This window comes from Pandoraea sp. NE5 (assembly GCF_024363545.1).
In the GTDB taxonomy this organism is placed as follows: Bacteria; Pseudomonadota; Gammaproteobacteria; order Burkholderiales; family Burkholderiaceae; genus Pandoraea; species Pandoraea cepalis.
Genome location: NZ_AP025517.1, coordinates 3,596,848 through 3,653,839 on the forward strand (window position 1 = coordinate 3,596,848; position 56,992 = coordinate 3,653,839).

The window sequence follows — 56,992 nt, forward strand, 5'->3', positions numbered from 1 at the left end:
GTTCGATGCCGGACGGCACGTCTGGCGAGGGTGGGGTGTCGGGCGAGCGGTGCGGCGTGGCGGGCTGGGTGGCGGAGTCGGTCATCGCGGCGTGGTCTGGGATTTTTGTCGGGTGCCTGGCGCCCGTGCCGGCATGGGGCAGTGGCGGCGGGCATGTCGCGTCCTGTGCCGCACATTATGCGCAAGAATGTGCCGGCGAGCCAGCCAGTCGGCGGGGGCGTTCGAACGCATAAAGACAAACGGCCGCCCGGGGGGGCGGCCGTTGCGGCATGACAATGGCCAGGGGCGGCTGGCGTCAGGCGTCAGTTGTGATGATAAATCTCGGCGTTGAAGACGGCGTCGCCATTCTTGTCGCCGTTTGCCGTGCCCGCGCTCGCCGGCGTCGCTCCTGGCGACGGTGCGGCAGAAGTCGGCATCGATTGCCCGGTCGCCGGTGCTGCCGCGCCCGATGCCACCGGCGCCGGCAACGCGCCATTCTTGCCCGGGGTGCCGGCCTCCTTGCGATGCACTGCAGCGTACGGATTTTTCACGCCTGGGCGGCCCGACGGCGGTGCGCTGACCACGTTCGGACGGTTGGCCTGCTTTCGGTCGTCCGCGGCAAGGCGCTTTTTCTGTTCTTCGGTGAGCTGCTGATACTGCTGCCACATCTGCGCTTTTCGCTCGGGCGGCAGCGTCTTGGCATTCTGATAACTCTCTCGCGCCAGCTTGCGTTGCTCGGGCGTCAGGCGCACCCAGTCCGCCATGCGGTCATGCAGGCGCTTGCGGCTTTCCGGTGACAGCGTATGAAAGCGCTTGGCAATCTCGATCCACTTCTCGCGCTGACGCTCGCTCATGCGATTCCAGTCCTGGGCGAGCGGCGCGAGCGCCTCTCGCTGGCCGGCCGTGAGCTTGGCCCAGTAACCGCCGGGCGATGCAATAGACGTCGCCGCAGCGCCGCTCGCGGTCGCACCGCTGGCCGTCAGATTGCCGACCGGCCCATTGGTGGGGGTGGCGCCGTCGGGGGCAGATGCGCCGGCCATGACCGGAGGCATGTCGGACACCGCTTCAGGCGCGTGCGTGTGGCGCAGCGCGGCCGTGCCGGCGATCGCGGCCGCGATCAGCGCGGCGAGCAGAAGAAATACATTGCGTCGCGTCACGGGAGGGGCTTGGGTAGGGGGGCTACTGGGCACGCTTCACATAGGCGTTGAAGCCATGGTCGGCATAGGCCGACAACGGGAGTTCGTCGCTCAATACGGCGGCATCGATGTCTGCCAAGTCCTGAATGTGTTGCTGATGCTCCCAGTACGCGAGTCCCGCCAGGCCGATCACCAATGCGGCAAGCGGCCAGAGCAGCCCGAGACGGCGCAGCTTGTCGAACGTGCGGCGCGGGCCGCCGGCTTCCGACGATGGCATGGCGCCGACACCGGCGAGCACCAGCGCCGGTTGCACGATGGCCACCGGTTCGGGCTTTTTGCGCGCGAGCGCCTCCTGACGAGCGGCGGCCAGCCGGGCCGCGATATTCGGCGACGGCGCATCGGACGCTTCGTCCAGCGCACGTCGCACGCGATGTGCGAAGCGGAGTTCCCTCGTTTCCAGATCGTGACTCATAACCTGATCCCTTTTGCCTTCAACGCCTGCGCCAACGCATGGGTGGCGCGCGAGCAGTGCGTCTTGACGCTGCCCTCCGAGCACCCCATCGTGGCGGCCGTCTCGGCAACGTCCATATCTTCCCAGTAACGCATGAGGAAGGCTTCTCGTTGACGTGTCGGCAGTTTCTGTATTTCCGCGTCGATGAGCGAGAGGATTTCGGCGCGCGAAACGGTCTCTTCGCTGCTCTCGGTCTGCACAGACCCATCCTCGGCCAATAAGGTTTCCAGAGGATCGAAGTCGTCGCGTTCGTCGTCGCCCGGGCCCGCGAGATTTGAGAATAGCGTGACCCAGGTGTTACGCACCTTTTGCCGACGGAAATAGTCGTGAATGGCGTTCTGGAGAATGCGCGTGAACAGCAGCGGCAGGTCGGCCGGCGGCTTGTCGCCGTATTTTTCGGCCAGGCGGATCATCGCATCCTGAACGATATCGAGGGCGGCCTCGTCGTCGCGTACGGCATAGACGGCCTGCTTGAAGGCGCGCCGTTCGATGCCCGCGAGAAAATCCGCCAGTTCCTTGTCAGATGCCATCCGGTGGGGTGCACGCAGCGTTGCGCGCTGCGCCTTTGAAATGCCATGTAAGCGTAAAGGCCACGTAAAGATTCATGTAGCCGGTGCGGATGCTACCAAAAACGCGCTGTGCTGTAACCGCTTTTGCTTCCGGTGGTGCCGGTTTGCGACGGCGCCGGGCTCGCCAGCTTCCTATCGTGTGAAGATTGTGCACCGGCTTGGGGCGGCGTGGGGCATGGCGTGGGGATTCTGCGAGGCCGACTTTGCAGTCATGCTGCAAATGCATAAACCTGCTTGACCATTTTGCTGCAAACCGGTAATGTTGCCAGTTCGCAATATCTGTGATTGTCTCAATATCGGCACGCCTATCCGGGGTGTCCATCATTCAGACGCGCAGCTTGAGCCCGAACCACAAGTTCGCGGGGAGAGCACCCGATCAAAATTTTTGCCGAAACTTTGAAAGGTCGACGATGAATATGCCAAGCGCGGAATTCTCCGAGGCGGAAGCTACACGCCACCAAAATACTTCCGAAGACATGATTGGCGCCGAGATTCTCGTGCGCTCGCTTCAGGAAGAAGGGGTCGAACATCTGTGGGGTTATCCCGGCGGTTCGGTTCTCTACATCTACGACGAACTCTACAAGCAGGACAAGATCCAGCACATCCTGGTGCGCCATGAGCAAGCCGCCGTGCATGCGGCCGACGCTTATTCGCGCTCCACCGACAAGGTCGGCGTGTGTCTCGTGACGTCCGGCCCCGGCGTGACCAATGCGGTCACCGGGATTGCCACGGCGTACATGGATTCGATCCCGCTCGTCATCATCACCGGGCAGGTGCCCACGGCCGCCATCGGCCAGGACGCCTTCCAGGAATGCGACACGGTCGGCATTACCCGCCCGTGCGTCAAGCACAACTTCCTCGTGAAGGATGTGCGCGACCTCGCCGCAACCATCAAGAAAGCCTTCTATATCGCCAAGACGGGCCGTCCGGGTCCGGTGCTGGTTGATATTCCGAAGGACGTGTCCAAGGCGCGCTGCCGCTTCGACTATCCGAAGTCGGTGTCGCTGCGCTCGTACAATCCGGTCACGAAGGGGCACTCGGGCCAGATCCGCAAGGCGATGAGCCTGCTGCTCTCGGCCAAGCGTCCCTATATCTATACGGGCGGCGGCATCATTCTGGCCGACGCGTCGAAGGAACTGAACCAGTTCTGCGACCTGCTCGGCTATCCGGTGACCAACACGCTCATGGGCCTGGGCGGGTATCGTGCGAGCGATCCCAAGTTCCTCGGCATGCTGGGCATGCACGGCACCTACGAAGCGAACATGGCCATGCAGCACTGCGACGTGCTCATCGCCATCGGCGCGCGCTTCGACGACCGTGTGATCGGCAATCCGGAACACTTCTCCGAGCGTGCGCGCAAGATCATTCACGTCGATATCGACCCGTCGTCGATTTCCAAGCGTGTGAAGGTCGATATCCCGATCGTCGGCGACGTGAAGGAAGTGCTGCGCGAGATGATCGAAAACCTGCAAACCGCGGAGCAGGGCCCGGACGCCGGGGCGCTGGCCGACTGGTGGAAGCAGATCGAGGAATGGCGCTCGCGCGATTGCCTCGCGTTCGATCGCCAGAGCGAAATCATCAAGCCGCAACATGTGGTCGAGACGTACTGGAAGCTCACCGACGGCGAAGCCTTCGTGTGCTCGGACGTCGGCCAGCACCAGATGTGGGCGGCGCAGTACTACCGCTTCAACAAGCCGCGCCGCTGGATCAACTCGGGCGGCCTGGGCACGATGGGCTTCGGCCTGCCGGCGGCCATGGGCGTGAAGATGGCGCACCCGGATGCCGAAGTCGCCTGTATCACCGGCGAAGGCTCGATCCAGATGTGCATCCAGGAACTCTCGACGTGCCTGCAATACCGCACGCCGATCAAGATCCTGTCGCTCAACAACCGCTATCTGGGCATGGTTCGCCAGTGGCAGCAGATCGAATACAGCAAGCGCTACTCCAGTTCGTACATGGACGCGCTGCCCGACTTCGTGAAGCTTGCCGAGGCGTACGGTCATGTGGGCATTCGCATCGAGAAGTCGTCGGACGTCGAGCCCGCACTGCGCGAGGCGTTGCGCCTGAAGGATCGTACGGTATTCATGGATTTCCAAACGGATCCCACCGAAAACGTCTGGCCGATGGTCCAGGCGGGCAAGGGCATCAGCGAGATGCTGCTCGGTTCGGAAGATCTGTAAGCCGAGGCGCGCGCCGACAGTCGCCGCCGGTCAGGCCGGCGCGGGCGCGACGTCCCCACACTAGGACAATCCGGGATACACCATGAGGCATATTATTTCTGTTTTGCTCGAGAACGAGCCGGGCGCGCTGTCGCGTGTGGTCGGCCTGTTTTCGGCGCGTGGCTACAATATCGAGACCCTCACCGTCGCGCCGACCGAAGATCGGTCGCTCTCGCGCATGACGGTGGTCACGACGGGCTCCGACGACGTGATCGAACAGATCACCAAGCACCTGAACCGGCTCATCGAGGTGGTGAAGGTGGTCGATCTGACCGAAGGGGCGCATATCGAACGTGAGCTGATGCTCATCAAGGTGCGCGCCGTGGGCAAGGAGCGAGAAGAGATGAAGCGGATGTCGGATATTTTCCGCGGCCGCATCATTGACGTTACTGAAAAGACCTATACGATCGAACTGACCGGGAATTCGTCGAAACTCGACGCCTTCATCGACGGGCTCGATCGTACGGCGATTCTCGAGACGGTTCGTACCGGTGGCTCGGGCATCGGGCGCGGTGAGCGCATCCTGAAAGTCTGATCGGTAGCGGCAACGCGGTAAGCGGATTTCGATCCATTCTGATTTGAGTAATTTTTTGGCATTACGGGACAATTCCAAATGAAAGTTTTCTACGACAAAGACGCCGACCTCTCCCTCATCAAGGGCAAGCAAGTGACGATCATCGGCTATGGCTCGCAAGGCCATGCCCACGCCCAGAACCTGAAGGACAGCGGTGTGAACGTGACGGTCGGTCTGCGCAAGAATGGCGCTTCGTGGAACAAGGCGGTCGGCGCCGGCCTGAACACCAAGGAAGTGGCGGAAGCCGTGAAGTCGGCCGACATCGTCATGATGCTGCTGCCGGACGAGCAGATCGGCGACGTGTACAAGAACGAAGTGCATGGCAACATCAAGGAAGGCGCCGCCCTGGCCTTCGCGCACGGCTTCAACGTGCATTACGGCTGCGTGATTCCGCGTGCTGACCTCGACGTCATCATGATCGCCCCGAAGGCCCCGGGCCACACGGTGCGCTCGACGTACTCGCAAGGCGGCGGCGTGCCCCACCTGATCGCCGTGGCACAGGACAAGTCGGGCGCCGCGCGCGACATCGCCCTGTCGTACGCTGCCGCAAACGGCGGCGGCCGTGCCGGCATCATCGAAACGAACTTCCGCGAAGAAACGGAAACCGACCTGTTCGGCGAGCAAGCCGTGCTGTGCGGCGGTACCGTCGAGCTGATCAAGGCCGGTTTCGAAACGCTGGTCGAAGCCGGTTATGCGCCGGAAATGGCCTACTTCGAGTGCCTGCACGAACTCAAGCTGATCGTCGACCTGATCTATGAAGGCGGCATCGCCAACATGAACTACTCGATCTCGAACAACGCCGAGTACGGTGAGTACGTCACCGGCCCGCGCGTCGTGACCGAAGAGACGAAGAAGGCGATGAAGCAGTGCCTGACCGATATCCAGACCGGCGAGTACGCCAAGTCGTTCATCCTGGAAAACAAGGCGGGTGCCCCGACCCTGATCTCGCGTCGTCGCATCACGGCCGAGCACCAAATCGAGCAAGTGGGCGGCAAGCTGCGGGCAATGATGCCGTGGATCGCCAAGAACAAGCTCGTCGACCAGTCGAAGAACTAAGTACGACGCGCCGCAAGATGCGTACGCCCGGCAGCGTGTGGGCGTCCACTGGCGGCGCACGGCAGGCGGCTTGGGCGCGTCAAGCGCATCGCGCGTTTGAGCGCCGGAACCGCCGCGCCTGGCCGTCCGTTTTGCTGTAGCTGTCGCTATGGCAAGGCGGACGGCTTTTTTCGTTTCCTCTCCCCCCCGCATCGACCGTGAACTGACATCGTGGCACCTCGATGTGGCCGGCTTTGCGGTGGCGACGCCGATCGGTCGATTGGGGAAAAAGTGTCGCCGCGCCGCGCGCATTGCTACAATGCCGCCACGTCACGGTTTGGCCCAACGCAGGCCGACCCGCTCACTTAACCGTTTTACCAAGGACGCGAGTTCAATCGCATGAATTATCCTCACCCGATCATTGCCCGCGAGGGCTGGCCCTTCCTGGGTATCGCCGTCGCCGTGGCGCTCGTCGTGCACTTCATGGCCGGCGTGCTGTGGGCCGCGCCGTTCTGGGTGATCGCCCTGTTTGTCCTGCAGTTCTTCCGGGATCCGCCGCGACAGGTGCCGCAGCAGGCCGGCGCCGTACTTTCGCCCGCCGACGGACGCATCGTGGCCATCGAAACCACGCAAGATCCGTACGCTGGTCGTGAAGCGTTGAAGATCAGCGTGTTCATGAACGTTTTCAACGTGCACTCGAATCGTGCCCCGGTTGACGGCACGGTGACCAAGGTGGAATATTTCCCGGGACGTTTCTTCAACGCCGATCTCGACAAGGCATCGCTCGAAAACGAGCGCAATGCGCTGGTGATCGACGTGGGGGGGCAGATCGTCACGAGCGTGCAGGTCGCAGGACTCATCGCGCGCCGGATTTTGTGCTACGTGAAGGTGGGCGATACGCTTTCGCGCGGTCAGCGTTACGGTTTCATTCGTTTCGGTTCGCGGGTCGACGTGTACCTGCCGCTGGGCTCGCGTCCGCGCGTGACCATCGGCGAGAAGGTGTCGGCCACCTCGACGATCCTCGCCGAGCTGTAAGCCACTCGAGCCCACGGACCACGGCCGTGTGCGGCGGCGCGACTTCCTGTCGTGCGTCACCGTGTCGCGGCCTGCAACGGCTTTCGCTTCTTGCGTTCCAATCGCGGTGATCCGATGCGGGATCGCCCGCTGTCATAGCATCGTCAGGGAGGTCCGCATGCCGGAAAACCATCGCGGCCGCTTGCGCAATAATGTCGGGCATCTTTCGGCGTTCAGCCGTCACAACCATTCATCCGCAGAGCCATTGATGAACGAAGACCACGACCACGGTGTGGAGGACGATCTGCCGGTGCGCCCGCGCAATCGCGGCATCTACCTGTTGCCGAACGCCTTTACGACCGCCGCGCTGTTCTGCGGCTTCTTCGCGATCGTGCAGGCCATGAACGATCGTTTCGAGCAGGCCGCCATCGCGATCTTCTTCGCCATGGTGCTCGATGGCATGGACGGGCGTGTGGCGCGTATGACCAACACGCAGAGCGCGTTCGGCGAGCAATACGATTCGCTCTCGGACATGACCTCGTTCGGCGTAGCGCCGGCGTTGGTGATGTACGAATGGATTCTCCATGAGATCGGCAAGTGGGGCTGGCTCGCCGCGTTCGTCTACGTGGCCTGCGCGGCTTTGCGGCTGGCGCGCTTCAATACGAACATCGGCGTGGTCGACAAGCGCTTCTTCCAGGGCTTGGCGAGTCCGGCGGCCGCGGCGCTTATTGCCGGTTTCGTGTGGATTACGATCGACAACAAATTACCGGTCAACGTTTTCTGGATGCCCTGGGTGGCGTTCGGGCTGACGATTTACGCGGGGATGTCGATGGTATCGAATGCGCCGTTCTATAGCGGCAAGGCGCTCGATGTGCGCCAGCGGGTGTCGTTCGGCGTGGTGCTGCTCTTCATGGTCGGCTTCATTCTCGTGTCGTCCGACCCGCCGCTGGTGCTCTTCGGCATGTTCTGCCTGTACAGCGTTTCCGGCTATGTGCTCTGGGCCTTCCGCTTTCTAAAGGGGCGCCGGCAGCGCATTTTCGGCGACGTCGACGAATAACGGTGGCAAAACAAGGGGCGTCTCGGTGCGCCCCTTGTCACATTCGCCTGTCAGGCTTGCCGGGCGATCGTTTGCGGTGCGATGTTGTAGTCTTGCGAATGCAGGCCGGAAGTTTCCCCTGGCCCGGGCAGGTCGTGGCAACGCTGAGCCGACCCGGTGCCGTTTCCATGGTTCGACGTGACGAAGGAGCAAGCATGGGCATTCTGGACTTTGTGAAAGAAGCCGGCGAGGCATTGTTGGGCGGCCAGGCGCAAGCCGCAGAGGCGCCCGCGCCGGGGCCTGACGCGGACGAAGCCAACCGCAACGCGGCCGACGCCATCGAGGCGTACATCAAGACGCAGAACCTCGACGCGACCGGCCTGACCGTCACGTTCGACGGCGCATCGCGCACGGTGACGGTGTTCGGCGTGGCCCCGGATCAAGCGACCAAGGAAAAGATCCTGCTGTGCTGCGGCAACGTGAAGGGTGTCGAGAAGGTAGACGACCGGATGTCGGTGTCGACGGCGTCGGCCGAGGCGACGTTTCACACCGTGGAGAAGGGCGATACCTTGTCGGCGATCTCGAAGAAGGTCTATGGTGACGCCAACCGATACAACGCCATTTTCGAGGCCAACAAGCCGATGCTCTCCAGCCCGGACCGAATCTATCCGGGACAGGTGCTGCGCATTCCAGTGGCCTGATCGTCGTTTGTCTCGTGATATCCAGCCCGGCGCCGTGCCGGGCTGTTCATGGGGGGGAGCAGGCAGGATCGCGGGCTCGCGGGCGCCTGTCTGCATGCGGCTTGCGGCCCGCGCCGCGCGTTGCGAAATCACCCGATTGCGACTATATTGGCGCTCATGATTTCAGGCGCCACCCCGGCTTCGGACCTTCCTCTCGCACCGCCAACGCTATGCCATTCCCCCGTTCGCGGGCCGGCCATGCCTGCGCGCGTCGCGCGCTGATTTCCTCCCGGTAGTTGCCCGCCCGTCCGACGATCCGTCCGCCCGTGTTGCCTGCTGCGTGAGCACAGTGTCGTGGGCGGCCAGGCGTCCTTCGGCTTGCGACTGCGCCGCCCCCGGACATCTAGAACGAACTGAACCCTACAAGATCCCCACTGGAGAAAGTCATGGCCGACAAGCTGATCATTTTCGATACGACCTTGCGCGACGGTGAACAGTCGCCCGGCGCGTCGATGACGCGCGATGAGAAGATTCGCATCGCCCGTCAGCTGGAGCGTCTGCGCGTGGACGTGATCGAAGCCGGCTTCGCCGCCAGCTCGAACGGCGACTTCGAGGCCATCCGGGCCATTGCCGGCATCATCAAGGACAGTACCGTCTGCTCGCTTGCGCGTGCCAACGATCGCGATATCGCCCGCGCCGCCGAGGCCCTCAAGGGCGCGAACTCGTCGCGTATCCATACGTTCATCGCCACGTCGCCGCTGCACATGGAGAAGAAGCTGCGCATGAGCCCGGATCAGGTGCTCGAGCAGGCGAAACTCGCCGTGCGATATGCGCGTCAGTTCACCGACAATATCGAATTCTCACCGGAAGACGGCAGCCGCTCCGAGCTGGATTTCCTTTGCCGCGTGCTGGAAGCCGTCATCAACGAAGGCGCGACGACCATCAACGTGGCCGATACCGTGGGTTACGGCGTGCCGGAACTTTACGGCCAGCTCGTACGCACGCTGCGCGAGCGTGTGCCGAATTCGGACAAGGCGGTCTGGTCGGTGCACTGCCACAACGATCTGGGCATGGCCGTCGCGAACTCGCTGGCGGGGGTGCAGTTGGGGGGCGCGCGTCAGATCGAATGCACGATCAACGGTCTGGGCGAGCGCGCGGGCAATACGGCACTCGAAGAAGTCGTGATGGCGATCAAGACCCGCAAGGATTACTTCGGTCTGGAGCTCGGCATCGATACGACGCAAATTGTGCCGGCCTCGAAGCTCGTCTCGCAGATCACCGGCTTCAGCGTTCAGCCGAACAAGGCGGTGGTGGGCGCCAACGCGTTTGCGCACGCCTCGGGCATCCACCAGGACGGCGTGCTCAAGGCGCGCGACACCTACGAGATCATGCGGGCGGAAGATGTGGGCTGGACCGCCAACAAGATCGTGCTCGGCAAGCTCTCGGGCCGCAACGCCTTCAAGCAGCGCCTTCAGGAGCTGGGCATCGAGATGGCGTCGGAGCAGGACGTGAATGCCGCGTTCGCTCGCTTCAAGGAACTGGCTGACCAGAAGGCTGAAATCTTCGACGAGGACATTCTGGCGATCGTCTCGAATGAAGCGCAGGCCGACAGCAGCGAGCATTTCCATCTCGTGTCGATGGCGCAACATTCCGAGACGGGCGAGCGCCCGAGCGCCCGCGTGGTCTTCACCGCGCAGGGTAAGGAACTCACGGGAGACGCCGAGGGTAACGGCCCGGTCGACGCCGTGCTCAATGCCATCGAATCGCAGGTGCAAAGCGGCGCCGAGCAACTGCTGTATTCGGTGAACGCGATCACGACGGGTACGCAATCGCAGGGTGAGGTGACGGTGCGACTGTCGAAGGGCGGGCGCATCGTGAATGGCGTGGGCACAGATCCCGATATCGTCGCGGCGTCTGCCAAGGCGTATCTGTCGGCGCTCAACAAGTTGTATTCGAAGGCCGAGAAGCTCAACCCGCAACTGACGCCGTAAGCGAGGGCGCACTGGCGCCGTTGACGACCGATCCATGGCACGACACGCCCGCCTCCGGACATCCGGCAAGCGGGCGTTTTGCTGTTGGTGGGGCTCGAAATGCGATCAGAACAGGTCGTGATCGAACTTCTCGTGTAGCGGATCGGGGCTGATCTGGGTCGTCTTGACGATGCCGTCCGCATCGAAATAGAAGTTCATCATCGAGTACCAGACGTCGTCCTGCTTGAAGCGATAAGTCCAGACTTCGCGCTTCATGAGGGGGAAGTACGACGTTTCGACCGGTTCGCCGAAGTGATGCAGCACGTCGGTTTTCGTCCACTTGTCGATCTCGACCTTGTTGAACTCCGGCATCGAGAGCACTTGCGCGGTACCCAGCAGGCGGCCTTGAGCGTCGAAATCGGCGGCGATCGTCTCTTCGCCGAACGGCTTGGTCGGATAGAGCCAGCGCGTCACGCCGGGGGTGAGCGGATAGACTTCCCTGGGTTTGCCCAGCCTTGCTTGCACCTCGGCCTGCGAGGCGTTGGGGGAAATGGTTTGCCACGGGGGCGTGTAGCAGGCGCTCAGCGATAGCGCGAGTGCACCGCCCAGGAGCCAGCGCAGTGCCGCGGCGGGGCGTGAAGCGCCGGGCAAGGCGGCGGCGGTGTTCGGGGGGGCGATGCCCGCGCGCGCCCGAGTCGAATCAGTCATGAATGGCCTCGCGTCAGAGGAAGACGGCCGCAGAGCGGCATGTCGATAGCATACCGCCGTGTCGCGCGTTCCGGGGTGGGGCGGCTTGCCGGGGGCGGGTGGGGGCGTTATGATTCGCGCCGACACAGTCTCAGAGGCCTCGATGAAAGTTCATGACTTGCTGGCGCGCTTGAGCGCGGTGTTGTGCGCCGCTGGCTTGCTGGCCGCGACCAGCCTTGCCCACGCGGCACCGCCGATCCGGCTGGCGCTCATCGAGGGGATGAGCGGTCCCTTCGGCAATGCGGGCGCCATGGTCGAGCGCAATTTGCGGTTCGCGATCGAACGCGTGAATGCGCGCGGTGGGGTGAAGTTGCGCGACGGCGCCCATCCGTTCGAGTTGACGGTGTTCGACAGCAAGGGCGGCGTCGAAGACAGCCTGGTGCAACTCAAGGCTGCCGGCGATTTGGGCATCCCATTCGTCTTCCAAGGCAACAGTTCGGCCGTTGCGTCGGCGTTGATCGATGCCATCAACAAACGCAATGCGCGCGATCCCGGGCAGCGCATGCTGTTCTTCAATTACTCGGCCGTCGACACGGCGCTCACCAACGAGCAGTGCAGTTTCTGGCATTTCGCCTTCGACGCCAATGCCGCCATGCGCATGCAGGCGTTGACCGAGGCCATCAAACAAGATCCGAGCATCCAGAAGGTCTACCTGCTCAACCAGGACTACAGCTTTGGCCGGCAGGTCGCCGGGCTCGCCCGACAGATGATTGGCGCCAAGCGCCCGGACGTGCAGATCGTGGGTGAGCAGTTCAGCCCGGTGGGGCGCGTGAAGGACTTCACGCCCTATCTTGCGCGCATTCGCGCGGCAGGTGCCGATACGGTGGTGACGGGGAGTTGGGGCAACGACCTGACCTTGCTCGTCAAGGCCGCACGCGAACAGGGGATGGAGCTCAAGTTCTACACGTTCTATGGCAACGCCCTCGGCGCGCCGGCAGCACTGGGCGAGGCCGGGGTTGGCCGCGTGTATGCCGTGGCCGAATGGCACCCGAACGTGGGCGGCGAGGCGTCGGATGCGTTCTACAAGGCGTTCCGTGCGCGTTATCCGGAGGCGCGCGACGACTATGCGCTGCTGCGCATGAGCGTGATGATCGACATGATCGCCGCGGCGCTCGAGCAGGCCGGCACCACCGATGTGACGACCGTGGCGCGGGCGCTGCAGAACCGCCGGATTCGCGAGGCGCCGGTCGACGCATGGATGCGTCCGAACGACCACCAGCTGATCGAGCCGTTGTACGTGTCGGTCATGCGCCGCGCGGGCGAGCCGGGGGTGAAGTTCGACAACGAGGGCTCGGGCTTTGGGTTCAAGACAGTGCTCGAGCTGCCCGCCAATAAGGTGGCATTGCCCAGTACTTGCCGGATGGCCCGCCAGCGGTGAATGGCCGGGAAGGGCAGAAGGGCTGGCGTGACGGGAAAAATAATTGGTCGAAATTTTCCGGATAATCCGTTGAAATTGTCCGGATTATTTGGTGGAGCGCCCGGTTTTCAGCGCTCAAGCCGTTCGCTCGGCCCCGTCTGAGGCGGCGTGGCGAGGAAAAGTATGGCATCCGGGAGGCAACTCCCGTATAATCGCGCACTTGCAGTTTTGTTTATGTGCGGCAATGCCGCGCATGTTTTTGTAAGTTCACGGCACGGCCATTCTTCCGTGACCGCGTGTATCCAAAGGAAAGCAAATGACTACCGCAATGACCAAGAAGTCGGACGTCGTGGCGCAATTCGCCCGTGCCGCTAACGATACCGGCTCCCCCGAAGTGCAAGTTGCGCTGCTCACCACGCGCATCAACGAACTGACGCCGCACTTTAAGGCGCACATGAAGGATCACCACAGCCGCCGCGGTCTGCTGCGCATGGTGAGCCGTCGCCGCAAGCTGCTCGATTACCTCAAGGGCAAGGACGCAGATCGTTACCGCGCCCTGATCGAGAAGCTGGGCCTGCGTAAGTAAGCGATTGCGATTACGACGAGATGCCTGTATCAGCGTGCTGATGCAGGCATTTTGTTTTTGGGCGCTCCCTGACGGATGTCCTGAGGATGTCCGGCCGGTCGCGTACCTCACCGTTGGGCTGGGTTCTCCCCGGTTCCAGCAGTTCCTGTAGTTCCCACTTTATGGGGCCTCGTCGATAAGCAGGGCTTGTGTCATTCCAGCGTCGCCCGAGCGATGCCAATGCCTACGCGCCAAGGTGCCGGGCAACGCTGGAATGGCATAACACTCCCCCCTGCGAGGCGTCGGGATCACCCCGGCAGCGATATCGCGCCGCTGCTGCATTCGCGCGATTCGATATAGGAGTGCAAATGTTCAATAAAGTCGTCAAGTCTTTCCAATGGGGACAAAACACGGTTCGCATGGAGACGGGTGAGATTGCTCGCCAGGCATCCGGTGCCGTGCTCGTCGACATGGACGATACGGTCGTGCTGGCCACGGTCGTGGGTGCGAAGAGCGCCAAGTCGGGGCAGGATTTCTTCCCGCTGACCGTCGACTATCTGGAAAAGACTTACGCCGCCGGCAAGATCCCGGGTGGCTTCTTCAAGCGTGAAGGCCGTCCGTCGGAAAACGAAACGCTGACGTCGCGCCTGATCGACCGCCCGATCCGCCCGCTCTTCCCGGAAGGCTTCTACAACGAAGTCCAGGTGGTTGTGCAGGTCGTTTCGCTGAACCCGGAAGTGCCGGCGGATATCCCGGCCCTGATCGGCGCATCGGCAGCGCTGTCGATCTCCGGTCTGCCGTTCAACGGCCCGGTAGGCGCTGCGCGCGTGGCCTACGTCGACGGTCAGTACGTGCTGAATCCGTCGCGTGAGCAGATCGCCCAGTCGAAGCTCGACCTCGTCGTTGCCGGTACGGAGCAAGCCGTGCTGATGGTCGAATCGGAAGCGAAAGAGCTGCCGGAAGACGTGATGCTGGGCGCCGTGGTGTTCGGTCACGATCAAATGCAAACGGCGATCAACGCCATTCACGATCTGGTGCGCGACGCAGGCAAGGCCGAGTGGGATTGGGCCCCGGCCGCGAAGAATGAAGCGCTGATCGCACAGGTGTCGGCACTGGCGGACGCCTCGCTGCGCGCCGCTTACCAGACGCGCGAAAAGCAAGCGCGTACGCAACAACTGCGCGCCGTGACCAGCGACGTGATCGCCAAGCTGGGCGAAGCGGCGAGCGCCAAGGGCGAAGCCGCGCCGGACAGTATCGAAGTGGGCAACATCCTGTTCGATCTGGAAGCCAAGATCGTGCGTAGCCAGATTCTGGCTGGCGAGCCGCGTATCGACGGCCGCGACACGCGCACCGTGCGCCCGATCTCGATCCGCACCGGCGTGCTGCCGCGTGCCCACGGTTCGGCGCTGTTCACGCGTGGCGAAACGCAGGCCCTCGTGGTGGCCACGCTCGGCACCAAGAGCGACGAGCAGATCATCGACGCGCTGCAAGGCGAGTACCGCGATCGCTTCATGCTGCACTACAACTTCCCGCCGTTCTCGACGGGTGAAACGGGTCGCGTGGGTTCGCCCAAGCGCCGCGAAATCGGTCACGGCCGTCTGGCCAAGCGCGCTTTGGTGGCGTGCCTGCCGGGCGCCGACGATTTCGGTTACACCGTGCGTGTGGTGTCGGAAATCACCGAATCGAACGGTTCGTCGTCGATGGCGTCGGTGTGCGGTGGCAGCCTCGCCATGCTGGACGCCGGTGTGCCGCTGACGGCGCCGGTCGCCGGTATCGCGATGGGCCTGATCCTCGAAGGCAACAAGTTTGCCGTGCTGACCGATATTCTCGGCGACGAAGATCACCTGGGCGACATGGACTTCAAGGTGGCGGGTACGTCGAACGGCGTCACCGCACTGCAGATGGACATCAAGATCCAGGGCATCACGAAGGAAATCATGCAGGTCGCCCTGGCGCAAGCCAAGGAAGGCCGTCTGCATATTCTTGACAAGATGGCGCAAGCGCAGTCGGGCGTGCGTACGGAACTGTCGGAATTCGCGCCGCGCATGGTCACCATCAAGATCAACCCGGAAAAGATCCGTGACGTGATCGGCAAGGGCGGTTCGGTGATCCGCGCACTGACGGAAGAAACCGGCACGAGCATCGATATCTCGGACGACGGCGTGGTGACGATTGCCAGCCCGAGCGCCGAAGGCATTGCGGAAGCGAAGCGCCGCATCGAGCTGATCACCGTGGAAGTCGAAGTGGGCCAGGTGTACGACGGTACCGTGCTGAAGCTGCTCGAGTTCGGCGCGATCGTGTCGGTGCTGCCGGGTAAGGATGGTCTGCTGCACATCTCCGAAATCGCCAACGAGCGTATCAAGGACATCAACGAGTACCTCAAGGAAGGCCAGGCGGTGCGCGTGAAGGTGATCCAGCAGGACGACAAGGGTCGTCTGCGTCTGTCGCACAAGGCGCTGACGGACGAAGAAAAGCAGGGTAGCCCGGCGCTGGTCAAGCGCGAAGGCGACGCTCAGTAATTCCGATGTCGGTATGAGGCTTGGCGGCGCGCGTTGGTGCGTCGCTGTGCCAAAGAAAACGGCGACGCTTGCGCGTCGCCGTTTTTTTATCCATCGCACGGATCGGCAAAATAATGCGGAAAAAATGCGAGAAGGGTATTTACAGAAAATGGGTTTGTCTTTAGAATCTCACTTCTCTGTTCGGGGGGTATAGCTCAGCTGGGAGAGCGCTTGCATGGCATGCAAGAGGTCAGCGGTTCGATCCCGCTTACCTCCACCACGGATTCCGAAGCTTGATTTTCAGGCGCATCGAACAAGCAAGATTCTTGCGAAAACGATGCAAATCACTTGAAAATAAAGCTTCACAATCGAAGAAATGTTGTTTAGAATAGCGTTCTTCGCGAAATGCAGTAAAGCGAAACAGACAAGATTGTGACGATTTTGTCCCCTTCGTCTAGAGGCCTAGGACATCACCCTTTCACGGTGAGTACAGGGGTTCGAATCCCCTAGGGGACGCCAGAATTGGTGCCGGTAGCGAGTCGGTATCAGTTTAAAATGCCACGCAGTTGGTGGCGTAAAGCCCGCTGGAAGTTTGGCGGGTTTTTTTGTCGGTTTTGGAGCGGTAGTTCAGTTGGTTAGAATACCGGCCTGTCACGCCGGGGGTCGCGGGTTCGAGCCCCGTCCGCTCCGCCAAAACCTACGCAGTTCGGCAATCTGCGCGTAACAACGCTGCAGTGTCGAATCGCTGGCAGGAAAGCAAAGTGAATCACATCACGATGCTGCAGCAAGTTTGGAGCGGTAGTTCAGTTGGTTAGAATACCGGCCTGTCACGCCGGGGGTCGCGGGTTCGAGCCCCGTCCGCTCCGCCAAACGAAGAAAGCCCAGGCTAATGCCTGGGCTTTTTTTTGTCGTTCGACGTTCATGATTTCGAGTCCTGCAACGGGGCTTTCGGGGCGTTTCGATACCATTTTCTCCCGATGGCTGTCGCCCTGAAAGTGTGTGCGGATTTTTCGCGCAATTTCTTGAAGATGTGCAAATAGTGCGCATCGATGATGGGCGTTGATCGCGCGCGGTAATCTGTCGGGCCGTGGTGATGTTCCGAGTCGGCCCGAGGCGTGTGCGTTCAGCCTTTGACGCGTACGATCCAGCGCAGATAGAGCAGCAAGCCGACGGCGGCGACCGCCAGGCTCGCGCTGTTGGCGAACCAGAATCCTGCGGCGCCATGCAGCCACGCCGGGGACAGCCCGCCGACGTCGAAGCCCAACACATAACCGCCCCCCAGTCCGACACCCCAGAGCGATACGGCATAGATGACGGTCGGGATCACCGCAACCTTCCATGCGCGCAACACGAAGACGGCACTCACCTGCAAGGCGTCGAATACGTGATAGCCGGCGACGATGGCGAGTAATGGCGTCGCGACCGCCGCGACCAGCGGATCCGACGTATAAGCTGCCAGAACCCACGGCCGGCAGAGTCCCATGACGCTCGCCAGCAACACGCCCAGCAGGCCAGCAAACTCGACGCCGCGGCGCCCGACCCGGCGCGCCAAGCGAAAGTCGCGCTTGCCGATGGCCTGTGCGGTGAGCGTCGCCGTCGCAATCGCAATCGACATCGGCAGCATATACATAAGCGCGCCGAGGTTCGCGGCAATCTGGTGACCGGCGAGCGTCACGTCGCCCAGGCGAGCAATGAAGATGGCCATGAACGAGAACGCCGTCACTTCGATCAGGTAGCTCAGTCCCATGGGTATGCCGAGCTTGAGCAGCGCACGAATCGCCGGCCAGTGCGGCCAGCAGAATCGGGAAAAGGTGGCGAAGGCACGCAACTTCGCGTGACGTGCCATCAGTGTGAGTCCGAGCGCACATGAGACCCAGTTGATGGCGGTCGTGGCAATGGCGCAGCCGGTGCTGCCGAGCGCTGGAATACCCAGCCGTTCGATGCCGTAAATCAGTGCCAGATTCAGCGGGACTTTCAAGGTCAGTCCCGTGACCTGAATGGCCATGACGATGCGGGGCTGCGCCACGGCGGTGGACAGCGAGGAGTACACACGAAAGAGCAGCGCGGCGGGCAGGCCGAACGCGAGCATCTGGAGATAGGCGCTCGCGCGCGCTTCGAGTTCGGGGGATGCTTCGGAGAGTCGCAGAATGAACTGCGGATGCGATAGCAGCAGGACACCCGGCACGGCGAGAAACCCGGCGAGCCAGAACGCCTGCCGCACTTCCTCGCCGATGCTTTCGCGCTCTCCTGCCCCGAAGCGTTGCGCGGCGATCGGGGAGAGCGCCACGAGCACGCCCATCAGGCCGACATACACCGTGATGTAGATCGACCCACCGAGTGCGAGCGATGCGAGATCGAACGCCGAGGCGCGACCGACCATTGCCGTGTCCATCACCCCGAAGGCGATGACGGCCAACTGGCCGATGAGCACCGGCCAGGCCAGTTCGGCAATGCGTTTGATGTCGTGCCACATGGCGTTGCGTGAGCGTCGCTAGGGATGGGGGATGGGGTTAGCGCGGACGCGCCCCGCGCCGCCCCGGACGCTCCTGCAATACATAAAGGCGGAAGCGCTCGTCGCGGTCGGCCGCGCGGCGGCCTTCCCAGAGCTGGCGCCATTCGTAGGGCGCCAGCGACAACGGTTCGCTGTAGTCCTGCGAGTCTTGACGCAGCAGCACGTCGCAATCGTCGTTGGCCGTGCCGAAGCGCATCTTGCCGAAGTAGGCGAACGACGCGAGCTGCGCGTCGCCGACGCGAGCCGTGCGAATGCACGTGTAATCGGCGGGGAGATGGGCGGCGATCTGTGCGGCCACGTCGCGATAGGTTCTGCCGTAGTTCACGACGGGCAGCCACAGCGTCATGAGCAATACCCACATGAGGGTTGTGCCGCCAGACGACAGCACCACGCTGCGCCACAGGACTTTCGGGCTGCGCGACACGCGCCACGCCACCAGTGCGACCCAGGCGCCGGTCACGATCAGGGCGCTGATCAGCGTGACCCAGCTGAACTCGGGGGCGAAGCCCGGGACCAGGCGTCGCAGATTGCGCGCCGTGGAGGCCGGAAAACCGGTGATGCCGGCGAGCCAGACGATCCAGACGAAGCCTGCCAGCACGGTGAACGACAGCACGGCGAACCAATCGATGGCGTTGACCGTGCCGCGCTTGAGCGTGGGCAGGCCGAAGGCGGCGATGATCGACAGCGCGGGCAGCGCCAGCATGAAGAGCTGATTGCCCTGATGCGCCTGCAGCACGATCAGCACAAGAATCACGACGGCAAAGGCAAGCGCAATCGCGATGTGGGGCGCGCGTCGCATGCCGCGCCACGAGTAAAGCGACCACGCGGCAAGCGGCCATGCGGGCCAGGCAAACAGCGCCAGGTTCTTGGCGATGTAGCTCAGCGAGGCGAGCGTCGGGCCGCTGAAGGTGTCCATGCCGATATCCGTCCACTCGCCGAGCCATTGGCGTGCGCCGCTGGCAAACTTGAGCGCCGCTAGCGGCCACGTGCAGGCAATGAGCAGCGTCACCGGCGTGGAGATCAGCAGTAGCATGCGCAAGGGCAGGGCGCGGCAGACAATGGCAGCGGCAATGCCTGCGAACCAGAGCGAGAGCGTCATCAGCGGCGAGGACGCGAGCGCCATGCCGCCCAGGGCGAGGCCGAACCAGACGGCGCCCTGACGCGGCTTGTCGAGGCTGCGCACGAGGCCGTAAATCGCCATCGAGATAAGCGTGAGCTGTCCGACGGCGGCCGTTGTCTCGTGTCCACGCTCGGCCAGCCCGAAGCAGGCCAGCAGAATCAACAGGGCGCCGTCCGCGAGCGTGCGTCCATAGTCGCGCGGTTCTGGCTCGCCACCAAAGGCGTATTTGAACGGTTGCACTTCGGGGCGGCGACCGAGCAGATAGGTGCCGTACCAGATGAACGTGCAGGTCGCGTAGAAGCACAGCCCGGTGACAATGCGCGCGGCGTCGGGGGCGTCGAGCCACGAGAAGGCGCGTATGGCGAGCGCACCGAGCCACGAGACGAGCGGGCCGGTGTCGTAAATGGGTTTGCCCGCGATGTTCGGCAGCAGCCAGTCGGACAAGTGACCGTGTGCCATCGTCCACATGACGCCGAAACCTGCGGCGTCTTCGTTTTTCCACGGATCGCGACCGAACAACCCCGCCAGCACATAGATGACACAAATGGCGATCAACAGCGAACGCGGTAGCGCGCTGGTGGCGGAGGCGGTGATGCGAACTCGTTTCATAGGCCGGACGACAGGATCGGCACGGCGGCCGGATCGGGGAGACTCAGAGGGCGAGCCGGAACGGGCTCGAAGGTGAAACTCGGGGTGCTGCTCAGGGTAAAACCAAGGGAAAACTCGGGCAAATCGGAAAAGCCGACAGTATGACAGTAAGCCGTGCGGTGGCGCAGACCAGACCCAAGAAAAAAGGGCAGCCTGAGCTGCCCCTTTCCAATGCTTTCCACAACGCCGGGGTGTTGCCCCAAGGTGCTGGCCCGCCAGTCTCTGCCGGGCCCCGCAGCGCGTTGTGTGGCGCGTCGCCGATAAAACTTAGGCGATCTTGCCGCCGGCGCGGTTGCCGAACTTCTGGCGGAACTTGTCGACGCGGCCAGCCGTGTCCATGATGCGCTGTTCGCCGGTGTAGAAGTTGTGCGAAGCCGACGACGTTTCGATCTTCACGAGCGGGTAGCTCTTGCCATCCTTCTCGGCCGTTTCCTTGGTGTGGATCGTCGAGCGGGTGATGAATTCGAAGTCGACGCCGGGCGTCATGTCGCGGAACAGGACTTCGCGGTATTCGGGGTGAATGCCTTCTTTCATGATGTACCTTGGGTTAAGTCGGTAGCCAGTCTGCGCGGGAGGAGGTTCGCCCGAGGTTTGTTACCCCGGGAGGCACCCCGTTGGCCCGCTAACGCCATCGTCGTCATGCGACGGGAGGGACGTCAACCACTTTCCGGGTGAGTAAAACGCGCATTATGCCATGAAAACAATGACTTTCGCAAAGTTTTCACGGGTCGCCGGCGGGCGTGGATGCCGCTGTGCCGGGCGCGGCGTCGCCAGTGCCGGCGCTCACCGCCGGATCTTGCAGGAAATAGCGCGAGAACAGCGCGTACAAGGCGGGATAGGCGTCGCGAAAGGCCTCCGGGGCCACAAAGAACGCCTCGGCGCAGACGGCGAAGAACTCCGATTCGTGTTCGGTGGCGTAGGGGTCGAGCAGCGACGACGAGGCAAACGCTTCCCAGTGGGCATCGGGAACGTTGGACACATCGTGGCAGAACGCCTCGTACGCGGGATCGAAGACATCGCACCAGGCTTCGGGCGTGAGGTCGCCATGCACGCGCCGCAGCATCGGCGGCACGCCGTCGGCTTCGCCGCCTTCCATGTCGATCTTGTGGACGAACTCGTGAATTACCACGTTGTACGCCAGGACATCGCTCGCTTGCACATCCTGCCATGACAGAACGACAGGCCCGCCTTCCCACGCCTCGCCGCTCGCCTCCTGAGCGATGTCGTGCACGACGCCGGCTTCGTCCTGCACGGTTTTGCGAATCAGGAACTCGCCGGGATACAGCACGATGCCCGTCCAACCGCGATACAGCGCGCTCGGCAAATTGAGAATCGGCAGGCAGGCTTGCGCGGCCACCGAGACACACATCGCTTCGGTCAACGGCAGGTCGTGCGCCGTCGAAAAGTGTTTGCGGCCCAGGAAATCGGTCGCGAGGGCGCGCAGCTTGTCGAGGTCGGCCGCGCTGCGGCGTGTCAGGAATGGCAGGGCGCCGACGACTTCGCGCCAGACGGCATCGTCGATCGTGGGGCGTGTGTGGGCGCGTCGGAGGCGGGCGAGCAGGGTTCGGAGCATGAGGAGCGAAGTCGGATGATTTGACGCAGTCGCGGTGAATCTCAGGGGAGGGCCTTTGAGCACCGATGGCGTACCGATGCCAATTTAACTGCTTTTGCGCCGCCGCAACGAGCGTGCCACACAGCGCGGCGGCGGTGCTCAGTCGGGCAGCACCTTGCCCGGATTCATTAGCCCGAGCGGGTCGAAGGCCGTCTTCAGCGTGCGCATCAGTGCGAGTTCGACCGGCGACTTGTAATGCGCCGAGGCGTCGCGTTTGAGTTGCCCGAGGCCGTGCTCCGCGCTGATGGTGCCGTGATGGGCATGCACGCTGTCATGCACGGCGGCGGTGACCGCCGTCTGATGCCGATGAAGGAATTGGGCGGGATCGACGCCTTCGGGCGCCATCACGTTGTAGTGCAGATTCCCGTCGCCCAAATGGCCGAAGGTGACCATGCGGGCACCGGGCGCCACGCGCTGCACGATCGGGTCGGTGGCTTTGAGAAACGCGGGCACCCGGGATACCGGCACCGCGATGTCGTGCTTGATGTTGAGCCCCGTGGCCGACTGCGCCAGCGGAATGCTCTCGCGCAAGTGCCATAGCGCATTCGATTGCGCCAGGCTGTTCGCGACAATGGCGTCGTGCACGATACCCTGATCGACGGCCGCGTTCAGCAAGCGCTCCAGCAGATCGCGCGCATGCGCTTCACTCTCGTTGTCCGAGAGTTCAAGCAGCACGGTCTGGGCATGAGGTTGCGCGAACGGATAACGCTGCTGCGGGAAGATTTGCGCTACGAGTTGGAGGCAGAAGTGGGACATCAACTCGAAGCCCGTGAGCAGCGGACCTGCCATGCGTTGCGCCAGATTCAGAAGGGCCAGGGCGTGCGCGGGGCTTTCCAGAGCGGCGAGCGCCGTCATGCGCGCCACGGGTTGTGCGAAGAGCTTGAGTGTTGCCGCGGTAATCAGCCCGAGCGTGCCTTCCGCGCCGATGAAAAGATCGCGAAGATCGTAGCCGGTGTTGTCCTTGCGCAGCCCGCGCAAGCCATCCCACAGTTCGCCTTGCGGCGTGACCACCTCGAGGCCGAGGCACAGTTCGCGCGTATTGCCGTATCGCAACACGGCGGTGCCGCCGGCATTCGTCGCGAGATTGCCACCGATCGTGCAACTGCCCTCGGCGGCCAGGCTCAGCGGGAAGAGGCGCTCCGCGCTGGCGGCCGCCGCCTGCACGTTCGCGAGCAGGCAGCCGGCCTCGGCAGTCAGGGTCATGTTCTCGGCATCCACCTGTCGGATGCGATCGAGACGGCGCAAGCTGATGAGCACCTGACGCCCGCTCGTGTCGGGTGTCGCGCCGCCGGCGAGGCCCGTGTTGCCGCCTTGCGGCACCATCGGCACGCCGTGCCGGACACAAAGGCGCACGAGGGCGGCGACCTGTGCGGCGTCGGCGGGGCGAAGCACGGCGAGGGCGCGTCCGGTATAGCGTTTGCGTTGATCGGTGAGGTAGGCGTCCGTGTCGGCGGCCTCGAGCAGAACGTGGTCACGGCCCAGCAGGTCACGGCACGCGGTGAGGAAGGAGGAGTCGTTCATGTCAGGGGGCGTCACACGATTCGCGCGATCCAAGGTTGGGTAACGCTGAGTCTCGAGGGCAGGCGCTAACGCGCGGCTGCGGCACGGGCTTTCGCGGCTCGCTTGAAGGGCCGCAGATAAAAGATCGTCGAGAAGAAGAAGACGACGGACAGCGCCGTCTCGATCCACGCGAGCGAGGCCGATGCCCCCGTGTCCGTCATGCCGCGCACGACGCCTTCGGCAAGAAACAGCAGGATGAACATGCTGGACCACTGCAGCGTATACAGGTTGCCGCGCAGCACGCCGCGCAGCGGCAGCAGCAACAGCAACGCCTTGAGGACCAGCCACGAGCCACCGGGACGCAGCGGCGCGAGCCATAACTCCCAGGCGAGCGACAGTGCAATCAACGCCAGCAGGCTCGTCACACTGATCAGGCGCAGCCCGCGAGCCCCGCCGGAGGCGGCGGGCATCGGCGGTGGCGTGCGTGGGGGCTGCGCGGGCGCACGCCGGGCATCGGTGTTTTGGGGCATGTCGGGCGGTGTAGCAGTCATGGGCTTGTCGTGATGGCCGGCGTTACTGCGGGAGCGCCCATCGCCACGCGCCGGGGGCGGCGTGTGGCGCGGCGCAAACCCTCATTCTGCCAGCTTGCGCGCGGCGCGGGCGAGTCGTGCGCCGAGCGCCGACGCCAACTGACGTTCGTCGGCCGAGAGCGGATTGCCGTCATGCGCGAAATGGGTGGCGCCGTAGGGCGAGCCGCCGGTGCGTGTGCTGGAGAGCGCGGGTTCGGAGTAGGGCAGCCCCATCAGCAACATGCCATGGTGCAGCAACGGGATCATCATCGACAGCAGCGTGCTTTCCTGGCCGCCATGCAGGCTGGCGCTCGACGTGAACACGCAGCCCGGTTTCCCGGCCAGGGCGCCCGAGAGCCACTGCGGCGTGGTGCCGTCGAGAAAGTATTTCAGCGCGGACGCCATGTTGCCGAAGCGGGTCGGCGACCCAAGCGCGAGTCCCGCGCATTCTTCCAGATCGCGCAATTCGACGTAGGGCGGGCCGCTGTCGGGAATGTCCGGTGCGCTCGCTTCACATACCGTGGAAACGGCGGGGACGGTGCGCACGCGCGCTTGCGCGCCGGGCACGCTGTCGATGCCGGCTGCGATGCATTGGGCGAGTTGTGCCGTGGTGCCGTGGCGGCTGTAGTACAGGACGAGGATTTCAGTCATGAAGTCGAATCGGCGGGTCGGTGGTGGCGGGCAGATTGATGTCGGGGCGTCGACTCGAGGTAGCGAGATCAAGCGGTCTGGCTGCGCGTTGTGTCGTTGCAGGTCGCCCCGGTTGTCGGGAACGCCTGCGTCAGACGTAATGCGGAAAACCTGCCCGAGCCTTGGGCCTTGGGTGAAAGCCGGGTGGAGAAGGAACAGAAAAGGAACGGAAAAGTGCGGGTATTATAGGGCGTTCCTATTGGCGTAACGGCTTAACCGCTTAACCGCGAGGCCCCGTAACGGATCGCGTGGGATGAACGGTTGCCAGCCGCGCCAGCCCTTCCCCTTAGGAGCCCGATTTGCTCAGACTGCCCCGCATCAACTGGAACAACGTTCGCCAACTGCTGAGATACGCGCTTGCGCGGGCGCAGGACGACCGGATTCCGCAAGTGGCGGCGAGCCTGACGTTTACCTCGATCCTGTCGATCGTGCCGCTGTTCGCGGTGACATTCGCGCTGTTCACCGCCTTTCCGATTTTCAATACGTTTCGCGACGCCTTGCAGGGCTTCCTGATCGAGCACCTGATGCCCGAGAGCGTCAATGCCCAGATTTTCAATTACCTGAACCAATTCGCATCGAAGGCGAAAGGCCTGACGGCGTTCGGTTTGATCGGCTTGCTGGTGACGGCCGTGCTCACGTTAATGACGATCGAGTCGGCGTTCAACGTGATCTGGCGTGTGCGACGTCCGCGACCGATCGCACAGCGTCTGCTGATTTATTGGAGTCTGCTCACGCTTGGGCCGCTGTTGATCGGAGTGAGTCTGTCGATCAGTTCGTACGTCTTCACGCAATCGATGTCGCTGGTGAGCACGCTGCCGCCCGTTGTCACCTCGTTGCTCAGCCTGATTCCGCCGGCGCTGACCAGCGTGGTGTTCATGCTGATGTATCTCTACATGCCGAATTGCAAGGTGGACTGGCGCGACGCGCTGGTTGGCGGTGTCGTGGCGGCGCTGGCGTTCGACCTGACCAAGCGGGGCTTCGGCATGTACATCCGGCAGTTTCCGACCTACACGGCCGTGTATGGCGCATTCGCGGCGGTGCCGATCTTCTTGCTCTGGATCTACCTGTCGTGGCTGGTGGCGCTGATCGGCGCGACGATCACGTCGGTCCTGCCCGCGCTGCGCCTCGGGCATTTCCAATACCCCCGCTTTCCGGGGAGCGATCTGCTGGACGGCCTGACGCTGATCCACTTGCTCAATCTGGACCGCGAAGCCGGCGGTAGCGGTCGCACGATGGCGCAACTGGCGGGTACGATGCGCACGAGCCTCGATCATGCCGGTGACCTGCTCGCTCGGCTTGAGCGCATGGGATGGGTCGGACGGTTGACGATGCAGCCACCGGTGGAGCGTTGGCTGCTGCTCGCGAACCCGCGTACGACGACCCTGGCGCCACTGGTCGCGCAGCTGGCCCTCAACGTCGACGAGCTGGCGCGTCAAATGGAGCGTCACGCGCTCGATGGCGCGCATGTTGCCGACATTCTGCGCGAAGGAAAATGGGACGTGCCCCTGGCCGACGCGCTACCGCGCGATGTCACTCCGGACGACGGCGGTGGCGACGCGTCGTGTCTTGACGTGGATCACAAGGGTCACGAGCCCGAAGCAGGCGCTAGAGCTTGATACGGCCGAGACAGATATCCCGAAACATGACCCAGTCGCCCATCAGGCTGTAGATCGGATGGCGGAAGGTGGCGGGCCGGTTCTTCTCGAAAAAGAAATGGCCGACCCACGCGAACGCGTAACCACAGACGACTGCCGCGAGCAGCCACCACGGGTTGCCTGTCAGGGCAAGCGCTGCCAGAAAGGCGATCACGCCCCATGAGCCGACGAAATGCAGACGGCGGCAGACGGCGTTGCGGTGCTCACCGAGATAGAAGGGGTAGAAGTCCACAAACCGGTGAAACGCCGGCGACTCATCGTGCCCAGGTGTCATGGCAAACCTCCTGCATTGGGAAGTTGATGCGTTCAGTCTCGCATGAATTGCACAAGCGCATCGAGCAGCGCGTCCGGCTGTTCCGTCATGATCGCGTGGCCGGCATTGACGACCTTGACCGAAACGGGGGCACCGGCGTCGCGCAACGCATCGAGCAGGGCTTGCGCTGCGCGGGGCGGCGTCATCTGATCGCGTTGCCCCAACACGGCGAGCACCGGACATCGAACCTGCGCAGCCGCCGCCATCCCTCGATCGTAGCGATTGCACGCCTCGAAGTCGGTAAGAAACACCTTGGCGGGATTGCGTTGCGCCACGCGCTCCATCAAGCGTTGATTGACGCCCCATGTCCAGAAACCGGGGCCGGGCGCCGATGGCTTGGCGGCGATCGTGCTGTGCGACCAGGCGTTGACGAGGGCGATGGCCTCCGGCTCACGTTCGGCGGCGGCCTCGAGGAGGACATCGGAGACTTTCATCGGGTAAGCGGTGCCCACCAGGGCGATACGGGACACCCGATCGGGGTGGCGGGCGGCGGCGTCCAGCGCAATCAGCGACCCCATGCTGTGCCCGACCCAGGTGGCTTTTCCGATGCCGGCGGCATCGAGCACGGCGACCACGCGATCGGCCATCGCTTCAATGGTCGTCAATGGGGCGCCCGTGCTGCGGTGATGTCCGGGCAGATCGAGCGCGAGTACGTTCATGCCGTGATGGGCGAGGTACCGGCTCTGTAACCCCCACACGCTGTGATCGTGCTGTGCGCCATGCAGGAAGACGACCGTCGGTAGCGCGGGATCCATCGATTTGCCGGCGGTATAGGCGTAGACGTTGTTGCCGCGGATGTCGAACTTCATCGTGCTTGTCCCTTGGCCGTGGATTTGACTGCCGCCTTCAGGCCGCGTTTGAGATCCTGGATCAGGTCGTCAGGGTCTTCCAGGCCGATCGACAGGCGTACGGTGCCCTCTCCGATACCCGCCGCCGCGAGCGCCGCGGCGTCCATGCGGAAATGCGTGGTGGAGGCAGGGTGAATGACCAGGGAGCGTGCGTCGCCGACATTGGCCAGATGCGAGAAGAGCTGCAGCGATTCGATGAAACGGCGCCCGGCCTCCCGGTCGCCCTTCAGATTGAAGCTGAAGACGGCACCCGCGCCGCGCGGGAGCAGTCGCTTGGCCAGTGCGTAGTCGGGATGCGACGCCAGTTCCGGATAGGCGACGCTTGCCACCGCCTCGTGCCCCGCCAGGAACGCCACCACCCGACGTGCGTTGTCGACGTGCCGCGCCATGCGAAGTGGCAGCGTTTCGAGACCTTGCAGCAGTTGCCATGCCGCCTGCGGATGCAGGCATGCGCCAAAGTCGCGCAAGCCCTCGCGTCGCGCGCGCAACAGGAATGGCGCGACCGAGCTCTCCTCGGCGAAGACCATGCCGTGGAAGCCGTCGTACGGCTCGGTCAGTTCGGGAAATTTGCCGCTTCGCTCGAAGTCGAACGTGCCCCCGTCGATCAGAATGCCGCCGATGGTCGTGCCATGCCCTCCGAGGAACTTGGTAGCCGAGTGATAGACGATATCGGCGCCATGATCGAACGGCTGAATGAGCCACGGTGTGGTGAACGTGCTGTCGACCATCAGGGGCACGTCCGCGTCATGAGCGATCTCCGCGACTTGGGCGATGTCGAGGACGTCGAGCCCCGGATTGCCAAGCGTTTCGCCAAAGAACAGCCGGGTCTCGGGGCGCACGGCGGCGCGCCAGCCGTTCAGGTCGCCAGGGCGCACGAAGGTGGTCTCGATGCCGAAGCGGCGCAGTGTGTAATGCAGCAGATTGTGCGAACCGCCGTACAGCGCGCTGGACGCCACGATGTGCGAACCCGCGCCCATCAGGGTTGCGATGGCCAGGTGCAGCGCGGCCTGGCCGCTTGCCGTGGAAATGGCGCCGACGCCGTTTTCCAGTGCGGCCATGCGCTCTTCGAAGACGGCATTGGTCGGGTTGGAAATGCGCGAATAGACATGGCCGGCGCGTTCCATGTTGAAAAGCGCGGCTGCCTGGTCGGCATCGGAGAAGACAAACGACGTGGTCTGGTAGATCGGCGTGGCGCGAGCCCCGGTGGCGGGGTCGGGGGCGGCCCCGGCGTGCAGGGCAAGCGTGTCGAAGTGCGGGACTGACATGTCGGAGAGGGCCTCTCGGTTGGCTTGACGTTGACTTGACGGCGACTTGGCGCTGGCGTGTGATGCGGACATCACGTATGCGGCAATCCTAGCACCACCGCAATGCATCTCGACAGGCGCTGCCGCCCCCATTGGCAAAATGCCGGTGCTGTCCGATGTCTGAGGTGCGGCGATGCCCGATCGATCCCCGGAATCGGCCGAAAACCCTCGTCGCACGGACATTGGCGCGTCTTGTTCCTTTCCTTTTCAGACGCTTTCCGATAGCATCTTTCGAACATGATCTAATCACAATAACGAGGGGACAGCGGCGCGCGCGCCGGCGATCCGTCTCGAACGCCGAAGTCTGGCAAATGCGTCCGGTGGCATCGTCCTGCCGCGGTTGCCCGAGCATCTCAACGAGGAGTGTGTGCCATGCGTGTGTCTGACATCCTGAAAGTAAAGGGCAACACCCTTTTCACCGTGACCCCGGAGACGTTGCTGGCCCAGGCCGTCGACACGATGGCGGAGCATGACATTGGTTCGCTCGTCGTGATGGAGTTCGGCGATCTCGTGGGCATGCTCACGTTCCGCGAAATCATCAATACGATCAGCAAGAACGGCGGTACGGTTGGCAGTTCCACAATTCGCAAAGTCATGGACGACCATCCGCTCACCTGCACGCCGGAGACGGATGTCGACGAAGTCCGGCGCATGATGCTCGAGCGTCACGCCCGCTATTTGCCGGTCATGGACAATCGCACGCTCATGGGCGTGATTTCCTTCTACGATGTGGCGCGTGCCGTCGTCGAGGAGCAATCCTTTGAAAATCGCATGCTCAAGGCCTACATTCGCGATTGGCCGGCCGAGGAAGCGGAAAACACCAAGTGAGTGAGGCCAGCCAGCGCGGGGCACGCGGCGAGGGCCACCAATCACGACTGTTGAAAGAGCGGCGCTTTGCGCCGTTCTTCTGGACCCAGTTTCTGGGTGCGATGAACGACAACGTGTTCAAAATCGCATTCACGTCGCTCGTCACCTATCACGCATCGCTTTTTCAGAACGTCGACGGCAAGACGGCGGCGTTCCTCATCTCGGCCATCTTCATCGCGCCGTTCCTGTTGTTTTCCGCGACCAGCGGGCAAATTGCCGATAAGTGGGACAAGGCGCGCCTGATCCGTTTCGTCAAGTCGCTGGAGATCGCGATCATGGCGCTCGGCGCGGCCGGCTTCCTCTGGGCAAGCGCGCCGCTGCTGTTCGTGTGCACCTTCCTGATGGGACTCCACTCCACACTCTTTGGGCCGGTCAAGTACGCCTATCTGCCTCAGCACCTGGCCACGCGCGAACTGGTGGGGGGGAACGGTCTGGTCGAAATGGGAACGTTCGTGGCCATCCTGATCGGCACGATTGTCGGCGGCGAACTGGCTGGCGCCGGGGCGGGCTCGCTGCCGTGGATCGGCGGCGTTTGCCTCGGACTGGCCTTGTTGGGCCGGCTGGTGTCGACGTGGGTGCCGCAAACGCCCGCGGCGCAGCCGGATCTGCGCATCAATTGGAATCCGTTGACCGAGACGTGGAGAAATCTGTGCATCGCGCGTACGGACCGTGCGGTCTTCCAGAGTCTGCTCGGTATCTCGTGGCTTTGGTTTCTCGGGGCGACCTTTCTCGCGTCGTTTTTCAACTTCGCACATGACGTGCTCGGCGCCGGTCCGGGTGTCGTCACGCTGCTGCTGGCCATGTTCTCCCTGGGCATCGGGATTGGGTCGCTGTTGTGCGAGCGGCTTTCGGGCGGCAAGGTGGAAATCGGACTCGTGCCGTTCGGCTCGATCGGCATGACGGTATTCGCGGTCGATCTTTATTTTGCGAGTCGGGGCGGCGCTCACGGCGCGGCCTTGCAGACGGTGGCGCAGTTCGCTTCGCAACCGGCCCATTGGCGCGTGCTGGTGGACCTGTTCCTGCTGGCGATGTTCGGGGGCTTCTACAGCGTGCCGTTGTACGCGCTGATTCAAAGCCGTAGCGCGCCGTCGCATCGCGCACGCATCATCGCAGCGAACAATATCCTCAACGCGTTGTTCATGGTCGTGTCGGCCCTCATGGCGATGGCGCTCACGAAGGCCGGGTTCACCATCGACCAGTTGTATCTCGTCACCGGCATTCTCAACGCGCTGGTGGCTGTCTATCTATACCTGCGACTCCCGGAATTCCTGATTCGCTTCGCGATGTGGCTGCTGTTGCACACCCTCTATCGCATCGACGTCAAAGGGGCGGATCAGATTCCGGACGACGGGCCATGCCTGCTGGTCTGCAATCACGTCAGCTTTGCCGATGCCGTGGTGATCGGGGCGTCGATCCGGCGTCCGGTTCGCTTTGTGATGGACCACCGTATTTTCCGCATCCCGGTGCTGTCGTGGTTCTTTCGTACGGTCGGCGCCATTCCCATTGCCCCGGCGCACGAAGATGCAGTCGCGCTCGAGTGCGCCTACCGGCAGATCGCAGACGCGCTGGCGGCGGGCGACGTCGTTTGCCTCTTTCCTGAGGGTAAGCTCACGGCATCCGGCGAGCTGCAGGTCTTCCGTCAGGGGGTACAGCACATTGTCGAGCGTACGCCCGTGCCGGTCGTGCCGATGGCGCTGCGCGGGCTGTGGGGAAGTTTCTTTTCGCGACATGGTGGCGCGGCAATGTCACGGCCGTTCAAGCGTGGCATTCTGAACCGGCTCGAGCTTGTCATCGGGGCGCCGGTGTCGCCTGCGCAGGCGACGCCGGAAACCCTGCGGGACAAGGTGCTCAAGCTGCGCGGCCCCTGGCCGGTGTGAGGGGGCGTCTCCTCGTGAATCGCGGCCGTGGCTCGGAAGTCTCCGATGCCACGCCCCAAAAGCGCCCAAAATGCCGCCGGCCGGTCGTTTAGCGCCCTCGACCGTCGCACAGGGCGGCGCGGTGTGGCGGGATCGCTGGCATAATAGGGCCTTCCCGTCCTCCCCGAACCCGATCCCCGTATGTCTGGCAATACGCTTGGAACTCTGTTTACCGTCACCACTTTCGGCGAATCGCATGGCCCGGCCATTGGCTGCGTGATCGATGGCTGTCCGCCGGGAATGGCGCTCACGGAAGCCGACATCCAGGGGGAGCTGGATCGCCGCCGTCCTGGCACGTCGCGCCACGTTACGCAGCGCAACGAACCGGATGCCGTCGAGATCCTCTCTGGTGTGTTCGAGGGCGTGACGACGGGGACGCCCATCGCACTGCTGATCCGCAATACCGATCAACGCAGCAAAGACTACGGCAACATCGTCCAGACGTTCCGCCCCGGACATGCCGATTACACCTATCTGCAAAAGTACGGCGTGCGCGATTACCGCGGTGGCGGACGCTCGTCCGCACGTCTCACGGCGCCCGTCGTTGCCGCCGGCGCCGTCGCCAAGAAGTGGCTGGCCGAAAAATTTGGCGTGCAGGTGTACGGATGCATGACGCAACTCGGCGACATCGAGATCGCACAGACGGATTGGTCGCAGGTGTCGCAGAATCCGTTCTTCGCCGCCAACGCGGAAGTCGTCCCGCAACTGGAAGCGTATATGGATGACCTTCGCAAGGCGGGCGATTCGGTCGGGGCGAAGCTGCGCGTTGTGGCGACCGGCGTTCCGGTGGGTCTTGGAGAGCCGCTGTTCGATCGCCTGGATGCCGATATCGCCCACGCGATGATGGGCCTGAATGCCGTCAAGGGCGTGGAGATCGGTGCGGGTTTCCGCAGCGTCACGCAAAAGGGGTCGGAGCACGGCGACGAATTGACGCCGGAGGGCTTCGTCGGGAACAACGCCGGTGGCATTCTGGGCGGCATTTCGACCGGTCAGGATATCGACGTGTCGATCGCGATCAAGCCCACGTCGAGCATTCGTACACCGCGTCGCTCGATCGACGTTGCCGGTCACGCGTCGACGGTGGAAACGTTCGGGCGGCATGACCCTTGCGTGGGAATTCGCGCGACACCGATTGCCGAAGCGCTGCTCGCGCTCGTGTTGATCGATCACGCGTTGCGTCACCGCGCGCAGTGCGGCGACGTGCACGTGAACACGCCGGTTATCGCGGCGCGCGTGTCGGACTGACGAGGCGCAAGGCGAACGCCAGGCGTCGTCAGCCGGACTGAAGGCCGCCGGGCGAACCGGCGGCGATACCGCATTACATATTCGGGTAGTTCGGCCCGCCCCCCCTTCCGGCGTAACCCACACGATATTCTGCGTCGGGTCCTTGATGTCGCAAGTCTTGCAATGCACGCAGTTCTGCGCGTTGATTTGCAACCGCTCGGACTCGTCCTCGTTCTTCACGAACTCATACACGCCTGCCGGGCAATAGCGCTGCTCAGGCCCCGCGTATTCGGACAGATTGATGCCAACCGGCACGCTGGGATCCTTGAGCGTGAGGTGCGCCGGTTGGTTCTCCTCGTGGTTGGTGTTCGAGATGAAGACCGACGACAGACGATCGAACGTGAGCTTCCCATCGGGCTTGGGGTAGGCGATCGGCTGACATTGCGCGGCCGGCAGCAGGCACTCATGATCGGCCTTCTTGCGGTGAATCGTCCATGGCATCTTGCCGCCGAGCAGCTTTTGCTCAATGCCGGTCATGATCGTGGCCACGGTCAGGCCCTTCTTGAACCACTGCTTGAAGTTGCGCGCCTTGTTCAGCTCTTCGTGCAGCCACGATTGCTCGAACGCGGCCGGGTAGGCGCTGAGTTCGTCACGCTGGCGCTCGGCCACCAGCGCGTCGAAGGCGGCATCGGCTGCCATCATGCCGCTCTTGATAGCGGCGTGGCTGCCCTTGATCCGGCTGACATTGAGGAAGCCCGCTTCGCACCCAACCAGCGCACCGCCCTTGAAAACGAGCTTCGGCAGGGCCAGCAGACCGCCCGCTGTAATGGCACGTGCACCGTATGAAATGCGCTTGCCCCCTTCGAGGAAGTGACGAATCGACGGATGGGTCTTGTAACGCTGGAACTCCTCGAACGGCGACAGGTACGGATTGCCGTAGTCGAGCCCAACGATGAAACCGACCGCCACCTGATGATTCGGCAGGTGGTAGAGGAACGAGCCGCCGTAGGTTTGCGCGTTGAGCGGCCAGCCGGCCGTGTGGATGACGAGACCTTCCTTGTGCTTGGCCGGGTCGATTTCCCACAGTTCCTTGATGCCCAGGCCGTAGGCCTGCGGATCGCGGCCTTCGTCGAGATTGAACTTGCGCATCAATTGGCGACCCAGGCTGCCCCGTGCGCCTTCCGAGAAGATCGTGTACTTGGCGTGCAGTTCCATGCCCAGTTGGAAGTTCTCGGTCGGTTCGCCGTCCTTGCCGACGCCCATGTTGCCGGTCGCCACGCCCATGACCGCGCCGTTCTCGTCGTACAGGATCTCGGCGGCCGGGAAGCCCGGGAAGATTTCAACGCCCAGCGCTTCGGCTTGTTGTCCGAGCCAGCGCACGACATTGCCCAGGCTGATGACATAGTTGCCGTGATTCTGGAAGCAGGCGGGCAGCAGCCACGACGGCGTGGGGGTCGCGCCGGTCTCGTTCAGGAACAGGAAGCGATCTTCAACGACCGGGGTGTCGAGCGGTGCACCAAGGGCTTTCCAGTCGGGGATGAGTTCGGTCAGCGCTTGCGGATCCATGACCGCGCCAGACAGGATGTGCGCCCCGATTTCCGAGCCTTTTTCCAGGACACATACGGAAATCTCCTTCCCCGCCTCCTGCGCGCGCTGCTTCAAACGGATTGCCGTGGACAGGCCGGCCGGACCGCCGCCAACAACGACGACGTCATACTCCATCGACTCCCTCGGGCCGTACTGCTCAAGCAGCTTGGGATCCATTGATGCTCCTGTTATAAACGTTAGAATTCGTGGGTGCGGCCATTTTCCGGGAATGGGGGGCACCTCGCAACCGCATATTAATAGCACGATCGTTCGGTATGGTAGGTAAGCAACTCTAGCGGCACGCCATGCGGCGTCGCCGTTGTTCAATGGGTGTCCAGGCGCGAGGGAGAAGACGATGGGGCGTTCGCTGAATCTCGAAGGGAAAGTGGCGATGGTGACGGGGGCCTCGAGCGGACTTGGCATGCAGTTTGCCAAGGTGCTGGCCCAGGCCGGGGCAAAGGTCGTGCTGGCCAGCCGGCGTGTCGAGCGGCTCAAGGAATTGAGGGCGGAGATCGAGGCGCAAGGCGGTGCGGCGCACGTCGTTCCTCTCGATGTGACCGACTACGACAGCATTCGCGCCGGGGTGGCCCATGCCGAGACCGAGGCGGGGGCCATTGATATTCTGATCAACAACTCCGGTGTGTCGACCCAGCAGCGTCTGGTCGACGTTACGCCCCAGGACTACGACTACGTCCTGAACACCAACACGCGCGGCACCTTTTTCGTGGCGCAGGAAGTCGCCAAACGCATGATTCGGCGGGCAAAGGGCGACCCGCAGCGCCAGCACCGGATCATCAATGTGGCGTCGGTGGCTGGGCAGCGCGCGATTTCCATGCTCGGCGTGTACTGCGTGAGCAAGGCGGCGGTCATCCACATGACCCGTGCGATGGCACTCGAATGGGGACGTTACAACATCAATGTCAATGCGTTGTGTCCGGGCTATATCGACACCGAGATCAACCACGAGCATTGGCAGACCGACGCCGGTCGCAAGCTCGTTCAGATGCTGCCCCGCCAACGCGTCGGGGAACCGAGCGATCTGGACGGGCTGATTCTGCTTCTTGCCTCAGACGATTCCAGGTTTATCAACGGGTCGATCATGACGATCGACGATGGTCTGGCGGTCGGCTGAGCCTCGTCAGGCCTTGTGCCACGGCGATTTGGCGAATTGGGCAGGCTCGCTGCAATGCGGCAATCCGGGATTGTCCGAGGCAGTCAGCGTAGCGGCGACAAGCGCATAATTCTCGGGTGCTAATGGGGTCGTGAAGGACGTCGTGCTGACGTCGGATCCCGAAACATCTTGAGGACAACATGTTGAATCAAGGCTGGCGTGCGCTCGTCGGCGTCGCGCTCGCCCTCGCCGCAATTGCGCTGCCGGTGGCCGCGCAGCCCTACAAGGCCGAATACTCGCTGTCGATCATGCCCGATGCCGGCACGCCCTGGGGCAAAGGCACGCAACTTTGGGCGGACATGGTGCGCGAGCGTACGCGTGGGCGCATCAACATTCGACTGCACACAGGCGCCTCGCTCGTGGGTGGCGACCAGACGCGGGAATTCTCCGCATTGCGTCAGGGCGTGATCGACATGGCGGTCGGCTCGACGATCAACTGGTCGTCAGCGATACCCGAATTCAACGTTTTCTCCCTGCCATTCCTGCTGCGTGGCTGTCGTTCTCTCGACGCCCTGACGCAGGGCGACGTCGGGCGCGAGCTGTTTCGCCGCGTGGAAGAGCAGGGCGTTGTACCGCTGGCGTGGGGCGAGAATGGCTTTCGGCAACTGAGCAACTCTCGCCGTTCGATCCGTGCGCCAGAGGATATGCGCGGCCTGCGTTTCCGTGTTGTCGGGTCATTGCTGTTCAACGACATCTTCACGGCATTGGGCGCCGTGCCGACTCAGATGACGTGGAACGATGCGGTGCGCGCGCTGCGCGCACGCAAGATCGACGGCCAGGAAAATCCGATTACGGTCTTCAACAATGTGCGGCTCGATACGTTGGGACAGCGCTTCATCACGGTGTGGGATTACGTCGCCGATCCCATCGTGTTCTCCGTCAACCGACAGGTCTGGGATAGCTGGTCGCCGCAGGATCGCGACATCGTTCGCGACGCAGCGATCGAGGCGGCGCGATTCGAAGTGACGCTCGCAAGAGAAGACGCGATGCGCGGCGAGAATGCCGCGTGGGACGATCTGGCAGCGCGCGGCGTGAAGGTCACGCGACTCACGCCGGAACAACGCCAGCGCTTTGTCGACGCAACGCGTCCCGTCTATGCGAAATGGAAAGTGCTGGTCGGGCGCGATCTGGTCGACAAGGCCGAGGCCGCCGTGAGAGACGAGGCAACGATCGCCAAGACGCACGACGCCGGCGCGCGCAAGTAGTTGTGCCGGCTCGCGTCGGAAATGTCTGTGGCGGTGGTCTCACGCGATTCTGAAAAGGCAGCCGCTCGGCGCCAATCGCCGAGGGTTGGCGCACACCAAACGCTCCGACGCGCTACACTTTCTCCCCATGACGTCCTGTCACTACGCGGCAGGGCGTCGATTTTCAATATGGGGAATTTGCAGTGTCGTCAGAATACAAAGAAGTCTTTCGGATGAGCATGCCCATTCGCTGGGGCGATATGGATGCCTTCGGGCATGTGAATAACACCGTCTACTTCCGCTACATGGAGCAGGTCCGTATCTCGTGGCTGGAGTCGCTCGACATCGCGTCGGAAGAAAGCTCGACGGGCGAGGGGCCGGTGATCATCAACGCGAACATGACGTTCTTGCGTCAGTTGCGCTATCCCGGCGATATCGATTGCCGCATGTCGGTAGGCGCGCTGGGCCGAAGCAGCGTGGACACACGTTTTGAGCTGCGCCGCGCCGATACGCCGGATATCCTCGTCGCCGAGGGCGGTGCGAAGATCGTTTGGGTCAACTACAAAGCGGAAAAGTCGGTGCCGCTGCCGGAGGCGGTGCGCGCGTTGATGGCGTGAGGCTTGTTTCGAAGGGGGCGCTGCCTGCCCCCTGGCGTTCCTCAGTTGCCGAGGAGTCGCTGAACGAGTTCGGTCGCCGTGCCGGCGCCGTACTTCTGCATCAGGCGCGCGCGGTAGATGTCGACGGTACGCGGGCTGATGTCGAGAACCTTGCCGATCTGCTTGCTTGTCTTGCCCTGCACGAGTTGCGCCGCGATTTCGCGCTCGCGCGCGGTCAGTGCCACGGCGACGCGACGTGTGGCCGACATGTCCTCAAAGGTCCAGAGGCCGGCGGCGTGGGGGTCTTTCACGTCGAGCGAGCGACCCGTCACGTGGCACCAGAACAGTTCGCCGCTGGCCCGGCGCATGATGCGCTCGTCAGCATAGACGCCCTGCGCGCTCATGATCGGCGGAATGCGCTCGCCAATGCGCTCGAACTCCTTGGGGGACGGATACAGTACCTGGAACGACTGACCGATCAGGGCCTCGGGCTCGTAGCCGAAGATCTTGCCAAGCTGTCGATTGCAGTCCTCGATGATGCGCTGGCGCGAAATGACCAGGCCGACGGGAGCGATATGAAAAGCGGTCTGGTAGTCGAACGTCGGCATGGGGGAGCGGCGCGGATCCTGTCTGGGCGCGTGCCGGTGGATCGCGTGTTACGGCCCGGCGCGCAAGGAGATATGTAATTTCACGTATTGTGCCCGATTTGCTCGGCACCGTAAGCTCTATGATTGCATGAGGTGCGTGGCCACGGCGATTCGAGGGGCGGCGCAAGCCTCGCAACGCGCAAGCGCGCGACATAATTTCAATTCTCAACCGAGGGAAAGGGACACACGATGAACAAGGTATACGCCAGCGCCAAGGAGGCGCTCGCCGATGTTGTCGCAGACGGGCAAACGCTCGCTGTCGGCGGCTTCGGCCTGTGTGGCATTCCCGAGGCCCTGATCGCCGCGTTGCGCGACTCGGGCGTCAAGGGGCTCACCTGTATCAGCAACAACGCCGGCGTGGACGGCTTCGGTCTGGGATTGCTGCTCGAGACGCGTCAGATCAAGCGGATGATTTCGTCGTATGTTGGCGAGAACAAGGAGTTCGAGCGCCAATATCTGGCGGGCGAACTCGAGCTCGAATTCACCCCGCAGGGCACGCTGGCCGAAAAGCTGCGCGCCGGTGGCGCAGGCATTCCGGCGTTCTTCACGAAGACGGGCGTGGGTACGGTAGTCGCCGAAGGCAAGGAAATCCGTGAATTCGACGGCGAGACGTACGTCATGGAGCGCTCGCTGCGCGCCGATATCGCGCTCGTGAAGGCCGCCAAGGCGGACCGCGCGGGCAACCTCGTGTTCAATCGTACCGCCCGCAACTTCAACCCGGTGGCGGCCATGGCCGGCAAGATCACCATCGTCGAAGTCGAGGAACTGGTCGACACCGGTTCGATCGACCCGGACGACGTGCACCTGCCCGGCATCTTCGTTCAGCGCATCGTGCTGAACGCGCATCCGGAAAAACGCATTGAACAACGCACGGTTCGTGCCAAGTAAGCGCCGAGATCAAGGAGATAACCATGGCATGGAATCGTGATGAAATGGCTGCGCGCGCGGCGCGCGAGCTGGAAGACGGCTTTTACGTGAACCTCGGCATCGGTTTGCCCACGCTGGTGGCGAACCATGTGCCCGACGGCATGGAAGTCTGGCTGCAATCGGAGAATGGCCTGCTCGGTATCGGCCCGTTCCCGACGGAGGACGAAGTCGATGCAGACATGATCAACGCGGGCAAGCAAACGGTGACGACGCTACCGGGTTCGTCGATCTTCTCGTCGGCGGACTCGTTCGCGATGATCCGTGGCGGCCACATCAATCTGGCAATCCTCGGGGCGATGCAGGTCAGCGAAAAAGGCGACCTCGCGAACTGGATGATCCCGGGCAAGATGATTAAGGGCATGGGCGGCGCGATGGATCTTGTCGCCGGTGTCGGTCGCGTGGTCGTGCTCATGGAGCACGTTGCCAAGGGCGACGCCCACAAGATTCTGAAGGCCTGCGATCTGCCGCTGACCGGCCTTGGCGTGGTCAACCGCATCATCACCGACCTCGGTGTGATCGATGTGACGCCGGACGGCCTGAAGGTGGTCGAGCTCGCGCCGGGCGTGACGAAGGAAGAAATTTCGCAGAAGACCGGGGCACCGCTCGATACGAGCGCTGTCTGACGCATGGGTGACGTGGCCGTCGTCTCTTGTGGCTTGAACGCCAGGGGCGTGTGACACGCAGTATTGCTGAGGGTTGCCGTGGCCGTTGAACCCGGTGATCGATGGAAGGCGAAGCGGGCGGGGATTTCCCCGCCCGTTTTGTTTTGGCGGTGCCGGTGAGTCGGCCACGATTCGGGTTCTGCGCGACACTGCGCGCCGTGTTGCGGGCATCGCTGCAAAGGTAGACGGCAAGCGCGGTAGAATTCGGTTCTGGAAACCGATCCGATGAGTCTGTCATGTCGAGCTACGCGCCGCGCCTGTCGAACGTTCAGTGTCTGAGCCCTTCCGGGTTGCATCGTATGGCGTACACGGAATGGGGCGATCCGAAGAACCCGCGCGTTCTGTTGTGCGTGCATGGGCTGACGCGATGCGGTCGCGATTTTGATGCACTGGCGAAGACGTTCGCAAACGACTACCGTGTCGTGTGTCCCGACGTGGTTGGGCGCGGACAGTCGTCGTGGCTGCGCAATCCCGCAGGCTATGTCGTGCCGCAATACGTCTCCGACATGGTGACGTTGATTGCGCGTCTGGGCGTGACGTCCGTGGACTGGTTTGGCACGTCGATGGGCGGGTTGATCGGCATGGGCCTCGCGGGCTTGCCCGATACGCCGATTCGCAATCTGCTGCTCAACGATGTCGGACCGCACATCGACGTCGCCGCGCTCGCACGCATCGGTCAATATGTCGGTACGCCGAAGCGTTTTGCATCGATCGACGAGGGGGCCGACTACCTTTGGTCGATCTCGTCGTCATTCGGTCCGCATACCCGGGAGGAATGGCGCGCATTGTGCGAGCCGCTGCTCAAGGCCGACGGCGATGGGTATGTGTTGCGTTACGATCCGTCGCTCGGAGCGGCATTTGCCGCGATTTCGCCCGAGGCCGTAGCGGCGGGAGAGGGCATGCTCTGGGCGTCGCTTGCGGCATTTTCCGGACGCCTGTTGATTGTGCGCGGCGAGCAGTCGGATCTGCTGTCTCGCGCGACGCTCGAACAAATGCTGGCGCTCGCGCAACACGCACGCGCCGTGGAAATACCCGGCGTGGGACACGCGCCGACGTTTGTGCATGCGGATCAGATCGAGATCGCACGCCGATTTTTTGAGGGATTTGCCGACTGACACTCGCTCCGGTGGCGGGGTGCGGCGACAAGTCCGACGTTCGAAGAACACGAGGAGTCTTACATCATGGCAGTACAACGTTTCTACGTCGAAAAGCGCTGGTCGGACATGGCGGTGCACAACGGCACGGTTTATCTGGCAGGGCAGACGCCGGATGACCGCACGCAGGACATGGTCGGTCAGACGCGTCAGGTACTCGCGCATATCGACCGCCTGCTCGCCGAGGCGAACAGCGACAAGTCGCTGATTCTTTCCTGTCAGATCTATATTTCGGACATGAAGTATTTCGGCGAAATGAACCAGGTGTGGGACGAATGGGTGCCCGCGGGTAATGCACCTCCGCGTGCCACTGTGCAGGCGTTGCTCGCCGACCCTGCCATGCTTGTAGAAATCGTGGTCGTGGCGGCTCAGCGCGAAGGCTGAGTCTCACGACCCGTATCATCAGGGGCGCGCGTCGCCCCATGTTCCGACATGAACCAACATCAAGCACCGACCTCCGCTGGCACGAATTCGACAACGGCGCCCGACGCCCGGAATTCGACCCCGGGCGTGGGTGATGTGCCTCTGCCCGCCACGCTCGACAACGCGCTCGCGTTCGCCACCACCCTGTGCGGCGAGCATGTGCTCTCGTCCGGCGAGCCAATCATGGCGCACGCACGGGGCATGCTCGCGATTCTCGATACGCTGCGCGTGGACGAGGCAACGCATCAGGCCGCGGCGCTCTTCTCCGCCGTCGAGTTCCTGCCGGATCCCCAAACCACGTTGACCCAAACCTTCGGCGCCGAAGTGGCGGCGCTCGTGATCGACGTGCGCAAGTTGCAGCGGCTCTCGGGCGCGGGCTCGCGTGCCGCGCAGGCCATGCCGACCGACGGGCGCGATCGCGACGCCGCGGCAGAACGCAAGTCGCAGGTCGAAGGGCTGCGCAAGATGCTGCTCGCGTTTGCGCAAGACATCCGTGTGGTGATGATCCGGCTGGCGTCGCGTCTGCAATCGCTGCGCTGGTATGCGGCACAGAAGAAGACACCCCCTGAGGAGATGCCGCATGAGGTGCTCGAGATCTATGCGCCGCTTGCGAACCGCCTCGGCATCTGGCAACTGAAGTGGGAGCTCGAAGACCTCGCGTTCCGCTTCCTGGAGCCGGTCACTTACAAGCAGATTGCCAAGCTGCTCGAAGAGAAGCGCGTCGAGCGTCAGACGTTCATCGAAGGCGCGATCCAGCGACTTCAGGACGAACTGGCGCGCGCGGGTGTCAGGGCCGAAGTGTCCGGGCGGCCGAAGCACATCTACAGTATCTGGAAGAAGATGCGCGGCAAGGCGGTCGATTTCGCCGAACTGTACGACGTGCGCGCGTTTCGCGTGATCGTCGACGACATCAAGGATTGCTACACGGTGCTGGGCATTGTCCACAACCTGTGGCAGCCGATTCCGAAAGAGTTCGACGATTACATCTCGCGTCCGAAGCCCAATGGCTACAAGTCGCTGCACACCGTGGTGATCGGCGATGACGGGCGGGCATTCGAAGTGCAGATACGCACGAATGAGATGCATCACTTTGCCGAGTATGGCATCGCGGCCCACTGGCGTTACAAGGAAGCGGGGCAGCGCGGCTACGGCGGCGCGTTTGCGGCGAACGAGGCCTACGACGAGAAGATCGCCTGGCTGCGCCAGTTGCTCGCGTGGAAAGACGATGTGGCCGATACGGTGGGCGCCGAGGGGGCCGCGCAGCCGTGGGCGCAGCTCAAGCGCGCGACGATCGATGATCATATCTACGTGCTCACGCCGCAGGCACGCGTGATCGCGTTGCCGCAGGGGGCGACGCCGGTCGATTTTGCGTATCACCTGCACTCGGAGCTGGGGCATCGTTGCCGTGGCGCGCGTGTCGACGGCGCGATGGTACCGCTCAATACGCCGCTGCAGAACGGGCAGACGGTCGAAATCGTGACGGTCAAGCAGGGCGGCCCGTCGCGCGATTGGCTCAACACGCAGTTGGGGTATTTGCAGAGTCACCGGGCACGCCAGAAGGTGCGTCAGTGGTTCAATACCATCGATCTCGAAGAAACGATTGCCCATGGCCGAACGCTGATCGACAAGACGTTGCAGCGCGAGGGCAAGACGTCGGTCAATCTGGAGGATCTGGCGGCTCGGCTCGGATTCCGGACGCCGGACGACCTTTACGCGTCGATTGCCAAGGATGAGTTCAGCCTGCGCCATGTCGAGCAGGCGCTGTCGGGCAACCTGCCGGGGCCGGAGCCGCGCGACGAGGACACGCTCGTCGCGAAGAAGAGCCTCGACACCAGCGTCACGCAGGGGGCCAAGAGCGGCGTGCTGGTCGTGGGCGTCGGCGCGTTGCTCACGCAACTGGCCAAGTGCTGCCGTCCGGCGCCGCCGGATCCGATCGTGGGGTTTGTCACACGCGGCAAGGGGGTATCGATCCACCGTCAGGATTGCACGAGCTTTCACGCCATGAAGGCGCGGGCGCCGGAGCGGGTCATTCAGACCGCGTGGTCGGCCGATGTGCTCGAAGGGCGGGGCGTGGCGGCGTATCCGGTGGATATCCAGATCGAGGCGACCGACCGTCAGGGATTGCTGCGCGACATCTCCGAAGTGTTCTCGCGGGAAAAGCTCAACGTCACCGGTGTCAGCACGCAGTCGCGGGGCGCGCAGGCGTTCATGCAGTTCACCGTGGAAGTGCGCGATGGCGGGCAGTTGCAGCGCGCGCTGGCGCAACTGGGCGGGGTGGCGGGGGTGATGTCGTCGCGGCGGCGGTGATCGGCATTTGCGGCAGGCACAATATTCGCTTGGCGACTCGCTGAAATATTGCTAGAATCTCGTTCTCTTGTAGTAGGCTCGTAGCTCAGCTGGTTAGAGCACCACCTTGACATGGTGGGGGTCGTTGGTTCGAGTCCAATCGAGCCTACCAACGAATTTGATGCATGACAGTCCGCGAGACCCCGCAGACACAGACGCTGGAAAACACTCATGTTGAAGACGGCCCGAACTTTCACAGTGGTGAAGGTGCGACGTTAAGTCGAGGGTGTTTTTCGTCTGGATGCAAGGAATGAAGAGACGGCCTCGACGACAGTCGAGGCCGTTTTTTTTCGTGGTTTTGCCGCGTGGCGTTGGCCGCGCGTGATGCTTTTGCGCATGGGAGTGCGACATGATTTCGGTACGTTTGCCTGACGGCTCGCAACGCCAGTACGAAGGCCCGCTCACGGTGGCGCAAGTCGCCGGCTCGATCGGCACGGGGCTGGCCAAGGCTGCCCTGGCCGGCCGCGTCGACGGCAAGCTGGTCGATACGTCCTATCTGATCGAGCGCGATGTGAGTCTCGCCATCGTCACGGACAAGGACGCCGATGGCCTCGACGTCATTCGTCACTCGACGGCTCACTTGCTGGCCTACGCCGTCAAGGAGTTGTTCCCTGAAGCGCAGGTCACGATCGGCCCGGTCATCGAAAACGGCTTCTATTACGACTTCGCGTTCCACCGCGCCTTCACGCCGGAAGATCTCGATGCCATCGAGAAGAAGATGCACGAGCTGGCCAGGAAAGACGAGCCGGTCACGCGCGAAGTGCTCTCGCGCGACGACGCGGTGCGTCTGTTCCTGTCGATGGGGGAGAAGTACAAGGCCGAGATCATCGAATCGATTCCGGCGACGGACGAGATCGGCCTGTATCGCGAAGGCAAGTTCGTCGATCTTTGCCGGGGACCGCACGTGCCGTCGACGGGCAAGCTCAAAGTCTTCAAGCTGATGAAGGTCGCGGGTGCCTACTGGCGCGGCGACGCCAAGAACGAGCAGCTTCAGCGCATTTACGGCACGGCCTGGACGAAAAAGGAAGACCAGGATGCCTATCTGCACATGCTCGAAGAGGCGGAAAAGCGCGATCACCGCAAGCTCGGCCGTGCGCTGGACTTCTTCCACATGCAGGAGGAGGCGCCTGGCCTCGTCTTCTGGCACCCGAAGGGCTGGACGCTCTGGCAGCAGGTTGAGCAATACATGCGCCGCGTCTATCGCAATCACGGCTATCAGGAAGTGAAGGGTCCGCAGATTCTCGACCGTGCGCTCTGGGAGAAGTCGGGCCACTGGGAGAACTACAAGGACAACATGTTCACGACGGAATCGGAAAATCGCGCGTATGCGCTCAAGCCGATGAACTGTCCGGGCCATGTGCTGATTTTCAACTCGGCGCTGCACAGCTATCGCGATTTGCCGCTGCGCTACGGCGAGTTCGGTCAATGTCACCGCAACGAGCCGTCGGGCGGCCTGCACGGGCTGATGCGCGTGCGCGGCTTCACGCAGGACGACGGTCACATTTTCTGTACGGAAGACCAGATTCTTGACGAGTGCGTGAATTACACGGCGCTGCTGCATGCCGTGTACAAGGATTTCGGCTTCACGGACATGATCTACAAGGTCGCGACGCGCCCTGAGCATCGTGTGGGTTCGGACGAGAACTGGGACAAGGCTGAATTTGCGCTGATGGAGTCGCTGCGTCGTTCGAACTGCGAATTCGTGATCGCGGAGGGCGACGGGGCGTTTTACGGCCCGAAGATCGAATACACGCTCAAGGACGCGCTTGGCCGTCAGTGGCAGTGCGGCACGATGCAGGTCGATTTCTCGATGCCGGAGCGCCTGGATGCCGAATATGTGGCGGAGGACAACAGCCGCCGCCGTCCGGTCATGCTGCACCGGGCCATCCTGGGGTCGCTCGAGCGGTTTATCGGTATTTTGATCGAGCACCATGCTGGTGCAATGCCGGTTTGGCTCGCGCCGGAACAGGTCATTGTGCTGAATGTGTCCGAAAAAACGGCCGATTATGCCCAGGCAGTGACGAAAAAGTTGAAAGAACAAGGGCTTAGGGCTCGCAGCGATTTGCGCAACGAGAAAATTAGCTATAAAATACGCGAGCATTCCTTGCAGAAGGTTCCTTACCTTGTTGTTGTAGGGGATAAAGAGCAGGAAGCGAATACGGTAGCCGTGCGTGCCCGTGGCGGCGTGGATCTGGGTGTGATGCCCGTTGACGCGCTCATCGAACGTCTGGCGCAGGAATGCGCAACGTTCCAATAACGCCTGTCGGACCGCGCGGCTAAATTTTTTGTTTTTTTCGAGGATAAGCAACATCGCTACCGATAAAGCGCATCGCATCAATGGCGAAATCACTGCGCCTGAAGTGCGTCTAACCGGGGTCGACGGGGAACAGCTCGGCATCTTGAAACTCGCCGAGGCTTTCCGTCTGTCCGAAGAGGCCGACGTCGATCTGGTGGAAATCGCGCCGCAGGCGCAGCCGCCGGTGTGCCGCCTGATGGACTATGGCAAGTTCAAGTATCAGGAACAGAAGAAAGCGCACGAGAACAAGCTGAAGCAGAAGGTTGTTCAGATCAAGGAAGTCAAATTCCGGCCTGGCACCGACGACGGCGACTACAACGTCAAGTTGCGCAATTTGAAGCGGTTCCTCGAAGAAGGCGACAAGACCAAGATCACGCTGCGGTTCCGCGGCCGTGAGATGGCTCACCAGGAAATCGGCGCGCGTATGCTGGAACGTCTGAAGTCCGATCTCGAAGAGGTTGGCCAGCCGGAACAGATGCCGAAGATGGAAGGCCGTCAGATGATCATGGTCATCGCGCCGAAGAAGAAGTAACGCCGTGGCGGTATCGATCGATACCGCCGGGCTGCAAGGAATTGCCGCCGTGGCCCGCAAGGCCATGGCAGTGATGCAGGGTGCTGTCTGACCCTGAATACAAGTGGTCTCGGGTTCTACAAGGGGCGCGATTTTGGCGTCACACCTGTGATCATGTTAAAAACTCGGAGTTTTTCATGCCTAAGATGAAAACCAAGAGCGGTGCCAAGAAGCGCTTTCGCGTGCGTCCTGGCGGTACCGTTAAGCGTGGTCAGGCTTTCAAGCGTCACATTTTGACGAAGAAGACCACCAAGAATAAGCGTCACCTGCGCGGTGCCGTCGGCGTTCATGAGTCTGATCTGAACTCCGTACGCGCAATGCTGCCCTTCGCTTAAACCCCGACTTAGATAGGAGAGAAACATGCCTCGAGTCAAACGTGGGGTCACCGCACGGGCCCGCCATAAGAAAGTCATCGCTGCTGCCAAGGGTTTCCGCGGCCGCCGCAATAACGTCTTCCGCATCGCCAAGCAAGCGGTCATGCGCGCTGGGCAGTACGCCTATCGCGATCGCCGTAACAAGAAGCGCGTGTTTCGCGCCTTGTGGATTGCGCGTATCAATGCAGGTGTGCGTCAGCACGGTATGACCTACAGCGTGTTCATCGCTGGTCTGAAAAAGGCCTCGATCGAACTCGACCGCAAGGTGCTGTCCGACATGGCCATCAACGACAAGCCGGCGTTTGCCGCGATTGTCGCCCAGGTGAAAGCCGCCGTCGCAGCCTAAGCTGTAGTTAGCGTATCGCGCGCTTTACCGCGCGCCATTCGCCAGGAGGGGGCTCTCATCGGAGCCCCCTTTTGTTTTTCGCATGCCTTTTCGCTGGTTTTTTCGCTGGCATCTGCGGCCATTCCGACCGCCTAACTTGAGTCTGTAGCATATGGATCTGGAACTTATCGTCAGCGAAGCGCAGCGTGCGTTCGCCGCCGCTCCCGACGCCGCCGCGCTGGAAAACGAGAAGGCCCGCTTTCTCGGCAAGACCGGCCAACTGACCGAGTTGCTCAAGGGCCTCGGCAAGCTTGATCCCGACGCGCGCAAGCATGAAGGCGCACGGATCAACGCGGCCAAGCAACAGATCGAAGGCGCCCTGCAGGCGCGCCGCCAGGCCATGGCCGACGCGCTGCTCGACGCGCGCTTGTCGGCCGAGGCCGTCGACGTCACGCTGCCCGGCCGAGGCCTGGGCGCTGGCAGCCTGCACCCCGTGCTCACCACCTGGGAGCGCGTTGAACAGATTTTCCGTTCCATTGGTTTCGACGTGGCCGACGGCCCCGAAATCGAAACCGACTGGTTCAACTTCACGGCACTGAACAGCCCGGAGAACCACCCCGCCCGCTCGATGCAAGACACGTTCTACATCGAAGGGAACGACGACGCCGGCAAGCCGCTGCTGCTGCGCACGCACACGAGCCCGATGCAGGTGCGTTACGCGCGCATGAACAAGCCGCCGATCAAGGTGATCGCGCCGGGCCGCACGTATCGCGTGGACTCGGATGCCACGCACTCGCCGATGTTTCATCAGGTCGAGGGCCTGTGGATTGCCGAAGACATCAGCTTCGCCGACCTGAAGGGCGTGTACACCGATTTCCTGCGCAAGTTCTTCGAACGCGACGACATTCAGGTGCGTTTCCGCCCGTCGTATTTCCCGTTCACTGAGCCGTCCGCCGAAATCGACATGCAGTTCGAAACGGGCAAGAACGCCGGCAAGTGGCTGGAAATCTCGGGGTCCGGGCAAGTGCATCCGACGGTCGTGCGCAACATGGGACTCGACCCGGAGCGTTATATCGGCTTCGCGTTCGGTTCGGGTCTGGAGCGTCTGACGATGCTGCGCTACGGCGTGCAGGATCTGCGACTGTTCTACGAGAACGACCTGCGCTTCCTGCGCCAATTCATGTAATCGATGCCGACGGCCCCGGACGGGCGCGCGAAGCCGCTGCCGCCGGGCTCTCGGAAGTGAAGACTTAACTGCGAGCGAACTGATCCATGCAATTCTCTGAATCGTGGCTGCGTACCCTGGTCGACCCGGATTTGTCGACGGACGCGTTGGCGCATGCCCTGACGATGTCCGGGCTCGAAGTCGAGGAAACCGACCCGGTCGCCCCGCCGTTTACCGGTGTGGTCGTGGCCAAGGTGCTCGACGTCGCCCGGCATCCGGACGCTGACCGTCTGAACGTCTGCCAGGTCGACGCCGGTACCGGCGAGACGCTCACCATCGTGTGTGGCGCCCCCAACGTGGCGCCGGGCATCAAGGTGCCGTGCGCGACCGTGGGTGCGGCATTGCCCCCGGCCGAGGCCGGCGGCACCCCGTTCCAGATCAAGATCGGCAAGCTGCGCGGCGTGCAGAGTTTCGGCATGCTGTGCTCGGCGCGCGAACTGAAGCTCTCGGAAGACCACGGCGGTCTGATGATCCTGCCGGACGACGCGCCGGTCGGCATGAGCATCCGCGAGTATCTCGATCTCGACGACACGGTGTTCGTCGTCAAGCTCACGCCGAACAAAGCGGATTGCCTGTCGCTGCTGGGCATCGCCCGCGAAGTGGCCGCCATCACCGGCGCGCCGCTCAAGGACTTGCCGGGGCAGGGCGCTCAGCCCGCGACGATCGCCGACACGCTGCCGGTACGCATCAGCTCGCCGGAAGGTTGCGGGCGCTTCGGCGGCCGAATCATCCGCAACGTGAACGCTGCCGCAGCGTCGCCGCGCTGGATGGTCGAGCGCCTTGAGCGCGCCGGTCAGCGCAGCATCTCCGCGCTGGTCGACATCACCAACTACGTGATGCTCGAATTGGGCCAGCCGCTGCACGTCTACGACCTGAACCGCCTGCAAGGGGGGATCGACGTGCGCTTCGGGCGGGCGGGCGAAACGCTCAAGCTGCTCAACGAACAGACCGTCACGCTCGACGAGAACGTGCTCGCCATCACCGACGCCAGCGGTCCGATTGGACTTGCCGGCATCATGGGCGGCGACTCGACCAAGGCGGGCCTGGACACGCAAAACATCTTCCTCGAAGGCGCGTTCTTCTTTCCGCAGGCGATTCAGGGCCGGGCACGCAAGTACAACTTCACAAGCGATGCCTCGCACCGCTTCGAGCGCGGCGTCGACTTCGCCGGCAATGGGCGTGCCCTCGAGCGGGCCACGCAACTGGTGCTGGACATCTGCGGCGGCCAGGCCGGTCCGCTTGAAGACCAGATCGCACAGTTGCCCGAGCGTCGGCCCGTGACCCTGCGTGTCGCGCGTGCCATCAAGATTCTGGGCGTGCCGGTTTCCGAGGCGGAGATGAGCGAGATCTTCACGCGCCTGGGTCTGCCTTTCACCTTGCAGAATGGCGTGTTCAGCGTCACGCCGCCGTCGTATCGTTTCGACATCGAAATCGAAGAAGATCTGATCGAAGAGATTGCACGTATCTACGGTTTCGATCGCATTCCGGCCAATCCGCCGGTCGCCGCAAGCGAAATGCGCCCGACGCAGGAAGGCCGCCGCTCGCAACACGCGTTGCGTCACGCCGTGGCGGCGCGCGATTATCACGAGACGGTTGGCTTCAGCTTCGTCGACGTGGAGTGGGAAGCCGATTTCGCCGGCAACGATCACCCCATCAAGCTGCTCAATCCGATCGCCAGCCACCTGGCGGTGATGCGCTCGACGCTTATCGGCAGCCTGATCGCGAGCACGCGCTACAACCTGAATCGCAAGGCGTCGCGTGTACGCGTATTCGAAATTGGCCGTACTTACCATCGCGACAATACGGTCGCCTCGGGCGAGTTGAGCGTTGGCGGTTACCGTCAGCCGCTCACGGTCGCGGCGCTGGCCTATGGCCCGGTGCTCGACGAGCAATGGGGCGCGGCAACGCGTCAGGTCGATTTCTTCGACGTGAAGGGCGATCTCGAAGCACTGTTGTCCCCGCGCACGGCACGCTTCGTGAAGGCCGAACACCCGGCGTTGCACCCGGGACGCAGCGCGGCGATCGAAGTCGATGGCAAGCGTGTCGGCATCATCGGCGAGCTGCATCCGCGCTGGCAACAGAAGTACGACCTGCCGCATGCGCCGGTGTTGTTCGAGATCGAGGCGCAAGCGCTGCTGGTGCGCGACGTCGCGAGCTACGAGGACATCTCGAAGTTCCCGCCGGTCACGCGCGACATCGCGCTGGTGGTGGATCAGGCGCAGCCGGTGCAAGGGCTGATCGACGCCATGCTGGCGGCGCGTCACGACGATCCGGCATGCAGCGTCGTGCAATCGGTTCGCCTGTTCGACGAGTTCCGACCGAAGGCCGGTGCAGCCTCGGGCTCGCTGGGGGCTCAGGACAAAAGCGTGGCGTTTCGTGTTACTCTGCAGGACCCCTCGGGTACGTTGCAAGACGAGACGGTCCAGGGCGCCATCAACGCACTGGTACAACGGGTAGAAGGGTTCGGCGCACGTTTGCGCGCCTGAAACTCAGTCAACATCCGCTTGCGAGTTGGTTATCGCACTGTCATCGCCATCGCGTGGGACGTATGAACGAAATGAATCCTGGTGAATTTGAAGCCATGCTCGCGGCGCAGCGCATCGCGCTGGGTCGCAGCGACACGAACGAGGTCTCGACCGAAGCACCGACGCTGACCAAGGCCGAACTGGCCGAGTTGCTGTTCGAGCAAGTCGGTCTGAACAAGCGCGAAGCGAAGGATATGGTCGAGGCCTTCTTTGAATCGATCCGCGATGCGCTTGAGTCTGGCGACAGCGTCAAGCTCTCCGGCTTCGGCAATTTCCAGTTGCGCGACAAACCGCAACGACCGGGCCGCAATCCGAAAACCGGCCAGGCGATTCCGATCGCCGCGCGTCGGGTGGTGACCTTCCACGCCAGCCAGAAACTCAAGTCGATGGTGGAATCAGGCGTGCTGGGCAAGTGATTCCCGGCCGCCGCTTTCTGTGGCGGCCGTTGGTTTTTCCTCCGCTGTTTAACCGTCGTCCCATTCCGCTAACGCCGCGATGGATCACGTTGCCTTGCCGCCGATTCCCGCAAAGCGTTACTTCACCATTGGTGAGGTGAGTGAGCTGTGTGGCGTCAAGCCGCATGTACTGCGCTATTGGGAGCAGGAGTTCACGCAACTGCGCCCCGTCAAGCGGCGCGGTAATCGACGGTACTACCAACACCATGAAGTCCTGTTGATCCGGCGTATCCGGGAGTTGCTCTATGAGCAGGGCTTCACCATCAATGGTGCGCGCAATCGCCTCGATGCCGACACGCCGCGTGGCGCCCGCGCGGCTGCGGGGCACGGGGGCGAGTCGGCCGCATTGACCGAACCCGAGACGACCCTCGACGTGGCTGACTTGCGTCATCGTCTGGAGGCGGTCATCGATCTGCTCAAGTCCTGAACAAGGCGTACGCATCGGTGGTGGCGGTCCTCGTGCGCTTGCACTGTCTTCGCTTTTGCCGTCAATGCCCGAAGCCACGCGATAGCGAGTGCTTGTGACGCATCCCGTGGCATTCGGCTGCTGGGGCGCGCCTCGAACCGTGCCTCGAACTTCGGGATTCTCCTAGTGCGGCGGTGGCCGAAATATCCGTAATCCGACATATGGCACGCCGTGGGGTGGGGCGGTGCTCGCGCCCACCCCGTCCCCCTGCCGGAACGCGGAAACGCCAAACGACTTCCGGGGGCGCCGCGATTGCCTTACACTTGCCGGAAACCATGGCGTCCGTTGGCGACGACCGCTGGATCCTATTGACGACCGGGCCAACACCGATCTTTGCGCGTTTTGGCACAAAGGCTGAGAGGATCTCCACCTATGGCGGAACCGAGCACAACGGGAGCGCGACACGGGCGTTGGATGACGCCCCATCGCTCGATCGCCGCGATTCTGATTTTCGGTCTCCTGATTCTGATCCTCGTCTGGACGGCGGTGCTATGGCGCATCGCCATCGAGCGTCAGGCAATTCTGCGCGACGCCGCCGCCTCGGCGTCGACCGTGACGACCGCACTCGAGCAGCATACGTTGCGGGCCATCCGTCAGGTCGATCAACTGACGCGTTTCGTGAAATACGAATTCGAGCGACGTCACGGACACTTCGATCTGAAGCAAGCGCTCGCCGAAGGAACGGTCAAAGATCCCTTCATGGTGCAGGTCAGTTTGGCCGATGCGAGCGGCAACATCGTGGCCACGACGATCGCCGGCGGCGTTGGGATCAGCATCGCCGACCGCGAGCACTTCCGGGTGCATCAGGAACTCTCGAACGACAACCTGTTCATCAGTCATCCGGTGCTCGGGCGCGTGTCGCGCAAGTGGGTGCTTCAGTTCACCCGGCGGCTCAATCATCCCGATGGTAGCTTCGCCGGTGTGGTGATCGTGTCGCAGGCGCCAGACTACTTCACCACGGACTTCTACACGAACGCCGTGCTGGGCCAATACGGCGAGGTCGCCGTCATTGCCGACGACAACGCCATGCTCGCGCGCAGCACCGGCGCCGGCGTTGCCATCGCCGGCACGGGGGAATTGCCGCCGTTCTCGGCAGCGCAACGCCGTTCCGGTATCCAGCGTGATCCCATCGATGGCATCGAACGTATCGTGGCATACCGCCATCTGCGGGACTATCCGCTCGCCGTTCAGGTCGGACTGTCGCTGGATGAAGCGCTGACCGAGCATCGGCATGTCGCGCGGGTTTATTTAACGATGGCCACCTTCGTGTCGGTTGCGCTCATCGTGTTCTTCGTGCTTATCGCCTACCTGATGCAGCGGCTGATCGGACGGGATCAGCAGCTCACGCGACTGATTTCGTTCGACGCGCTCACCGGACTTCCCAATCGCTATGCGCTCATGGAGGCGTTGCGGCGTGCGCTGTCCGTGCCCGACCAGGTCGGCAAGGTGGCGCTGCTGCACATCGACCTCGATAATTTCAAGAGCGTGAACGACACGTTGGGTCATACGCAGGGTGACGAGATCATCCGGCAGGTGGCCGAGCGCTTTGCCCCGCGCATGCCACCAGAGGCCATGCTGGCGCGCTTTGCCGGCGATGAATTCATGGTGCTGCTCACAGGCAATGGCGCAACCGACGCCGCCGAGCCGCTGGGCGAGACGTTGCTCGCCACCCTCAAGTCGCCGATGGTGGCGGACGGCACGTCGTTCGCGCTTCACGCGAGTATTGGGGTGACCTTCTGGTCCAAACCGGAGGAAACCGAAGCCGACCTCATCAAGAAGGCCGATCTCGCCATGTACTCCGCGAAGGAGGCCGGCAAGAGCGTGGTGCGCGTCTATACGCAGCAGATGACGTATCAGGCGCATCAGCTCGTCGTGTGGGAGCGGCAAATGGAGCAGGCGTTGGTCAACGGCGAGTTTTTCCTCGCCTATCAACCCATCGTCGCGCTCGAGTCCGATTGCGTGCGCGGCATGGAGGCGTTGATTCGTTGGCGTCACCCGGAACGCGGCGTGCTGAGCGCGGGCGAGTTCATTCCCCTGGCGGAGACGACCGGACAGATCGTGGCCATCGGCGAGTTCGTGCTGACGCAGGCGTGCCGCCAACTGGCGGCATGGCGAGGCACGCCGATGGCGTCGCTGCGACTGGCCGTCAATGTCTCGTCGGTGCAGTTCTGGCGCGGCGACATTGGCGAGCTGGTCGAGCGTCTCATGAGGGCGTACGCCGTCGAACCGAATCGACTTGAGCTGGAAGTCACCGAGTCGGTCATGGTCAAGAATCCGGCGCTCGTGGAGATGAAGATCAAGCAATTCAAGCGCGCCGGGGTGCGCATTGCGCTTGACGATTTCGGTACCGGATACTCGTCGTTGTCCTACTTGACACGTTTTCCTGTCGACACGCTCAAGGTCGATCGCTCGTTCGTGGAGTCGATTCCCGATTCGTCACGTTCTTGCCTGATGATCTCGAACATCGTCAACATTGCGCGTTCGCTGGGTATCGAGCTGATTGTCGAGGGCGTCGAGAATGCGCGGCAACTGGATTGGCTGCGTCATTTCGTGCCACTGTGCGCACAGGGTTACCTATTCTCCCGTCCGGTGGAAATCGAAGAGATTGATTCGGTCATCGCGCGTTTGGGGATTTGCGAATAAAGCGGACCCATTGACCAATGCGAACAAGCGACGTATTCGGCTAATTAATAGATTAAATCGGTGATCGTAATAAATTCGTGATTTGATGTTTGGCGGTACGAGTTCATCGTTGGCGTGCGATAAAATCAGTCGTAGTCGTGATGAAGTCGGGCGGCATGAGCGGGTGGCCGTGCGCCGCGCACTGCGCTGGAGAGCGGGGGCGGCTGCCGTTGTCGGGGTGGGCAATGCGGAGCAGCCAGGGTCCGGAGGCGCGTGGCGCGACACGCCGTGGATCGCAAAAAAGGGGGAAAAGGGGGAACGAGTTCGACGCGCAGACCAGAATTGGCGGCAATTCGCTGGCACTCAGAATGTCAGCCGCGACCAGGGCTTCTGTCCGGGGAAATGACAGAAGCGCAACACGAATGCAGTGGATACGTCGCCAACGTAAGAAGTGAATAATATTAGAACGAGCGTTTGATTTTCGGATGAGGATTAGACATTGGCTTTATGCCGCCAGCGTCTCGGTTGGCGTGCTGGTCGCCTGCTGGATGGCGGCGGACAGGACTGCCACGTCGCTGGTCGGCGACAAGCTCGCTCAGAGCGTTGACGCGGGGCAAATGGTGGCCGACCGCGTCGCCGACGGCATGATTCACGCCATCAACACGGATCTGGCGATGGTGCGCGCCATCCCCGCCACGTTGGCGGAAGTCGGTTTGCTGCGTGACGTGCTGCGAGCGACGGGGGGCGACGCCCCGGCGCCCGAGACCGTGGATCGTGCCAACGAATTTCTGCAAGGCGCTCAGGGATACTTCGGCGTTGACCGGGTGTGGCTGATCGACGCTCATGGCGTGTGCGTGGCCGCAAGCAATTTCCGCGATGAGCCGTCGCCGATCGGGCAGTCCGTGGCCAACATGCCCTATGTCACGAATGCCCTGTTGGGCGGACGTTTCGAGAGTTATGCCGCAGGCTGGGAGCATCAGGCGCCCGGCCTTTATTTCAGCGCCCCGGTGTATCGCAAGGGCGCGCTGATCGGTGTCGTGATGACCAAGATCGGACTCACGCGATTGCGTCATTGGGTGGGTAGCGGAGAGTCGTTCATCGTTGACGGCAATGGCGTGGTCATCATGGCGAACGACCCTCGTTTCGAGGATCGTTTCATGCTCGATGGCAAGCTGGGCAAGCTGTCCGAGGCCGAGCGCATGGCGCTGTACCAGCACGACGACTTCGCGCGCATGCCCATCTCCCCGTTCAAGCGCGCCCCCGGTCGTTCGAACGCCTGGGTGCCTCAGGAATTGCTCGACCGGATGTCGGCATTCGACGAGTCCCGGAAGCCGTTCGTGATCACGTCGCGTCCGAGTTCGAGCAATGACCTGACCGTCTACGCGGTGGAGGGTGTCGACGCCTGGGAGGCACTCACGCGCGAGCATGCCAAGGACCTGGTGTTATGTTTCTTGCTGTATCTGGGCGGCGTCATCATCGTAACGCTCGCCGGCTGGACTTATTGGCGTGAGCGTGTGAAGCATCGCGAAGCCCGTCAGTCGAACGAGGTGCTGCGCGCGGCCAATCATCAACTGGCGTTCGAAGCCAGTTATGACGAATTGACGGGCAGCCTGACGCGACGCTACTTCTTCCATCGCTTCGAGCGGTTGCTGGAGAGCACGCAACGCAAGAACGAGCCGATGAGTCTTATCGTGGCCGATCTCGATCTCTTCAAGTCCATCAACGACACTTACGGGCATGCCATCGGCGATCAGGTGCTGTGCCGATTCGTGCTGGTGTGCTCGTCGACATTGCGCGGCGACGACCTGATCGGCCGCATTGGTGGCGAGGAGTTCGCGATTCTGCTGCCGGGGGCGAGCGAGCGCGATGCACTGCGCGTGGCGGATCGCATTCGTGAGCGCTGCAAGCGCGAATCGTTGGAAGGCAGTGAGCCGCCGCTGCGTTTCTCGGCGAGTTTCGGCATCACGGAGTGGCAGGACGGCGACTCGCCGATGACCATGGTCGAACGAGCCGACATGGCGTTGTACCGCGCCAAACGTGCCGGTCGCGACCGCTGCTGGGTTTTCTGATCGCACGGTTACCGATGTCACATTTGGTAACCAAAGATGATGTGCCCCATCACGCATTTCGCGGGAACATACCTGTCTAACGAGTCAAACGGGTGCTGCGAAAATCGATGAGCCGCTGACGGGCTGGCGTCGATCCGTTTCGCGCACGACTCGAACAGCTCATGCGGGAGACTTCATCGTGAAACGCTTACTTTGGCTGGCGGGCGGCGCTGCCGTCGCCCTGATGATGGCCGGTTGCGTGGCCGTGCCTTATGGCGCGCCGGCGTACGGCAACGCCTATTACGACGGTTATGGCTATGCGCCGGGCTACGCGGTTGCCCCCGCACCGGTCGTGACGTTCGGGATATCGGGCGGCTATTACGACGGTGGCTATGATCGCGGATGGCACGGCCGGGGCCGCGGATGGGGCTGGCATCACTGAGCCTGCACCGATCGGGCGGGCGCTATCGCACTCAGAACTCGGACAGCGCGAAATCCGCCTTCGCCACATCGCATTCCGGGCAACGCCAGTCGGCGGGCACGTCGGCCCAGCGCGTACCGGCCGCAAGGCCGTCGTTCGGTGCGCCTTCGGCTTCGTTGTAAATCCATCCGCAGATCAGGCAGATCCAGTTCTTGAAGTCGGTCGAGGTGTTCAGCGTGGTCGTCATGGTGTCGGGTCAACAGGAAGCGCTTAAGCGACCCGCATTGTAAGGCACACGC

50 protein-coding genes, 5 tRNA genes and 1 pseudogene (1 of these 56 cut by a window edge) are annotated in these 56,992 nt (G+C 62.8%); 38 read left to right on the top strand and 18 right to left on the bottom strand.

Annotation, left to right across the window (positions count from 1 at the left end; genetic code table 11):
* The 4 genes from PanNE5_RS16435 to PanNE5_RS16450 all read right to left on the bottom strand — a co-directional run.
* A protein-coding gene (locus PanNE5_RS16435; protein ID WP_261938414.1) for an RDD family protein crosses the window boundary here: on the bottom strand, positions 1-85 show its start. The gene continues 488 nt to the left of window position 1, outside the view; only the first 85 of its 573 coding nucleotides appear in the window; the start codon lies at positions 83-85; the stop codon falls past the left edge of the window.
* 217 nt (positions 86-302) lie between these two features.
* Positions 303-1,136 carry a DUF3106 domain-containing protein gene (locus PanNE5_RS16440; RefSeq protein WP_261938415.1) on the bottom strand — a complete coding sequence of 278 codons (834 nt, stop codon included), beginning with the start codon at positions 1,134-1,136 and terminating at the stop codon, positions 303-305.
* A 22-nt stretch (positions 1,137-1,158) separates the two neighbouring features.
* A complete protein-coding gene (locus PanNE5_RS16445; protein ID WP_017233283.1) occupies positions 1,159-1,587 on the bottom strand; it encodes a DUF3619 family protein in 429 nt (142 codons plus the stop codon).
* On the bottom strand, positions 1,584-2,156 hold the full coding sequence (locus PanNE5_RS16450; protein ID WP_017233284.1) for an RNA polymerase sigma factor: 573 nt from the start codon (positions 2,154-2,156) through the stop codon (positions 1,584-1,586). The genes PanNE5_RS16445 and PanNE5_RS16450 overlap by 4 nt, the downstream gene beginning before the upstream one ends.
* 449 nt (positions 2,157-2,605) lie before the next feature.
* Here PanNE5_RS16450 and PanNE5_RS16455 point away from each other — a divergent pair, with 449 nt between their 5' ends.
* From PanNE5_RS16455 to PanNE5_RS16485, 7 genes are all read left to right on the top strand, one after another.
* The gene (locus tag PanNE5_RS16455; RefSeq protein WP_150564840.1) at positions 2,606-4,375 is read left to right on the top strand and encodes an acetolactate synthase 3 catalytic subunit; all 1,770 of its coding nucleotides are present in this window, start codon (positions 2,606-2,608) and stop codon (positions 4,373-4,375) included.
* An 82-nt stretch (positions 4,376-4,457) separates the two neighbouring features.
* Positions 4,458-4,949 carry an acetolactate synthase small subunit gene (gene ilvN, locus PanNE5_RS16460; protein WP_026131822.1) on the top strand — a complete coding sequence of 164 codons (492 nt, stop codon included), beginning with the start codon at positions 4,458-4,460 and terminating at the stop codon, positions 4,947-4,949.
* Between the two features lie 78 nt (positions 4,950-5,027).
* Positions 5,028-6,044, top strand: coding sequence for a ketol-acid reductoisomerase (gene ilvC / locus PanNE5_RS16465; RefSeq protein WP_017233287.1), 1,017 nt, complete (start codon positions 5,028-5,030; stop codon positions 6,042-6,044).
* A 378-nt stretch (positions 6,045-6,422) separates the two neighbouring features.
* A complete protein-coding gene (locus PanNE5_RS16470) occupies positions 6,423-7,058 on the top strand; it encodes a phosphatidylserine decarboxylase (RefSeq protein WP_026131823.1) in 636 nt (211 codons plus the stop codon).
* 157 nt (positions 7,059-7,215) lie between these two features.
* On the top strand, positions 7,216-8,094 hold the full coding sequence (gene pssA / locus PanNE5_RS16475) for a CDP-diacylglycerol--serine O-phosphatidyltransferase (protein ID WP_410007538.1): 879 nt from the start codon (positions 7,216-7,218) through the stop codon (positions 8,092-8,094).
* Positions 8,095-8,288: 194 nt separating this feature from the next.
* The gene (gene lysM, locus PanNE5_RS16480) at positions 8,289-8,774 is read left to right on the top strand and encodes a peptidoglycan-binding protein LysM (RefSeq protein ID WP_017233290.1); all 486 of its coding nucleotides are present in this window, start codon (positions 8,289-8,291) and stop codon (positions 8,772-8,774) included.
* A 425-nt stretch (positions 8,775-9,199) separates the two neighbouring features.
* Positions 9,200-10,744, top strand: a complete 1,545-nt coding sequence (locus PanNE5_RS16485) for a 2-isopropylmalate synthase (RefSeq protein ID WP_261938416.1) — start codon at positions 9,200-9,202, stop codon at positions 10,742-10,744.
* 105 nt (positions 10,745-10,849) lie between these two features.
* Here PanNE5_RS16485 and PanNE5_RS16490 read toward each other — a convergent pair whose 3' ends face one another.
* Entirely contained in the window at positions 10,850-11,431 is a 582-nt protein-coding gene (locus PanNE5_RS16490; RefSeq protein WP_261938417.1) for a hypothetical protein, read from the bottom strand.
* A gap of 142 nt (positions 11,432-11,573) precedes the next feature.
* Between PanNE5_RS16490 and PanNE5_RS16495 the strand changes: the two genes are divergently transcribed.
* From PanNE5_RS16495 to PanNE5_RS16525, 7 genes are all read left to right on the top strand, one after another.
* On the top strand, positions 11,574-12,848 hold the full coding sequence (locus PanNE5_RS16495) for a branched-chain amino acid ABC transporter substrate-binding protein (RefSeq protein WP_261938418.1): 1,275 nt from the start codon (positions 11,574-11,576) through the stop codon (positions 12,846-12,848).
* A 295-nt stretch (positions 12,849-13,143) separates the two neighbouring features.
* Positions 13,144-13,413: a 30S ribosomal protein S15 gene (gene rpsO, locus PanNE5_RS16500; protein WP_017233294.1), complete on the top strand. Its 270-nt coding sequence runs from the start codon at positions 13,144-13,146 to the stop codon at positions 13,411-13,413.
* Positions 13,414-13,754: 341 nt separating this feature from the next.
* Entirely contained in the window at positions 13,755-15,911 is a 2,157-nt protein-coding gene (gene pnp, locus PanNE5_RS16505) for a polyribonucleotide nucleotidyltransferase (RefSeq protein ID WP_026131825.1), read from the top strand.
* 183 nt (positions 15,912-16,094) lie between these two features.
* Positions 16,095-16,170, top strand: a tRNA-Ala gene (locus PanNE5_RS16510).
* Between the two features lie 163 nt (positions 16,171-16,333).
* A tRNA-Glu gene (locus PanNE5_RS16515) sits at positions 16,334-16,409 on the top strand.
* Positions 16,410-16,506: 97 nt separating this feature from the next.
* Positions 16,507-16,583: transfer RNA gene (locus PanNE5_RS16520), tRNA-Asp, on the top strand.
* Positions 16,584-16,682: 99 nt separating this feature from the next.
* Positions 16,683-16,759 (top strand) — tRNA-Asp (locus tag PanNE5_RS16525).
* A 254-nt stretch (positions 16,760-17,013) separates the two neighbouring features.
* Here the strand turns inward: PanNE5_RS16525 and PanNE5_RS16530 are convergent.
* The 7 genes from PanNE5_RS16530 to wrbA all read right to left on the bottom strand — a co-directional run bounded on the left by PanNE5_RS16530 (position 17,014) and on the right by wrbA (position 24,502).
* Complete coding sequence (locus tag PanNE5_RS16530) at positions 17,014-18,363, bottom strand: MATE family efflux transporter (protein WP_261938419.1); 1,350 nt, start codon at positions 18,361-18,363, stop codon at positions 17,014-17,016.
* Positions 18,364-18,400: 37 nt separating this feature from the next.
* A complete protein-coding gene (locus tag PanNE5_RS16535) occupies positions 18,401-20,131 on the bottom strand; it encodes an ArnT family glycosyltransferase (protein ID WP_017233298.1) in 1,731 nt (576 codons plus the stop codon).
* Positions 20,132-20,437: 306 nt separating this feature from the next.
* Positions 20,438-20,704: a type B 50S ribosomal protein L31 gene (locus PanNE5_RS16540; RefSeq protein WP_017233299.1), complete on the bottom strand. Its 267-nt coding sequence runs from the start codon at positions 20,702-20,704 to the stop codon at positions 20,438-20,440.
* A gap of 187 nt (positions 20,705-20,891) precedes the next feature.
* On the bottom strand, positions 20,892-21,743 hold the full coding sequence (locus PanNE5_RS16545; protein WP_017233300.1) for a zinc-dependent peptidase: 852 nt from the start codon (positions 21,741-21,743) through the stop codon (positions 20,892-20,894).
* Between the two features lie 138 nt (positions 21,744-21,881).
* Entirely contained in the window at positions 21,882-23,303 is a 1,422-nt protein-coding gene (locus PanNE5_RS16550) for an FAD-binding oxidoreductase (RefSeq protein ID WP_017233301.1), read from the bottom strand.
* A gap of 65 nt (positions 23,304-23,368) precedes the next feature.
* Positions 23,369-23,752 carry a DUF2069 domain-containing protein gene (locus PanNE5_RS16555; protein ID WP_150564575.1) on the bottom strand — a complete coding sequence of 128 codons (384 nt, stop codon included), beginning with the start codon at positions 23,750-23,752 and terminating at the stop codon, positions 23,369-23,371.
* 162 nt (positions 23,753-23,914) lie between these two features.
* Positions 23,915-24,502 carry an NAD(P)H:quinone oxidoreductase gene (gene wrbA, locus PanNE5_RS16560; RefSeq protein WP_261938420.1) on the bottom strand — a complete coding sequence of 196 codons (588 nt, stop codon included), beginning with the start codon at positions 24,500-24,502 and terminating at the stop codon, positions 23,915-23,917.
* 338 nt (positions 24,503-24,840) lie between these two features.
* Between wrbA and PanNE5_RS16565 the strand changes: the two genes are divergently transcribed.
* The gene (locus PanNE5_RS16565) at positions 24,841-26,157 is read left to right on the top strand and encodes a YihY family inner membrane protein (RefSeq protein WP_017233303.1); all 1,317 of its coding nucleotides are present in this window, start codon (positions 24,841-24,843) and stop codon (positions 26,155-26,157) included.
* Here the strand turns inward: PanNE5_RS16565 and PanNE5_RS16570 are convergent.
* The 3 genes from PanNE5_RS16570 to PanNE5_RS16580 are packed head-to-tail and all read right to left on the bottom strand — an operon-like array spanning position 26,147 to position 28,622.
* Positions 26,147-26,470, bottom strand: a complete 324-nt coding sequence (locus PanNE5_RS16570; protein ID WP_261938421.1) for a DUF962 domain-containing protein — start codon at positions 26,468-26,470, stop codon at positions 26,147-26,149. The genes PanNE5_RS16565 and PanNE5_RS16570 overlap by 11 nt on opposite strands.
* A gap of 32 nt (positions 26,471-26,502) precedes the next feature.
* Complete coding sequence (locus PanNE5_RS16575; protein WP_017233305.1) at positions 26,503-27,318, bottom strand: alpha/beta fold hydrolase; 816 nt, start codon at positions 27,316-27,318, stop codon at positions 26,503-26,505.
* Positions 27,315-28,622, bottom strand: a complete 1,308-nt coding sequence (locus PanNE5_RS16580) for an O-acetylhomoserine aminocarboxypropyltransferase (protein ID WP_017233306.1) — start codon at positions 28,620-28,622, stop codon at positions 27,315-27,317. Before PanNE5_RS16580 ends, PanNE5_RS16575 begins: the two co-directional genes overlap by 4 nt.
* A 411-nt stretch (positions 28,623-29,033) precedes the next feature.
* Here PanNE5_RS16580 and PanNE5_RS16585 point away from each other — a divergent pair, with 411 nt between their 5' ends.
* The 3 genes from PanNE5_RS16585 to aroC all read left to right on the top strand — a co-directional run bounded on the left by PanNE5_RS16585 (position 29,034) and on the right by aroC (position 32,689).
* Positions 29,034-29,489, top strand: a complete 456-nt coding sequence (locus PanNE5_RS16585) for a CBS domain-containing protein (protein ID WP_017233307.1) — start codon at positions 29,034-29,036, stop codon at positions 29,487-29,489.
* Entirely contained in the window at positions 29,486-31,405 is a 1,920-nt protein-coding gene (locus PanNE5_RS16590; protein ID WP_017233308.1) for an MFS transporter, read from the top strand. Before PanNE5_RS16585 ends, PanNE5_RS16590 begins: the two co-directional genes overlap by 4 nt.
* Positions 31,406-31,585: 180 nt before the next feature.
* Positions 31,586-32,689, top strand: a complete 1,104-nt coding sequence (gene aroC / locus PanNE5_RS16595) for a chorismate synthase (RefSeq protein WP_261938422.1) — start codon at positions 31,586-31,588, stop codon at positions 32,687-32,689.
* Between the two features lie 73 nt (positions 32,690-32,762).
* Here the strand turns inward: aroC and PanNE5_RS16600 are convergent.
* A pseudogene (locus PanNE5_RS16600) lies at positions 32,763-34,432 on the bottom strand (electron transfer flavoprotein-ubiquinone oxidoreductase).
* Positions 34,433-34,610: 178 nt separating this feature from the next.
* Between PanNE5_RS16600 and PanNE5_RS16605 the strand changes: the two are divergent.
* The 3 genes from PanNE5_RS16605 (at position 34,611) to PanNE5_RS16615 (ending at position 37,227) form a co-directional block, all read left to right on the top strand.
* Positions 34,611-35,387, top strand: coding sequence for an SDR family oxidoreductase (locus PanNE5_RS16605; protein ID WP_130026272.1), 777 nt, complete (start codon positions 34,611-34,613; stop codon positions 35,385-35,387).
* A gap of 179 nt (positions 35,388-35,566) precedes the next feature.
* On the top strand, positions 35,567-36,631 hold the full coding sequence (dctP, locus tag PanNE5_RS16610) for a TRAP transporter substrate-binding protein DctP (RefSeq protein ID WP_017233312.1): 1,065 nt from the start codon (positions 35,567-35,569) through the stop codon (positions 36,629-36,631).
* Between the two features lie 212 nt (positions 36,632-36,843).
* On the top strand, positions 36,844-37,227 hold the full coding sequence (locus PanNE5_RS16615; protein ID WP_261938423.1) for an acyl-CoA thioesterase: 384 nt from the start codon (positions 36,844-36,846) through the stop codon (positions 37,225-37,227).
* Positions 37,228-37,268: 41 nt separating this feature from the next.
* On the opposite strand, the gene PanNE5_RS16620 is transcribed toward PanNE5_RS16615, so the two are convergent.
* A complete protein-coding gene (locus PanNE5_RS16620) occupies positions 37,269-37,814 on the bottom strand; it encodes a PAS and helix-turn-helix domain-containing protein (RefSeq protein WP_017233314.1) in 546 nt (181 codons plus the stop codon).
* A 228-nt stretch (positions 37,815-38,042) separates the two neighbouring features.
* Here PanNE5_RS16620 and PanNE5_RS16625 point away from each other — a divergent pair, with 228 nt between their 5' ends.
* From PanNE5_RS16625 to PanNE5_RS16705, 17 genes are all read left to right on the top strand, one after another.
* Positions 38,043-38,741, top strand: a complete 699-nt coding sequence (locus PanNE5_RS16625) for a CoA transferase subunit A (RefSeq protein ID WP_017233315.1) — start codon at positions 38,043-38,045, stop codon at positions 38,739-38,741.
* Positions 38,742-38,764: 23 nt separating this feature from the next.
* Positions 38,765-39,403 carry a CoA transferase subunit B gene (locus tag PanNE5_RS16630; RefSeq protein ID WP_017233316.1) on the top strand — a complete coding sequence of 213 codons (639 nt, stop codon included), beginning with the start codon at positions 38,765-38,767 and terminating at the stop codon, positions 39,401-39,403.
* A 275-nt stretch (positions 39,404-39,678) separates the two neighbouring features.
* Entirely contained in the window at positions 39,679-40,557 is an 879-nt protein-coding gene (locus PanNE5_RS16635; RefSeq protein WP_261938424.1) for an alpha/beta fold hydrolase, read from the top strand.
* A 66-nt stretch (positions 40,558-40,623) separates the two neighbouring features.
* Positions 40,624-40,980, top strand: a complete 357-nt coding sequence (locus tag PanNE5_RS16640) for a RidA family protein (protein WP_017233318.1) — start codon at positions 40,624-40,626, stop codon at positions 40,978-40,980.
* A gap of 48 nt (positions 40,981-41,028) precedes the next feature.
* Positions 41,029-43,326 carry a RelA/SpoT family protein gene (locus PanNE5_RS16645; RefSeq protein ID WP_083902260.1) on the top strand — a complete coding sequence of 766 codons (2,298 nt, stop codon included), beginning with the start codon at positions 41,029-41,031 and terminating at the stop codon, positions 43,324-43,326.
* Positions 43,327-43,400: 74 nt separating this feature from the next.
* Positions 43,401-43,477: transfer RNA gene (locus tag PanNE5_RS16650), tRNA-Val, on the top strand.
* A 237-nt stretch (positions 43,478-43,714) separates the two neighbouring features.
* The gene (thrS, locus tag PanNE5_RS16655) at positions 43,715-45,622 is read left to right on the top strand and encodes a threonine--tRNA ligase (protein ID WP_017233320.1); all 1,908 of its coding nucleotides are present in this window, start codon (positions 43,715-43,717) and stop codon (positions 45,620-45,622) included.
* 28 nt (positions 45,623-45,650) lie between these two features.
* Positions 45,651-46,193, top strand: a complete 543-nt coding sequence (infC, locus tag PanNE5_RS16660) for a translation initiation factor IF-3 (protein ID WP_017233321.1) — start codon at positions 45,651-45,653, stop codon at positions 46,191-46,193.
* Positions 46,194-46,369: 176 nt separating this feature from the next.
* The gene (gene rpmI, locus PanNE5_RS16665; protein WP_010806049.1) at positions 46,370-46,567 is read left to right on the top strand and encodes a 50S ribosomal protein L35; all 198 of its coding nucleotides are present in this window, start codon (positions 46,370-46,372) and stop codon (positions 46,565-46,567) included.
* A 25-nt stretch (positions 46,568-46,592) separates the two neighbouring features.
* The gene (rplT, locus tag PanNE5_RS16670) at positions 46,593-46,952 is read left to right on the top strand and encodes a 50S ribosomal protein L20 (RefSeq protein WP_010806048.1); all 360 of its coding nucleotides are present in this window, start codon (positions 46,593-46,595) and stop codon (positions 46,950-46,952) included.
* Positions 46,953-47,103: 151 nt separating this feature from the next.
* Positions 47,104-48,117 carry a phenylalanine--tRNA ligase subunit alpha gene (gene pheS / locus PanNE5_RS16675; RefSeq protein WP_017233323.1) on the top strand — a complete coding sequence of 338 codons (1,014 nt, stop codon included), beginning with the start codon at positions 47,104-47,106 and terminating at the stop codon, positions 48,115-48,117.
* Positions 48,118-48,203: 86 nt separating this feature from the next.
* Complete coding sequence (pheT, locus tag PanNE5_RS16680; protein ID WP_261938425.1) at positions 48,204-50,642, top strand: phenylalanine--tRNA ligase subunit beta; 2,439 nt, start codon at positions 48,204-48,206, stop codon at positions 50,640-50,642.
* Positions 50,643-50,704: 62 nt separating this feature from the next.
* Complete coding sequence (locus PanNE5_RS16685) at positions 50,705-51,097, top strand: integration host factor subunit alpha (protein WP_017233325.1); 393 nt, start codon at positions 50,705-50,707, stop codon at positions 51,095-51,097.
* 79 nt (positions 51,098-51,176) lie between these two features.
* Positions 51,177-51,563, top strand: coding sequence for a MerR family transcriptional regulator (locus PanNE5_RS16690; RefSeq protein ID WP_017233326.1), 387 nt, complete (start codon positions 51,177-51,179; stop codon positions 51,561-51,563).
* 453 nt (positions 51,564-52,016) lie between these two features.
* Positions 52,017-54,245: an EAL domain-containing protein gene (locus PanNE5_RS16695; protein WP_017233327.1), complete on the top strand. Its 2,229-nt coding sequence runs from the start codon at positions 52,017-52,019 to the stop codon at positions 54,243-54,245.
* Positions 54,246-54,709: 464 nt separating this feature from the next.
* On the top strand, positions 54,710-56,293 hold the full coding sequence (locus PanNE5_RS16700; RefSeq protein ID WP_083902261.1) for a sensor domain-containing diguanylate cyclase: 1,584 nt from the start codon (positions 54,710-54,712) through the stop codon (positions 56,291-56,293).
* A gap of 178 nt (positions 56,294-56,471) precedes the next feature.
* Positions 56,472-56,714, top strand: a complete 243-nt coding sequence (locus tag PanNE5_RS16705; protein ID WP_017233329.1) for a hypothetical protein — start codon at positions 56,472-56,474, stop codon at positions 56,712-56,714.
* 31 nt (positions 56,715-56,745) lie between these two features.
* On the opposite strand, the gene PanNE5_RS16710 is transcribed toward PanNE5_RS16705, so the two are convergent.
* Entirely contained in the window at positions 56,746-56,940 is a 195-nt protein-coding gene (locus PanNE5_RS16710) for a rubredoxin (protein WP_017233330.1), read from the bottom strand.
* Positions 56,941-56,992 lie beyond the last annotated feature (52 nt).

Bases quoted from the DNA above. Each gene is read 5' to 3' on its own strand.
- PanNE5_RS16445 (WP_017233283.1), bottom strand. From the start codon at position 1,587: ATGAGTCACGATCTGGAAACGAGGGAACTCCGCTTCGCACATCGCGTG.
- PanNE5_RS16450 (WP_017233284.1), bottom strand. From the start codon at position 2,156: ATGGCATCTGACAAGGAACTGGCGGATTTTCTCGCGGGCATCGAACGG.
- PanNE5_RS16455 (WP_150564840.1), top strand. From the start codon at position 2,606: ATGAATATGCCAAGCGCGGAATTCTCCGAGGCGGAAGCTACACGCCAC.
- ilvN (WP_026131822.1), top strand. From the start codon at position 4,458: ATGAGGCATATTATTTCTGTTTTGCTCGAGAACGAGCCGGGCGCGCTG.
- ilvC (WP_017233287.1), top strand. From the start codon at position 5,028: ATGAAAGTTTTCTACGACAAAGACGCCGACCTCTCCCTCATCAAGGGC.
- PanNE5_RS16470 (WP_026131823.1), top strand. From the start codon at position 6,423: ATGAATTATCCTCACCCGATCATTGCCCGCGAGGGCTGGCCCTTCCTG.
- pssA (WP_410007538.1), top strand. From the start codon at position 7,216: ATGCCGGAAAACCATCGCGGCCGCTTGCGCAATAATGTCGGGCATCTT.
- lysM (WP_017233290.1), top strand. From the start codon at position 8,289: ATGGGCATTCTGGACTTTGTGAAAGAAGCCGGCGAGGCATTGTTGGGC.
- PanNE5_RS16485 (WP_261938416.1), top strand. From the start codon at position 9,200: ATGGCCGACAAGCTGATCATTTTCGATACGACCTTGCGCGACGGTGAA.
- PanNE5_RS16490 (WP_261938417.1), bottom strand. From the start codon at position 11,431: ATGACTGATTCGACTCGGGCGCGCGCGGGCATCGCCCCCCCGAACACC.
- PanNE5_RS16495 (WP_261938418.1), top strand. From the start codon at position 11,574: ATGAAAGTTCATGACTTGCTGGCGCGCTTGAGCGCGGTGTTGTGCGCC.
- rpsO (WP_017233294.1), top strand. From the start codon at position 13,144: ATGACTACCGCAATGACCAAGAAGTCGGACGTCGTGGCGCAATTCGCC.
- PanNE5_RS16530 (WP_261938419.1), bottom strand. From the start codon at position 18,363: ATGTGGCACGACATCAAACGCATTGCCGAACTGGCCTGGCCGGTGCTC.
- PanNE5_RS16535 (WP_017233298.1), bottom strand. From the start codon at position 20,131: ATGAAACGAGTTCGCATCACCGCCTCCGCCACCAGCGCGCTACCGCGT.
- PanNE5_RS16540 (WP_017233299.1), bottom strand. From the start codon at position 20,704: ATGAAAGAAGGCATTCACCCCGAATACCGCGAAGTCCTGTTCCGCGAC.
- PanNE5_RS16545 (WP_017233300.1), bottom strand. From the start codon at position 21,743: ATGCTCCGAACCCTGCTCGCCCGCCTCCGACGCGCCCACACACGCCCC.
- PanNE5_RS16550 (WP_017233301.1), bottom strand. From the start codon at position 23,303: ATGAACGACTCCTCCTTCCTCACCGCGTGCCGTGACCTGCTGGGCCGT.
- PanNE5_RS16555 (WP_150564575.1), bottom strand. From the start codon at position 23,752: ATGCCCGCCGCCTCCGGCGGGGCTCGCGGGCTGCGCCTGATCAGTGTG.
- wrbA (WP_261938420.1), bottom strand. From the start codon at position 24,502: ATGACTGAAATCCTCGTCCTGTACTACAGCCGCCACGGCACCACGGCA.
- PanNE5_RS16570 (WP_261938421.1), bottom strand. From the start codon at position 26,470: ATGACACCTGGGCACGATGAGTCGCCGGCGTTTCACCGGTTTGTGGAC.
- PanNE5_RS16575 (WP_017233305.1), bottom strand. From the start codon at position 27,318: ATGAAGTTCGACATCCGCGGCAACAACGTCTACGCCTATACCGCCGGC.
- PanNE5_RS16580 (WP_017233306.1), bottom strand. From the start codon at position 28,622: ATGTCAGTCCCGCACTTCGACACGCTTGCCCTGCACGCCGGGGCCGCC.
- PanNE5_RS16585 (WP_017233307.1), top strand. From the start codon at position 29,034: ATGCGTGTGTCTGACATCCTGAAAGTAAAGGGCAACACCCTTTTCACC.
- aroC (WP_261938422.1), top strand. From the start codon at position 31,586: ATGTCTGGCAATACGCTTGGAACTCTGTTTACCGTCACCACTTTCGGC.
- PanNE5_RS16605 (WP_130026272.1), top strand. From the start codon at position 34,611: ATGGGGCGTTCGCTGAATCTCGAAGGGAAAGTGGCGATGGTGACGGGG.
- dctP (WP_017233312.1), top strand. From the start codon at position 35,567: ATGTTGAATCAAGGCTGGCGTGCGCTCGTCGGCGTCGCGCTCGCCCTC.
- PanNE5_RS16615 (WP_261938423.1), top strand. From the start codon at position 36,844: ATGAGCATGCCCATTCGCTGGGGCGATATGGATGCCTTCGGGCATGTG.
- PanNE5_RS16620 (WP_017233314.1), bottom strand. From the start codon at position 37,814: ATGCCGACGTTCGACTACCAGACCGCTTTTCATATCGCTCCCGTCGGC.
- PanNE5_RS16625 (WP_017233315.1), top strand. From the start codon at position 38,043: ATGAACAAGGTATACGCCAGCGCCAAGGAGGCGCTCGCCGATGTTGTC.
- PanNE5_RS16630 (WP_017233316.1), top strand. From the start codon at position 38,765: ATGGCATGGAATCGTGATGAAATGGCTGCGCGCGCGGCGCGCGAGCTG.
- PanNE5_RS16635 (WP_261938424.1), top strand. From the start codon at position 39,679: ATGTCGAGCTACGCGCCGCGCCTGTCGAACGTTCAGTGTCTGAGCCCT.
- PanNE5_RS16640 (WP_017233318.1), top strand. From the start codon at position 40,624: ATGGCAGTACAACGTTTCTACGTCGAAAAGCGCTGGTCGGACATGGCG.
- PanNE5_RS16645 (WP_083902260.1), top strand. From the start codon at position 41,029: ATGAACCAACATCAAGCACCGACCTCCGCTGGCACGAATTCGACAACG.
- thrS (WP_017233320.1), top strand. From the start codon at position 43,715: ATGATTTCGGTACGTTTGCCTGACGGCTCGCAACGCCAGTACGAAGGC.
- rpmI (WP_010806049.1), top strand. From the start codon at position 46,370: ATGCCTAAGATGAAAACCAAGAGCGGTGCCAAGAAGCGCTTTCGCGTG.
- rplT (WP_010806048.1), top strand. From the start codon at position 46,593: ATGCCTCGAGTCAAACGTGGGGTCACCGCACGGGCCCGCCATAAGAAA.
- pheS (WP_017233323.1), top strand. From the start codon at position 47,104: ATGGATCTGGAACTTATCGTCAGCGAAGCGCAGCGTGCGTTCGCCGCC.
- pheT (WP_261938425.1), top strand. From the start codon at position 48,204: ATGCAATTCTCTGAATCGTGGCTGCGTACCCTGGTCGACCCGGATTTG.
- PanNE5_RS16685 (WP_017233325.1), top strand. From the start codon at position 50,705: ATGAACGAAATGAATCCTGGTGAATTTGAAGCCATGCTCGCGGCGCAG.
- PanNE5_RS16690 (WP_017233326.1), top strand. From the start codon at position 51,177: ATGGATCACGTTGCCTTGCCGCCGATTCCCGCAAAGCGTTACTTCACC.
- PanNE5_RS16695 (WP_017233327.1), top strand. From the start codon at position 52,017: ATGACGCCCCATCGCTCGATCGCCGCGATTCTGATTTTCGGTCTCCTG.
- PanNE5_RS16700 (WP_083902261.1), top strand. From the start codon at position 54,710: ATGAGGATTAGACATTGGCTTTATGCCGCCAGCGTCTCGGTTGGCGTG.
- PanNE5_RS16710 (WP_017233330.1), bottom strand. From the start codon at position 56,940: ATGACGACCACGCTGAACACCTCGACCGACTTCAAGAACTGGATCTGC.